The 50,738-nt window shown below is 69.8% G+C and carries 40 protein-coding genes and 1 tRNA gene; 19 read left to right on the forward strand and 22 right to left on the reverse strand.

The annotated features are described in order from the left end of the window. Positions 1-3: 3 nt before the first annotated feature. From KDL01_RS09120 to KDL01_RS09150, 7 genes are all read left to right on the forward strand, one after another. Complete coding sequence (locus tag KDL01_RS09120; RefSeq protein ID WP_368861536.1) at positions 4-870, forward strand: PHP domain-containing protein; 867 nt, start codon at positions 4-6, stop codon at positions 868-870. Then, positions 867-1,070, forward strand: a complete 204-nt coding sequence (locus KDL01_RS09125; protein WP_212527946.1) for a molybdenum cofactor biosynthesis protein MoaE — start codon at positions 867-869, stop codon at positions 1,068-1,070. The genes KDL01_RS09120 and KDL01_RS09125 overlap by 4 nt, the downstream gene beginning before the upstream one ends. A gap of 64 nt (positions 1,071-1,134) precedes the next feature. Further along, entirely contained in the window at positions 1,135-2,202 is a 1,068-nt protein-coding gene (locus tag KDL01_RS09130) for a GGDEF domain-containing protein (protein WP_212527947.1), read from the forward strand. A 91-nt stretch (positions 2,203-2,293) separates the two neighbouring features. Beyond that, positions 2,294-2,884 carry a TetR/AcrR family transcriptional regulator gene (locus tag KDL01_RS09135; RefSeq protein WP_212527948.1) on the forward strand — a complete coding sequence of 197 codons (591 nt, stop codon included), beginning with the start codon at positions 2,294-2,296 and terminating at the stop codon, positions 2,882-2,884. Between the two features lie 284 nt (positions 2,885-3,168). Further along, the gene (locus KDL01_RS09140) at positions 3,169-4,086 is read left to right on the forward strand and encodes a TauD/TfdA dioxygenase family protein (protein ID WP_212527949.1); all 918 of its coding nucleotides are present in this window, start codon (positions 3,169-3,171) and stop codon (positions 4,084-4,086) included. Positions 4,087-4,133: 47 nt separating this feature from the next. Then, the gene (locus KDL01_RS09145) at positions 4,134-5,435 is read left to right on the forward strand and encodes an MFS transporter (protein WP_212527950.1); all 1,302 of its coding nucleotides are present in this window, start codon (positions 4,134-4,136) and stop codon (positions 5,433-5,435) included. Next, a complete protein-coding gene (locus tag KDL01_RS09150; protein ID WP_212527951.1) occupies positions 5,432-7,162 on the forward strand; it encodes an aldehyde dehydrogenase family protein in 1,731 nt (576 codons plus the stop codon). The genes KDL01_RS09145 and KDL01_RS09150 overlap by 4 nt, the downstream gene beginning before the upstream one ends. A 127-nt stretch (positions 7,163-7,289) precedes the next feature. Here the strand turns inward: KDL01_RS09150 and KDL01_RS09155 are convergent, their stop codons facing one another. From KDL01_RS09155 to KDL01_RS09195, 9 genes are all read right to left on the reverse strand, one after another. Next, positions 7,290-8,030 carry an MBL fold metallo-hydrolase gene (locus KDL01_RS09155; protein ID WP_212527984.1) on the reverse strand — a complete coding sequence of 247 codons (741 nt, stop codon included), beginning with the start codon at positions 8,028-8,030 and terminating at the stop codon, positions 7,290-7,292. A gap of 125 nt (positions 8,031-8,155) precedes the next feature. Then, the gene (locus tag KDL01_RS09160) at positions 8,156-11,431 is read right to left on the reverse strand and encodes an NB-ARC domain-containing protein (RefSeq protein WP_307846198.1); all 3,276 of its coding nucleotides are present in this window, start codon (positions 11,429-11,431) and stop codon (positions 8,156-8,158) included. Positions 11,432-11,669: 238 nt separating this feature from the next. Next, on the reverse strand, positions 11,670-12,428 hold the full coding sequence (locus KDL01_RS09165) for a hypothetical protein (protein WP_212527953.1): 759 nt from the start codon (positions 12,426-12,428) through the stop codon (positions 11,670-11,672). Between the two features lie 345 nt (positions 12,429-12,773). Beyond that, entirely contained in the window at positions 12,774-13,418 is a 645-nt protein-coding gene (locus KDL01_RS09170; RefSeq protein ID WP_212527954.1) for a hypothetical protein, read from the reverse strand. Positions 13,419-13,869: 451 nt separating this feature from the next. Continuing rightward, positions 13,870-14,316, reverse strand: coding sequence for a response regulator (locus KDL01_RS09175; protein WP_212527955.1), 447 nt, complete (start codon positions 14,314-14,316; stop codon positions 13,870-13,872). 5 nt (positions 14,317-14,321) lie between these two features. Then, positions 14,322-16,010 carry a sensor histidine kinase gene (locus KDL01_RS09180; protein ID WP_212527956.1) on the reverse strand — a complete coding sequence of 563 codons (1,689 nt, stop codon included), beginning with the start codon at positions 16,008-16,010 and terminating at the stop codon, positions 14,322-14,324. Further along, entirely contained in the window at positions 16,007-17,284 is a 1,278-nt protein-coding gene (locus tag KDL01_RS09185) for a PP2C family protein-serine/threonine phosphatase (protein WP_212527957.1), read from the reverse strand. The genes KDL01_RS09180 and KDL01_RS09185 overlap by 4 nt, the downstream gene beginning before the upstream one ends. A 244-nt stretch (positions 17,285-17,528) precedes the next feature. Beyond that, entirely contained in the window at positions 17,529-17,933 is a 405-nt protein-coding gene (locus KDL01_RS09190) for a hypothetical protein (protein ID WP_212527958.1), read from the reverse strand. Positions 17,934-18,025: 92 nt separating this feature from the next. Continuing rightward, positions 18,026-18,238 (reverse strand): hypothetical protein, encoded by a 213-nt coding sequence (locus KDL01_RS09195; RefSeq protein WP_212527959.1) that lies wholly within the window; start codon positions 18,236-18,238, stop codon positions 18,026-18,028. Positions 18,239-18,306: 68 nt separating this feature from the next. Here KDL01_RS09195 and KDL01_RS09200 point away from each other — a divergent pair, with 68 nt between their 5' ends. Then, on the forward strand, positions 18,307-19,128 hold the full coding sequence (locus KDL01_RS09200) for a hypothetical protein (protein WP_212527960.1): 822 nt from the start codon (positions 18,307-18,309) through the stop codon (positions 19,126-19,128). A gap of 100 nt (positions 19,129-19,228) precedes the next feature. Here KDL01_RS09200 and KDL01_RS09205 read toward each other — a convergent pair whose 3' ends face one another. Further along, positions 19,229-19,699: a hypothetical protein gene (locus KDL01_RS09205; RefSeq protein WP_212527961.1), complete on the reverse strand. Its 471-nt coding sequence runs from the start codon at positions 19,697-19,699 to the stop codon at positions 19,229-19,231. Positions 19,700-19,898: 199 nt separating this feature from the next. On the opposite strand from KDL01_RS09205, the gene KDL01_RS09210 reads away from it, so the two are divergent. From KDL01_RS09210 to KDL01_RS09220, 3 genes are all read left to right on the forward strand, one after another. Continuing rightward, positions 19,899-20,510 (forward strand): hypothetical protein, encoded by a 612-nt coding sequence (locus tag KDL01_RS09210; protein ID WP_212527962.1) that lies wholly within the window; start codon positions 19,899-19,901, stop codon positions 20,508-20,510. 70 nt (positions 20,511-20,580) lie between these two features. After that, complete coding sequence (locus KDL01_RS09215; protein ID WP_212527963.1) at positions 20,581-21,252, forward strand: response regulator transcription factor; 672 nt, start codon at positions 20,581-20,583, stop codon at positions 21,250-21,252. After that, positions 21,249-22,631, forward strand: a complete 1,383-nt coding sequence (locus KDL01_RS09220) for a HAMP domain-containing sensor histidine kinase (RefSeq protein WP_212527964.1) — start codon at positions 21,249-21,251, stop codon at positions 22,629-22,631. The genes KDL01_RS09215 and KDL01_RS09220 overlap by 4 nt, the downstream gene beginning before the upstream one ends. Positions 22,632-22,840: 209 nt before the next feature. Here the strand turns inward: KDL01_RS09220 and KDL01_RS09225 are convergent, their stop codons facing one another. Beyond that, positions 22,841-23,023: a hypothetical protein gene (locus tag KDL01_RS09225; RefSeq protein ID WP_212527965.1), complete on the reverse strand. Its 183-nt coding sequence runs from the start codon at positions 23,021-23,023 to the stop codon at positions 22,841-22,843. A gap of 116 nt (positions 23,024-23,139) precedes the next feature. Between KDL01_RS09225 and KDL01_RS09230 the strand changes: the two genes are divergently transcribed. Then, positions 23,140-23,811: a hypothetical protein gene (locus KDL01_RS09230; protein WP_212527966.1), complete on the forward strand. Its 672-nt coding sequence runs from the start codon at positions 23,140-23,142 to the stop codon at positions 23,809-23,811. Between the two features lie 471 nt (positions 23,812-24,282). Then, a complete protein-coding gene (locus tag KDL01_RS09235) occupies positions 24,283-24,849 on the forward strand; it encodes a hypothetical protein (protein WP_212527967.1) in 567 nt (188 codons plus the stop codon). A gap of 254 nt (positions 24,850-25,103) precedes the next feature. On the opposite strand, the gene KDL01_RS09240 is transcribed toward KDL01_RS09235, so the two are convergent. Next, entirely contained in the window at positions 25,104-26,393 is a 1,290-nt protein-coding gene (locus KDL01_RS09240; protein ID WP_212527968.1) for a lanthionine synthetase LanC family protein, read from the reverse strand. A 181-nt stretch (positions 26,394-26,574) separates the two neighbouring features. Here KDL01_RS09240 and KDL01_RS09245 point away from each other — a divergent pair, with 181 nt between their 5' ends. Together KDL01_RS09245 and KDL01_RS09250 are read left to right on the forward strand one after the other, a co-directional pair. Next, complete coding sequence (locus KDL01_RS09245) at positions 26,575-26,964, forward strand: hypothetical protein (protein WP_212527969.1); 390 nt, start codon at positions 26,575-26,577, stop codon at positions 26,962-26,964. A 645-nt stretch (positions 26,965-27,609) separates the two neighbouring features. Continuing rightward, positions 27,610-28,317, forward strand: a complete 708-nt coding sequence (locus KDL01_RS09250) for a hypothetical protein (RefSeq protein WP_212527970.1) — start codon at positions 27,610-27,612, stop codon at positions 28,315-28,317. A 102-nt stretch (positions 28,318-28,419) separates the two neighbouring features. Here the strand turns inward: KDL01_RS09250 and KDL01_RS09255 are convergent, their stop codons facing one another. From KDL01_RS09255 to KDL01_RS09270, 4 genes are all read right to left on the reverse strand, one after another. Continuing rightward, entirely contained in the window at positions 28,420-29,151 is a 732-nt protein-coding gene (locus KDL01_RS09255; RefSeq protein WP_212527971.1) for a hypothetical protein, read from the reverse strand. Then, a complete protein-coding gene (locus KDL01_RS09260) occupies positions 29,151-30,362 on the reverse strand; it encodes an ATP-grasp domain-containing protein (RefSeq protein WP_212527972.1) in 1,212 nt (403 codons plus the stop codon). The genes KDL01_RS09255 and KDL01_RS09260 overlap by 1 nt, the downstream gene beginning before the upstream one ends. Before the next feature lie 54 nt (positions 30,363-30,416). Next, positions 30,417-31,301, reverse strand: coding sequence for a metallophosphoesterase family protein (locus KDL01_RS09265; protein WP_212527973.1), 885 nt, complete (start codon positions 31,299-31,301; stop codon positions 30,417-30,419). A 67-nt stretch (positions 31,302-31,368) separates the two neighbouring features. Then, positions 31,369-31,455 (reverse strand) — tRNA-OTHER (locus KDL01_RS09270). 207 nt (positions 31,456-31,662) lie between these two features. Between KDL01_RS09270 and KDL01_RS09275 the strand changes: the two genes are divergently transcribed. Together KDL01_RS09275 and KDL01_RS09280 are read left to right on the forward strand one after the other, a co-directional pair. After that, on the forward strand, positions 31,663-31,878 hold the full coding sequence (locus KDL01_RS09275) for a hypothetical protein (protein WP_212527974.1): 216 nt from the start codon (positions 31,663-31,665) through the stop codon (positions 31,876-31,878). A 462-nt stretch (positions 31,879-32,340) separates the two neighbouring features. Beyond that, positions 32,341-36,933: a glycoside hydrolase family 3 N-terminal domain-containing protein gene (locus KDL01_RS09280; protein WP_212527975.1), complete on the forward strand. Its 4,593-nt coding sequence runs from the start codon at positions 32,341-32,343 to the stop codon at positions 36,931-36,933. Between the two features lie 73 nt (positions 36,934-37,006). Here the strand turns inward: KDL01_RS09280 and KDL01_RS09285 are convergent, their stop codons facing one another. The 4 genes from KDL01_RS09285 to KDL01_RS09300 are packed head-to-tail and all read right to left on the reverse strand — an operon-like array spanning position 37,007 to position 44,190. After that, complete coding sequence (locus KDL01_RS09285) at positions 37,007-37,732, reverse strand: ABC transporter ATP-binding protein (RefSeq protein ID WP_212527976.1); 726 nt, start codon at positions 37,730-37,732, stop codon at positions 37,007-37,009. Between the two features lie 2 nt (positions 37,733-37,734). Further along, positions 37,735-38,670 (reverse strand): ABC transporter ATP-binding protein, encoded by a 936-nt coding sequence (locus tag KDL01_RS09290; RefSeq protein WP_246576182.1) that lies wholly within the window; start codon positions 38,668-38,670, stop codon positions 37,735-37,737. A 27-nt stretch (positions 38,671-38,697) separates the two neighbouring features. After that, positions 38,698-40,968 carry an FtsX-like permease family protein gene (locus KDL01_RS09295; RefSeq protein ID WP_212527978.1) on the reverse strand — a complete coding sequence of 757 codons (2,271 nt, stop codon included), beginning with the start codon at positions 40,966-40,968 and terminating at the stop codon, positions 38,698-38,700. 3 nt (positions 40,969-40,971) lie between these two features. Next, positions 40,972-44,190: an FtsX-like permease family protein gene (locus KDL01_RS09300; RefSeq protein WP_212527979.1), complete on the reverse strand. Its 3,219-nt coding sequence runs from the start codon at positions 44,188-44,190 to the stop codon at positions 40,972-40,974. 362 nt (positions 44,191-44,552) lie between these two features. Here KDL01_RS09300 and KDL01_RS09305 point away from each other — a divergent pair, with 362 nt between their 5' ends. Continuing rightward, entirely contained in the window at positions 44,553-45,032 is a 480-nt protein-coding gene (locus KDL01_RS09305) for a hypothetical protein (protein WP_212527980.1), read from the forward strand. 58 nt (positions 45,033-45,090) lie between these two features. On the opposite strand, the gene KDL01_RS09310 is transcribed toward KDL01_RS09305, so the two are convergent. Next, a complete protein-coding gene (locus KDL01_RS09310) occupies positions 45,091-46,254 on the reverse strand; it encodes an ROK family protein (RefSeq protein ID WP_212527981.1) in 1,164 nt (387 codons plus the stop codon). Further along, positions 46,247-47,461: an ROK family transcriptional regulator gene (locus KDL01_RS09315; protein WP_212527982.1), complete on the reverse strand. Its 1,215-nt coding sequence runs from the start codon at positions 47,459-47,461 to the stop codon at positions 46,247-46,249. The genes KDL01_RS09310 and KDL01_RS09315 overlap by 8 nt, the downstream gene beginning before the upstream one ends. A gap of 289 nt (positions 47,462-47,750) precedes the next feature. Here KDL01_RS09315 and KDL01_RS09320 point away from each other — a divergent pair, with 289 nt between their 5' ends. Continuing rightward, a complete protein-coding gene (locus tag KDL01_RS09320; RefSeq protein WP_212527983.1) occupies positions 47,751-50,393 on the forward strand; it encodes a beta-glucosidase family protein in 2,643 nt (880 codons plus the stop codon). The last annotated feature ends 345 nt before the right edge of the window (positions 50,394-50,738 follow it).

The following is a 50,738-nucleotide window of genomic DNA, read 5'->3' on the forward strand; positions in this document are numbered from 1 at the left end:
GCGGTGTACGGTGGCGGGGCCGATGACAGGGGTCGCATGGTGCCGCCGGACAATCACGTGCACAGCCAGTGGTCGTGGGACGCGCTGGCGGGGTCGATGGAACGCACCTGCGCGCGGGCGGTCGAGCTCGGTCTGCCTGCCGTGGCGTTCACGGAGCACGCGGACTTCGCGCCGTGGACGCTGCCGCCGCAGTTCGTCCCGCCGGAGTGGCAGGGCTTCTTCTCCGACGGCGTGTTGACGCCGCCGCCGCTGGACGTCGCCGGTTATCTCGAATGCCTGGAACGGTGCCAGGTGCGGCATCCCGGGCTGCGGATCATCTCCGGGGTGGAGTTGAGCGAGCCGCACTGGTATCCGGCCGAGGCCACGCGGCTGCTGGAGAGCACAGGCCTCGAGCGGGTCCTGGCCTCGGTGCACTCCGCGCCCACCGCCGACGGCCGCGGCTTCACGGAGGTCTCTGACCGATACGAGGACCAAGCGCCCGGCGAGGTGGTACGGGCCTATCTGGCCGAGATCGGGCGGCTGATCGAGCGGTTCCCCCGGTTCGAGATCCTCGCGCACATCGACTACCCGGTCCGGTCCTGGCCCGCCGGCGCCAAGCCGTACGACCCGCACGACTTCGAGGACGAATACCGCCACGTCCTGCGCATGCTCGCCGGCGCCGGCAAGACCCTCGAGCTGAGCACGAAGGTGCCGCTGCACCCCGAGATCCTCACCTGGTGGCGCCAGGAGGGCGGTCGCACCATCACCTTCGCCAGCGACGCGCACCACCCCGACGCACTCGCGCACGGCTTCCGCGAAGCCGCTCGCGTCGCCTCTGCGGCCGGATTCCGCGCGGGCCGCGATCCGCTCGAGTTCTGGAGGTGCGCGTGACGTCGAGGGCCGGCAGCGTCCGCACCGGGCCCCTCGCCATCGGCGACGCCGCGATCATCACGAGTGTCGCCACCGCCCTCCGACAGGCCGCGTTCGAGACGTGCGCACGCGTGGTCGAGGTGATCGAAGCCCGGGAGCCGATCTGGAAGCACCGGCACTTCGCCGACGGCGCGAGCGAATCGGTCAACTGCGCACACTGACACGAGGGGGCGTGTGCCTGCGTGTCGCCGTGTCGCGCCGCGGCGATCTCGGTAGCTTCGCTTCATGCTCCCGGCACCACTCGCGCGATCGACCCAGGCGGCGAGCGCGGGGCCGGTCACACCTCGGTTCGCCGCGTTGATCGCCGGCGGCTTGCTGCTGGCCGGTGCGATGCTGAGCGCCGGGGTCACCGCTTCGCTGGCCGGGAGCGCGCCCGAGCTGGTCAGCGGATACCGCCCGGGGGTGTATCTGGTGTGCGCGGTGAGCGCGGTGTCGGGAGTGTGCTTGATCCTGGCCCGTGACCGGGTGTCGATGGCGATGCTCTACGGCTTTCCCTCAGCCGCGTACGTCCTGATCTGCGCGTCGGCGGTTCTCTCGCACACGAGCACTCTGTTCGGGCAGACACTGATGCTCTGGCCGGTGCTGTACGCCGGGTACTTGCTGCCGGAGCCGTTGGCGTGGATCACGCTGGGGGTGGGGTTGGCGGCGTTCGGCGTCGTCGCCGCCGTCGCCCATACCGCGCACGTGTTCGGAGTGTGGCTGGATGTCGCGGCGACGCTGCTGTTCTCGATGGTGGTCGTCATCTCGATGCGGCGGAGGATCGATGTCCTGCTGGCGCAGCTGCGTCGGGAGGCGCGCACCGACGCGCTGACCGGGCTGGCGAACCTGCGGGCCTTCGAGGAGTTCCTGGACAGGGAACTACTGGTGTACGAGCGCCACGGCGATCCGTTCTCGCTGCTCGCCATCGACGTCGATCATTTCAAGAAGATCAACGACACGGCCGGCCACCCGGCCGGAGACGCGGCGCTGCGCCGACTCGCGGACCTGTTGGCCGATGCGGTGCGGCGCACCGACATGGTCGCCCGTGTGGGCGGGGAGGAGTTCGGCGTACTGCTCACCGACTGTTCGTGCGCGGAGGCGATCGAGCGGGCCGAGGGACTGCGGCAGGCGGTCCAGGACGCCGCGGCGAGCTGGCCCCAGCCGCTGACCGTCAGCGTCGGGGTGGCCAGGGTGCCGGACCACGCCGACGACGGGGCCGGCTTGCGTGCCGCCGGCGACGCCGCGCTGTACCAAGCTAAGTCCGCAGGCCGCAACGCGGTGAGAGCAGCCGATCCGCTCCCGCCCCGCCTCTGAAGGGCCTGTCTCAGCGGTCTGTGTGACCGGTGGGGGCCTGGCGGTGCATGCCGCGCAGGCTCGGACTCGCTCCGCCGTTATCCTGGTGACGATGGACGACTCGCCGACGACGGAGAAGCGCGTTCGCGGGCGGCCCCGCGAGGCACGCGTCGAGGGCGACGTGTTCGATGCGGTGTTCGAGCTGGTGGCCGAGTCGGGCCTGGGCGCGGTGACCATGGACGCGGTCTCGGTGCGGGCGGGGGTGAGCAAGCCCGCGCTCTACCGGCGTTGGCCGGGCAAGCAGGAGCTGTTGCTCGCGGCGGCGGAGTCCCGGCTGGGGCCGCTGTCAGTGCCCGATCTCGGTGATTTCCGGGCCGAGTTGCGCATGGTGCTGAGGGCCAGGCTCGTGGCGTACGCGCTGCCGGGCTCGGCCCGACTGTTCGCCGGGCTGATCGCCGCGGCCGCCGAGGCGGATGAGGAGCGCCCGGCCTACAGCGCCTACTTGGCCCGGACCACCGCGCAGACCCGGGAGATCCTCGAGCGCGGCATCCGGCGCGGCGAGGTGAGGGCCGACTTGGACGTCGGCGCCGCGGTCACCGTGATCGCGTCGTCGCTGCTGATGCGTGTGGTCATCGAAGGCCTGCCGCCGGACGAGGGGTTCGCCGAGAGCGTGCTCGACCTCGTCGTACGCGCCGCGACCTGAGCTCGCCGGCGAAGCCGGGTCCGGCCGCAGGTTGCGGCGTCCTCCAGCGGCTACGGCCGCATCCGGAGTTCGTTCGCCCTCGCCCGAGTACCTCGACCGAGTCCGCAGACCGAATCCCTCGGCTGAGTCCCTCGACCGGACCGGATCACCCGCGCGTGTCCGCTGGCGCGGCGGCGTCCCCGGCACCCCCTCTTGTGCACAGGCCGACGAATAGCGATACTGCCGTTCACGGAATCTTATCGTTACTTCCGTTCACGTAAATCGGCTCTGTCACGGAGGCATCCATGCGCGCAACCGTCAGCACCGTCAACCCGGACCGGTCCGTGGCCTTCGTCGGGCCTCGTCGACTCGCGCGTACCGGCCCGGACGCCGCGGAGAACGTCTACACCCGACTGGTGCTGCACCCCTTGACCGGCCACATCGGCGCCGAGGTCGAGGGGGTGGACTTCGACGCCGCGCTCGACGCCGAGCTCGCGGCCGAGCTGCGCGCGGCGCTGGCTGAGTGGAAGGTGCTCTTCTTCCGCGATCAGCACGAGTTCGACCACGCCGCGCACCTCGCGCTGGCCGCGATCTGGGGCGAGCCCGAGCCGAACCCGTTCTTCGGCAAGACCGAGACGGCCGGCATCTCCCGGCTGGCCAAGGACGCGTCCACGATCGCCACCGAGAACATCTGGCACAGCGACCACTCGTTCATGGCGGCACCCGCTCGGGGCAGCATTCTGCGAGCGGTCGAGGTGCCTGCGGCCGGCGGCGACACGCTGTGGGCGGACATGGGGGCCGCTTACGACAACCTGACCCAGGAGCTCAAGGACCGCCTCGAGGGATTGCGCGCCGTTCACGACTGGGAGCCGAGTTGGGGCCAGGCGATGACGCCCGATCAGATCGCCGCGCTGCGTCCGCTCCAGCCCGGTGCCGAGCACCCCGTCGTGGTGCGCCACCCGGTCACCGGGCGCAAGACCCTCTACGTCAACCGGCCCTTCACCACGCACATCGTGGGCATGCCCGAGGCCGAGAGCGAGGAGTTGCTCCGCGAGCTGTTCCTGCAGGCGCGCGTGCCGGAGTACCAGGTGCGTTTCCGCTGGCAGCCCGGGTCCGTCGCGATCTGGGACAACATCGCCACCCAGCACTACGCGATCAACGACTACCACCCGCAGCGGCGCGTGATGGAGCGGATCGCGATCGCCGGCGTGCCGCTGTCCTGAACTGCCTGCACCGCCGTCCCATCCCTTCCTCGCACCGCGGAGCTCTCGTGTCCGACACCGACGTCGCACCCTCGCTCGCACTCCCCGTGTCGCCCGCCGCCGATCGAGGGCGCGCGTGGGTCGTCACGGCCCTGCTCGTGGTCTTCATGATGATCAACTTCGCCGACAAGGCGGTGCTGGGGCTTGCGGCCGATCCCATCCGGGCCGACCTGCACCTGTCGGCCACCTCTTACGGTCTGGCCAACAGCGCGTTCTTCCTGTTCTTCTCGCTGTCCGGCGCCGCCGTGGGAATTCTGGCGGACCGGGTACCGTCGCGGGGGCTGTTGCTGGGCATGGCGCTGCTGTGGTCCCTGGCGCAAGGCCCGCTCGCGCTCGGCGGCGGGATCGCGGTCCTGGTCGGTTCGCGGGTGCTGCTCGGCGCGGCGGAGGGGCCCGCGTACCCGATCGCTCAGCACACGGCGCTGTCCTGGTTCGCGGACCGCCGCCGCAGCCTCGCCGCGTCACTCGTGCTCGCGGGCACCTCCCTCGGCGTGGTCGTGGCGAGCCCGGTGGTCACCTCGATCATGAACAGGCACGGCTGGCGTGCGGCATTCGGCACGGTCGCCGTCGCCGGAGCGCTGTGGGCGGTGCTCTGGCTCCTGCTGGGCCGGGAGAACCCGGCGGCGGACCGGCCCGTGACACCTGACACCGCGTCCGACACGCGGCCGCCGCGCTATCGGGATATCATCAGAACACGTACATGGGTCGGCGTGACGCTCGCGTATTTCGCCACGTACTGGGTGGTGGCGTTCGCTCTGGTCTGGATGCCCTCCTATCTCGAGAACGCCCTGGGCTACTCGAGCACGAGCGCGTCGAAGCTGGTGGGGCTCGCCTGGGCGTTGTCGATCGTGGTGATCTTCGGGCAGGCGGGAATGACCGGATGGCTGCTGCGCCGCGGCGTCGCGAGTCGAGTGGCACGTGGCCGAGTGGGCGGGGTGCTCCTGCTGGTCGCGGCGGCGGCGATGCTGGCGGTCCCCGCGGCATCGCACGGCGCAGCGGTCGCCCTGCTGATCGCGGGGACGGTCTTCGCCGGACCGATGAGCAGCATCGCCGCCGCCACGGCGGTCGAACTCGTTCCGGCGGTGCGGCGGGGCGGTGCCCTCGGGACGATGAACGCCGCCGCCACCCTCGCCGGACTGATCGGCCCCGCGGTGATCGGCAAGTTGATCGACGCGCACGCCATGGCCGGATACCGCGACGCCGCGGTACTCTCCGGCGCACTGTTGCTCATCGGCGCCATCGCAGCCCTCTGGCTCATCGACGCGGAGCGGGACGCCGCGAACCTGGCTCCGGCCAAGGAAGGATCATGATGCCCGTAGAACAGGCCTTCGACTCCGCGCTCTGCGATCGTGCGCTCTCCGAGCTCGCATCGGCGGCGCGGTCCTGGACGGAGACGGAGCTGACCGAGCGTGCCGCGTTGCTCGAGCGGATGCTCCCGCGCGTTCTCGAACGCGCCGAAGCGATGGTCGCGGACGCGGCGGCGGCCAAGGGCTACCGTGCGGATTCGCCGTGGGCGGGGGAGGACTGGGCCGGCGGCCCGTGGGCCCTGGTCCAGAACATCAGGGCGATGTTGCGGGTGGTGCGGCGACTGGCCGAGGGCAGGCCGGTGTTGCCGCCCGGGACGGTGGCCGAACGGGACGGGCGGACCTGGGTCGAGGTGTTCCCGGCGAGCGGGTGGGACAGACTGCTGCTGAACGGGTTCAGCGCAAGCGTCAGAATGCTGCCGTCCTGCAGCGTGACACAGGCGCGGGTCTCGGCCGGCCGGGCGTACGCGGGCCGGGACTGGCGCCCGGGCGTCGCCCTGGTGCTGGGCGCGGGCAACGTCGCGGCGATCACCGCGCTCGACATCCTGCACAAGCTCTACGCCGAGGGCCAGGTCGTCGTCGCGAAGATGAACCCCGTCAACGCCTACCTGAGGCCGCATTTCGAGCACGTCTTCGGTGAGTTCGTGGAACGCGGCTGGCTGCGCTTCGTGGACGGCGGTGCGGCCGTGGGAGCCTACCTCGTCACCCATTCGGACGTCGCCTCGATCCACGTGACCGGCAGCGAGCGCACCCACGACGCGCTCGTCTACGGCACCGATGCCGACGCCGGGGGCCGGCGGCGCGAAGACCGCCCGATCCTCGAGAAGCCCTTGACCAGCGAACTCGGCGGCATCAGCCCGTGCATCGTGGCCCCGGGCCCGTGGAGCGCGGCCGACTTCCGGTTCCAGGCCGAGCACATCGTCACCAGCAAGATGAACAACTCCGGGCACAACTGCATCGCCAGCCAGATCCTGGTGCTGCCCGCCGAGTGGGAGGGTTCGGACAGGCTGCTCGCCGAGATCCGGGCCGTGCTGCGCTCTCTGCCGGAGCGCCCCGACTACTATCCGGGTGCGCGCGAGCGGATCGACGCGGTCTGCGCGGCCCACCCCGACGCCGAGCGACTTGCCGGCGCGGGCGCCACCACCCCGCAGCGACTGCTGGTCGACGCCATCCAGCCGGACAGTGCCGACCGGCTACTGACGGACGAGGTCTTCGCCAGCGTGCTCGGCGTCGTACGGCTGCCCGGCACCGGCGCCCCCGAGTTCCTCGCGAACGCGGTGGACTTCGCCAACCACGTCCTGCCCGGCACGCTGGGGGCGACGCTCCTGCTCCACCCGCGCACCGAGCGCGCACACGGCCCGGCCGTGCGCGCCACCATCGACGAACTGCGCTACGGCACGGTCGGGGTCAACTGCTGGTCGGGAGTCGGCTTCCTGCTCGGATACACCCCATGGGGCGCGCATCCGGGCCACACGCGGCAGAACATCGGCAGCGGAATCGGATTCGTGCACAACGCCTTCGCGCTCGAGGGGATCGAGAAGACGATTCTGCGCGCACCCTTCGCCCCGGCGCCGCGCGGGCTGTTCACCGGCTCTGCGTCGCTCTCACCACGACCCCCGTACTTCGTCACCGACCGGACAGCCGTCACAACAATGCGAAAGCTGGTGCCCTTCACCGCGCGCCCGAATCTGCTCGCACTGGCCGCGATCTTCGCCTCCGCCCTGCGCGGGTGAAACGCCGACCTGAAGGGGGACCCGACCCATCCCCGAGCAGGCCTAGGGCGATGGCCAGCGGCACTCCCAGGCAACGATCAGATGATCGGAAAGCGCGGCGTGTCCGGATCGGGCACGAGCGGCCGCGTTAGAGCGTGACGCGCAGCCCGCTGCGCGCGACGTCGATGCGGCCGGGGAAGGCTCTGCCCGCGACGGCTGCGGCCTGGTCGGCGTCGGTGCCGGGGGAGAGGTGCGTCAGCAGGAGCCTGCCGGAGTCGGCTTGCGCTGCTTGTACGGCTGCCTGCGCCGCGCTGGTCAGGTAGGTGGCGCTGTCGTTCGGGACCTGCTCGATATAGGTCGCTTCCGCAATCAGGAGATCGGCGCCGCGGGCCAGTTCGACGACGGCCGGGTGCGGCCCGCTGTCGCCGGTGTAGGCGAGGACGGTCCCGCCGGCTTCGAGGCGGACTCCGGCGTTGGGCAACCAGTGCGGCAGCAGGCGGGTCCGGACCTCGAACGGGCCGATCGACAGCGTCTGGCCCGGCTCGAACTCCTGCAGCGCGATCGCCGGGTCGAGCATGCCGGGCCGGTCCAGCGCCAGAACCGCGTCGAGCGCGGCGGGCGGCGCGAACACCGGCAACGCCGGCGGCGGGCTGTCGGCGAGGGCGCGTGCTCGCAGCAGGGGGTTGAGGTCGGCGCAGTGGTCGGGATGGCCGTGGCTGATCAGCACCGCGTCGAGAGCCGCGGCCGGGATCAGTTCGAGCAGCCGGGGGAATGTGGCGTAGCCCGCGTCAAGGAGCAGCCGGAACCCTTCGTGCTCGACCAGGAAACCGCTGCACGCCGATCCGGCCTCGGGCCAGGCCCCGCAGCCTCCCAGCACGTCGATCCGCATGCGTTCGAGCATCGCACACGCCTGCCGCGGACGCGTGGCGATGGTCGCGCAAGCGCACCAGGCAGCCTGCTCACCCACACCAACGACAGGGTGAGCGTAGACCGCGGCCGCCGTCGCCTCAGGGATTACCTCGGCAAGTCGCTTCGGCCGGGAACGAACCGGTAGCAGTAGACTCCATGCGCTCCGCCGACGAAGAGGTCTTTCCCCCAGGCCACGGAGGTCAGCTCGCCATCAGTCCTGACAGCGGCTACGCAATGGCCTGACATATTCCAGATGCGAATCATGCGATCTGTTCTGCCGACTGTCGCGATCCACGTACTGTCGGGGCTCACAGCCACCGCGGCCGTGGCTTGCCCGCGGTTCTCGAGGGTCGCAGAGACCTTCCCGGCAGCCAGGTCCCAGATCCATGTCGTTTCGCCGTAGGCTGCGACGACCAGCCGACCGCCGTCGGGGCTGACGGCCACCGCGGCCACCGAAGAGTCGTGGACATTCAGGATAGCGATGCCTGCTCCCGTCGAGCGGTTCCAGACCTGCGCCGGACCCTCGTTGTCGGCGGCGGCGATCCAGATGCCGTCCGGGCCGAAAGCCACCGCGCGTGCGCGTTCGTCAAGGGCAGTGGCCCGACCGGTGGTCGGATTCCAGACTCGCACCGTCCCAGCGCCGCCGAGTGTGGCGATCCAGGCGCCGTCGGGGCTGACGGCCAACGCAGTGAAGGCCCTGTGGAAGATGTCTCGGTCGTGTTGCCCGAGCGCAGTCCTGATTCGTCCGGTGGTCAGGTCCCGGATTCGCGCCGTCCCGTCCCCGTGGCCGGTCACGAGCCATGTGCCGTCAGGACTGACGGCCATGGCCGATATTCCCTCGCCGTGGCTCCCAGCTGTGGATGCGGTCTTCCCGGCGATCAGCGCGGTATCCCAGATCCGCACATTGAAGTCGGTCCATGACCGGCTGGCGGTGGCGATCCAGGCGCCGTCCGGGCTGATCGCGCATTGACTCACATCGCCGACGGAATCCTCCATGACGGTGGCGCTCGCCCCTGTCACATGATGGGAGACGCACGTGGTGTATGCGAAGGCGCTGCGCGTGGTTGTGGCACTCCACATACCGTCGGAGCTTGTTGACACCTCGTGCTCGGGACCGGCGTAGTCGAGCGTGACGGCCGATGCCGGGTTTGAGCGGTCCCAGATCCACAATCCCCCTCCGTCGCCCGTGCCCGCGAGCCACGCGCCATCCGTGCTGATCGCCAGACTCATGATCAGGATCTCGGGCTCCAGGACAGTGGTGGCAGCCCCGGTAGTGGTTTCCCAGAGTCGCACAGTCCCGTTCTCGTCTGCAGTCGCGATCCAGGTGCCGTCGGGGCTGAGCGCCACGGCCATGATCTTGCCGTCGCCCCTGAGGACGGCTGTGGCCTTTCCGGTCGCCGCGTCCCAGACCCGTACGGTGCGATCGTGGCCGCCGTTGGTGACCAGAATCCCGCCGTCGCGACCGATGATCACACCGAGGACATAGCTGGTGTGGCCGTGCAGGACGGCGGTGCTCTTCCCGGTCGCCGGATCCCAGATCCGTATGGTTTTGTCGGCTGCGCCGCTGGCGAGCCAGGTGCCGTCGGGGCTGATCGCCAAAGCGAGCACGCTTCGGGTGTGGCCGGTCAGGACACGAACCAACGCCGTACTCGCCAAGTCCGGCGGAGGCCAGGCGTTGATCAGGCGGGCGCGGTCACACTTTTGCTCGGCCAGCGCATCGGCTTGATCTCGCCAGGCCGGAAGGGGCTGCAGGTAGCTGTGCAGCGTGTCGGTGACGGCATCGGCCGGTTCGGCCGGCGCGAGCAGATGGGTGATGCGTTCCAGAGCCGCCGCGCGGTGCGCGGCCTCGAGGGTGCCGATACGAGTGAGGTCGCTCATCGGTGCAGCCGGTCCGCGCTGGCGCGCTCGTACGTCGATCCATCGCAGGTCTTTGGCCACGGCGAAGGCCTGCTCTGTGTCGCCGGCCTGCTGCAGGTGCTCGACGATGTGATCGAGGAGGTACCCGTCGCCGGCCTGGTCAAGTCGCCACCACGCTACCCGCGGCTGCGGTTCCGAGAGCCTCAACGGTTCTATCGCGGGCAGGCCGGCCTCGATGGCCAGGACAAGACGCCGGCTGACAGCGCGCCGTCCGGCGTCGCCGAGAGCGGCGCGGGCATAGCCGTGCAAGACGTCATGCAGAAGCACCGCGCCGCCGTGGGACGAGTCGAGCGTGAGTAGTGCGAGGCGTTCGAGGTCCTCGCAGACTTGGCGGGTGGCGACCTCGTCGAGTCCCGCCGCCTGCCAGAGCCGGGCCAGCAGGGGGATGGGGATCGGATCGTCGGGTGCGAAAGCCCCGAGCTCCATGAACCGATCGGCCGTGCCGTGCGGCAGCAGGTCGAGGGAAGCCTGCACACTGGCCTGCACCATTGCGTTGCGCCTGGCGGGATCGGCGATCTCGGCCGTTTCGCCGACCCGGTTCACGGCGGTCGGTCCCGCTTCGAGCAGGCTGAGCAACATGCGGGAGTGCTTGGCGGTGTCCACGCCGGTCCGGTCCATTCCGACGATCCACCGGTTGGCAAGGCGTAGCATCAGCGCCCAGCTCCCGCACGCCGCAACCAGCCGCACGATCAGGTCGTCCGGCAACCCCGGGAGGTCGGTGGAAAGAACTGCTTTGGCCTGAGGCCCGGTCAGGCGGTCCACCAGAACCGAGGCGGTGCCCGACGGCAACAGGTTTCTGACCCGCGTGGTGACCAGCCGTACGCAGTTCGGCGCGCCGAGCAGGAACGGGTCGAGCTGGCTCTGCTCCCACACGTCGTCGAGTACCAGCAGCACCGGCCGGCGGGCCCGGCCGAGCAGTGAGCCGAGGTGGGCGCCGGCCCGCATCGGGTCGTCGAACCTGGTCGCATCCCCAGCGACCAGACGGGCCACTTCGACGATCACTTCGGCGATTTCGGTTCGCGAACGCGTGCCCCAGCCGACGGTCACCCAGTAAACCTGGTCCCCGAACCGCCGCCGCACCTTCCTGTCAGTACACACCAGACGGGCGAGGGTGGTCTTGCCGAACCCACCCGCGCCGTGTACTGCGGTGGTGATACCGACTGCACCGCCCTGCTTCGAAGCCCTCATGACCTCGCGAACGACGGCCGCGGTTTCTGCGCGCTCCACCGTCCACGCCGGCGCCGCGGGAACGATCCCGGGCAACAACTCGTAGACCTGGCCGTTGCGGTTGCGCCACAGTTGCACGGCCCTGTACCCGACTGAGAGCGCGACCAAGATCCCCGCAGCCTGCCATGGGTGCTGCCGAATCCACTCCAGCGGCCCCGGCCAATGCGAAGTCCCGGTCGCGGCGTTGACCGCCAGACCCATCCCCAGACCCACCGCGCCGACGAACAGCGGCTGCACCGCCAAGCGCGCAAAAGACACCCAGCCGCGAGCACGGCGGACCACGCTCCCACCCCCAGACCGCCAGGTCATCAGTACGCTCATTAAACCGCGTGCAAGGTCGCCGCGCAGAGGAATCGCGCAGGCTATGCCCACATCGATACCGCCCACCGGACGGTCGCGTGCCATGAGAGCGGCGGCGAAGCCCAGCGGGCTTCGCCGGACACACTCCACGCCGGGGCACGGGCACTGGAGCCGGTCAGACCGGCCAGGTTCCCAATGCCCTGGCAAGCCGGTCGCATTGCTCTCGGGTGATGCCCTGAGCCAGCTGCACGCCGCGGCGCGGGCTCAGTTGGCCGTCGCACTCGAGGATTCCAGCGAAGACCGGCTCGCCATCCGCCGCTGGTCGGTCAGGGCGGGTCCAGCGCGCTGGTTTCCACATCGGGCTGTCGAGCAGCCGGAGGGCGATCCGGGAAGCCGACTCCGCTGGGCAGCCGACGGAGACGAGCGCTCGGCCGACCACCGCTGCGGCCTCATCGGGAAGTTCGACGTCGCCGAGCGCCGGGATCAGCATCAGGAGGCGCTGCTGCGGGTCCTGGATGCCTGCGGCGGCGGCATCGGGATTCTCGGCGATGTACACGAGTTCACGCCAAGACAGACCTGGCCCGGCCTGATGCCCATCGATGGTGGCGAGAAAGCCTGGCCGCCCCCATTCAGGGTGGACGATGGCATACTCGGTACCGCCGTCCTCGGGGAAGTTACGTTCCAACACCACGGCTGTGTGGCCTCCGTGGAACGGAATCCGGAAGACGGGCCATCGAGACTCGTCACTCAACGCCTCGTAGGCGGCGTCAGCCTCCTCGTCGGTGGCGCCGAACCATTCTGGGCTGGGGTGGTCATCATCCTCATCGCCGTCCGAGTCGCACAGCCAGATCAGGTATGACGCCCAAAACCCCGGGGTGTCCAGTAGTGCCTCGCCGGCCACCAACTGATCTTCTTCGTATCCCACTATGAGCACGGGCCAAGGATGGCAGACGTGCCCGACCCGGGAGCTCGCCGGACCTGTTCAGCACCCGTGCTGGTCCGAGTGGCGCCGACGCCACCAAGCACGTGCGCGTCGGCACCACTATCGGCATTCGCAACTATCAGCATTCGCATCCGGCAACGCGCCGAACAATCCGGACTCTTGGACGGTTCTAGTCTGAAGTGTCCGGGGAGGCCACCGCGGTCGGAAGCGGGTAATCCTTCACCGTCGCGTTCCCCTTCGCGTCTGGTATCCCATCCGCCTGGATCGTCGCACGGTAAGTCCCATCGGGCTCCTTGTGCCGCGAAATCTCGACCGTGCCGTTCCGCGTCACGTAGGTCATCCAGTCGACCAGCCCCTCCGGACTCGACCGGTCTTCGGGGACTTTCCGCACGGGATGAGGCTGATCAGGCACAGGGCCTGGAATCCGGTGAGGTCCGCGCCCGTCTTGCCCGAGGTCAGGTCATTGATCAACATCGACAGCGCCTGCCATGCCCACGCCTCGAAAAGGACCGAATCCTGGCCTGAATTCACGCAGGCGAGCATCTTGTCCGTCAACGGGTTGGAAACTTTCTGGGTGATGCCCACGAGGACCACCGGCGGGACCCGGTGGGCCCAATAGTCGCCGTAGACGTAGGTGAACGGTGCGGTCGACGCCGAGTTCGAGACCGTGTTCTCAACTTTCGTGTTCCAGGCGGAGAACGCGAAATTCTCGACGTCCTTGAGCCCTTTGGTCAGAGCATCTTCGATGACGCTCGCGCCCACGGCGCTCGCGATCTGGCCGAGCCAGCTGCCGCCCGCCGGATTGAAGGCGGCGGCCTCCTCGGCCGCCGGAGCCGCCGCTGCCGTGCACGAGGTCATCGCGGCGCTGCCCGCGACCACCAGCGTAGACGCACTCGTCGCCGTCACGAACCTGCGACGGCTCCACCCTGCGCGTTGGCTACTCTTCCCCTCAAAGCCAATCGCATCATTATCGATCTTCACGTTCGCCCTCCCCTGGCTCCGTAGTGAGCCAAGTAAAACACGACGCTCACCAGTTCGACGCTCCGGCAGGGGAGAGTAACCATCATGTTGAACACGATGAATGCCCCCACAGCTGCGCCCAGCTGCCGACGTGCTAAAGATCTCTACAGTACTGGGGCGAATCTTTGAGATCATCCGATCGGCGCCTGGGTGTGCCGTTGACGATGCCCAGTGGGCGTTGATCGAGCCTTTGCCGCCCGACCAATCGCGAGGGCGTCGAGGGCGGGCGATTCCGCTGTTGGCGGGCAGTGGAATCGCCACCGCGATCAGCCGATCAGCCGATTCCAGGTACTGGCTGCCGCGGCCGCATAGGCAAGGACCAAGGGCGTCCCCGTGAGGAGTTCACAAGTGGCCCTGATACGAGGACGCGACGACGACACCGGCAAACGTAGAAGCCAGCCGGCCCGCCCTGTCAGACCTTGCGCGCCTTGGGGAGCTTGACGACGGTGAGGAAGAAGTCGTCGATCTGCCGGATCGCGGAGACGAACTGGTCGAGGTCGACCGGCTTGGTCACGTAGGCGTTGGCGTGCAGGCGGTAGCTGCGCAGGACGTCCTCCTCGGCCGAGGAGGTGGTCAGGACGACGACCGGGATGCTGGAGAGGTCCACGTCGGTTTTGATCTGCTGGAGCACCTCGCGCCCGTCGTATTTGGGCAGGTTCAGGTCCAGCAGGATGAGGTCAGGCCGTACCGCTGCGGTGTGGGCGCCGCGGCGGAAGAGGAAGTCGAGCGCCTCCTGTCCATCGCGGACCACGTGCAGGGTGTTGCCGATCTTGTTGTCCGCGAAGGCTTCGCGGGTGATCAGCTCGTCGGCCGGGTCGTCCTCCACGAGCAGCACGTCGATCGGTGCGGTTACGGACATGGGGTTCACGGCGCGGCTGCCTCTGTTTCGGGGGCGGCCTGGACGGCCGCCGGATACGGGTGATCGGATTCTGTCACGAGCTCCGAGCCGCGCGCGGCCGGGAGGGGCGCGGCGGCTTGGACGGGCTGTTCTGCGGGGTTCTCGGCGCTCGGCAGGGTGAAGACGAACCGGGTTCCGAGCGCCCGTCCCGGCTCGATCCAGATCTGCCCGCCATGGTGCTCGACGATCTTCTTGCACAGCGCGAGGCCGATCCCGGTGCCCGGGTAAGCCTCCCGGGAGTGCAGGCGTTGGAAGATGATGAACACCTTCTCTGCGAACTCCGGCGCGATGCCGATCCCGTTGTCCGTCACGGTCACCCGGACCATGCCGGTGTGGTCCGGGTCGGGTTCGGCCGCCACGTCGATCTCGGGGGCACGGTCCGGGGAGCGGAACTTGATCGCGTTGCCGATCAGGTTGTGCCAGAGCATGCCGATGAGGGTGGCGTCTCCGGAGACGGCCGGCAGTGGCCCGTCCGTCCGGATCGCCGCGTCGGTCTCGGCCACGGCGAGTTGGAGGCCCGCGATCGCGTCGGTGAGACAGCCCTCGAGCTCGAAGCGTTCGCGCCGGTCGTTCAGTCGCCCGACGCGGGAGAACGCGAGCAGATCGTTGATCAGGATCTGCATACGCTTCGCGCCGTCGACCGCGTAGTCGATGTACTGCTTGCCGCGTGCGTCGAGGACGGCGCCGTAACGCTTCTCGATCAGCTGGCAGAACGAGGCGACCTTGCGCAGCGGCTCCTGGAGGTCGTGCGAGGCGACGTAGGCGAACTGCTCGAGCTCCTCGTTCGAGCGGCGCAGTTCGGTCGTCTGGGCGTCCAGGACCTCCTTCTGCCGGTGCACGGCCGCCCGCTGGCGTTCGGCCGACACGAGCGCGTTGGTCAGTCGCGCACGCATGGCCTCGAGTGCGCTGCCGAGCACTTGGATCTCGTGCGGGCCGGCGGCGGTGAACGGCGCGTCGAAGTCACCCCGCTCGACCGTCTCGGCCTCGGCGCGTAGGCGCTGCAGCGGTCGGAGCACGGCGATCTGGACCAGTCCGGCGATCAGGCAGACGGTGATCAGAAAGACGGCGAGCATGGCGATGAAGGCGCCGTCGCGGACCCGGTCGAGGTGGTCGAGGTGCGTCTGATCGGCGGCTGCTTCCGCCGTGAGTTCGTCGCGCGCCGTGCCGAACACGGCGCGCAGGTGGTCGAACGCCGTCTTGCTCGCGGCGATCTCGGTGTCGGGGACCGACTTCTTGGCCCGGGCCGCGGCGATGAACGGCACCGCGTAGTCGCTCCGCCAGGCGGCGACGGCCCGCTGGACCGAGGCCAGCTGCGCGAGGGCTGCGGGGCTGTCCGCGAGCAGGGACTTGATCTGCGCCGTGTCCTGGACCTCTTGGGTCTGGCCTTCGGTGTAGGGCTGGAGGAAGTCCGACTCTCCGCTGAGCAGATAGCCGCGCACGCCCGTCTCCTCGTCGGTGAGCGCGCCCTCCATGTCGACCAGTGCCGTGCGCGCCGGGCCGACCCGGTTGACCAGCGTGTCCGAAGCCTGCGACGCGCGGTCGAGGAGCACCGCACCGATGACGCTGAAGAGCACGACGAGCACGGTCATCGTCGCGATCACGGCGTAGAACCAGCCCCGGACGCCCAGCCGACCGGTGGATCTGAACACGCTCATCGACCGTTGTCCTCTTCCGTTTCCACGCCATCCTCGTTCGCCCCGGTTCCGCTCGCGGTACGGCGCAGGTGCAGCACCGCCACGTCGTCGCTGTCGCCGCGGCCGGTGCGGTCGCGGGTCGCCGCGATCAGCCCGTCCACGAACTCGCCGTCGGCCAGTGCGGCCAGACCTTCGGCGAAAAGCAGCATCCTCTCCTGGCCCCACAGCAGCCCGTGTTCGTCCCGGTTCTCGTACAGGCCGTCGGTGTACAGGACGAGTTCCTCGCCCGGAGGGAGTGGAATGGAAGCAGCCGGCCACGTGGAGAGGCCCGGCACGAGACCGAGCGCGGGGCCGTGAGCGCCGTCGTGCAGCGTGATCGCGCCCGCGCGCCGGGTGAAGACCTGCGGATGCCCGGCCCGGATGAGGTGCGCGGCGGCGTCGCCCGGCCGCCAGCTGACCATGGCGAGGGTCGTGTACGTCTCGGTGTCGCCGCGCTCGGCCAGCAGCAGCCGTTCCAGGCTCTCGAGCAGCACCGCGCCTTCCTGGCCGGTCAGGACGAGCGTGCGCCAGGCCACGCGGAGCGCGACCCCGATCGCGGCCTCGTCCGGCCCGTGCCCGGAGACGTCGCCGATCACGGCGTGCACCGTCCCGTCGGCGGTCTCGACCGCGTCGAAGAAATCCCCGCCGAGCAGCGCTCCCTCGCGGTGCGGCAGATAGCGGGTGGTGACCGCGATCGGCGCGTCGCGCACCAGCGGTGTCGGCAGCAGGCCCCGCTCCAGCCGCACGTTCTCGGCCGCGCGCCAGCGCGCCGCGCGCAGGTCCGCCGTGGCGCGTTCGGTGCGCTTGCGCTGGACCGCGTAGCGGATCGTGCGGCCGAACCACTCGGGTTCCACCTGACCCTTGACCAGGTAGTCCTGCGCGCCGGCCCGGACCGCGGCGAGCCCGGCCGCCCGGTCGTCGAGCCCTGTCATCACGACCACGCTGGTGGTGGCGAGCTCCGGCAGCCAGGAGCCTATCTCGCCGATACCGTGCAGGTCCGGCAGGTGCAGGTCGAGGATGAGGCAGTCGATGCCGCCCGCGCGCACGGCGGCCACGGCCTCGCGCGCCGTGGGCACGCAGCTGACCCTCGCTGCCAGGGCGGAGTCCTCGAGCAGTTCCACCGCCAAGAGGGCGTCGGCCGGGTCATCCTCGGCCACCAGGATCGTGAGCTGTTCCTCCGCGAGCGTCGCGCGGCGGGGTTCGGGCGTCACCGCGTCGGAGAGGCCGGGCGACGCGGTATTCCATACGGTCCGCATCGTCCCCCCGCGCCGTGCATCCCTGGTGTCCGCTGAGTTCCCATCGTAGGAGACCGCGCGGCTCACGGACATCCCCGTGCCCGCGAGTGTCTGCGGACATCGATCGAGCTGGGCACGGATCCTCCTCGGCGGCAATGAGCGATACCGCTGGCTACCCGCTCGGCGCCGAACCATGCGCCCTGGCCGGAAGAGATCGGCGCGACCGGACCCGGAGGCCTCGAGCGCATTCAGAGCAGTCGTGCAACTATCCGACATTCGGGATGTTGCGGGTGGCCCGCCACGGCCGTCGATGTGCGGGAGGACCGGGTTGCGGTCCGGCCGGAGCTACGTGGGCGGCACCGGCTGCTCGAAGAGCCTCGGGGGAGGCGGGATCGAGCAGAACGTGGGCTTCGGCGCTGAAGTAGGCGTGGCGGCAGTAGGGGAAGGCGAAAACGCCGCAGAGTTCGTCCAGGTCCGCGGCCTGGTAACGGTCGGCCGCGTCCTGGGCAGCGCGCAGTGCCGTTGTGGTGGCGTCCCGGTCGCCGAGGGCGGCGTGGGCGCGTGCTTCGACGGCTGGAAGAAAGCTGCTGATGTAACCTCCGGCGCCCAGGGCGATGCGCTGCTGTGCGTAGTCGCCCGCCTGCCGCGGCCAGCCGGCCCAGTAGGCCATCAGCGCCTGCCACGAGATGACTTTGGCGGCAAGGGCGGCAAGGCCGCTGTGCCCGGCGCGTTCGGTACAGAGCAGGGCCGCTGTGGCCTGCGTCAGCGCGGGTTGGGAAACTTCAGCGCACGTTGCGCGGCCATGTGGATCTGCCTTTCGGCACAGGGCTCAATCGCCAGCCGCACGGTCAGCAGCGGCCCGAGCGCGTCGACCGCGACGTGCCGGTTGGTGCCGTGCACGCGCTTGCCACCTCCGTACCCGCGATCAGCGGCGGCGACGATCTTTGCGGCGCGCAACGACCGTGAGCCGATCACCGCTGGTGGTGTGCGCCGCGAGCGTGCGGTAGGTTCACTTCTCCGCAGATCAATGCTTGGGGGACCGGATGTTCGGGCATCACGTTCAATGCCCTGTCGAGGCGGCCGATCGTGAGCGGGTCGAGGAATCGTACGTTCGGCTTGTCGAGCGGTTCGGGGTCTCCCTGCTCTCGGGCACTGTTGTCCTGCCGACCTCAGAGTACTTCCCTGGCCCGTTTGTCGGCGCCTCGGATCAGATGCAAGCCCTGGTCGACGGTGTTGCCGCGGCGATGGGCATGACGGAGGGCGATCATGTGGCCGCGGTGCCGCTCGTGCGCAGCGGTGCCACCGCCCAGCGGGGGCTTACCGGGTGCGCCGGCTATCCCGGAGGAGCATTTCGCAGCGGTGAAGGCGAAAGCGTGCTCGCGATCGACCAGGCCCTGGCGGGTCGGCCGATCGCGCTGGTGGCAACCATCGCGCACATGCTCGGACATCTTCGCTTCGTAGGGCAGGTCGGCATCCCGGCACAACGCACGGCACGCGAGCACTTCATCGAACTCCATGCGGTGTGCACGGGATTCGGGATCTTCAGTGCCAACGCGGCCGTAGAGGTCCAGGTGGATCCGCGCGCCAATCGCGTGGCGGCAGCCACCTACGGGCTGAGTCAGCGGCGGCCGACGTTCCACCACAGTGGCTACCTCACTCAAGAACTCCATGGCTACGCCCTGGCGTGCTTGGCGTTCATTCGCGGCGAACCACACCCGAGATGGATGAAGCATCTGGATACCAACCTGCGCGCCTACATGAGGCAGAGCCTGAGATATCTCACGCAATACCCGCCAGAGCAACTCGTCACGATTCAAGCGGGCATCGTCGCCTCGACCGCTCCACAGACTCCCGAAGTTTCGTGACGAGTGGAGGCGCCCGACTGGGTGCGACTCAAACCGTTCTGATGGGTCTCGTTCAAACCGCTGAAGCCACCACGCCGGGTTCCCTTCGACGCGACCGGATTCAATCTGCTGTGAGCCCCCAATAGACGACCTGGCTCGGCTTCTCGTCTCGGTACAACACGGCGCACCGTGCGCTGCCGCGCGAGTCGGGGTTCGGCAGCTTGTCCATCGCGTATCCCTCGACGAAGTCGGCGTAGGTGGGACGTCGCCAGATGCCCAGCAGCTCGCGGAACGTGCCGGCTCCCATTGGCCGAAGCGTCGCGGAGGCATCGGGCTGGTCCTCGCCGATCAGTCGGCAGATGTCGAGCACGGTGCCGGTGCCGCCAGTGCCGACGAACTCGAGCCAGTCCTCGTCCTGCCACAGCTCGTCAATGGACTCGACGTTGACACCGTGGACACCACTGTTCAACGCGATCTCCTGCGCGGCACGCAGCGCGGCTCCGAGATCAGCATCGTACGGGCCCGTCTCATACCACGCGCTTGCTCCCACCTGAACACCCTCCTGAACGCCGCCAATGCGGCTCGCATTCAAGCACGGGCTACTGACACGGGCTACAGACACGGGCTACTGACACGGACTATTGGCAGCGTGCCGTCTTCGAGCATGGCGTCTCCGGTGCTGACGGAGTGTCTGAGGCTTTCCTAAGGTCGGCTGACGGTGGACCGAAGGCCGCGGTGGTGCCCTGGTACAGGGCCGGCGAGAGACGCCGGCCGGACAGGGAGAGGGATCCGTGATGCACAGCAGAGCGAAGATGGGCGCGGCGGCGGCCGCGTTGGCACTGCTCGCGGGGACGGCCGGGTCGGCTGCGGCAGCCTCGGGCGGGACGTCGGCGGTGGAGGGCAAGACCGCGGCGGCGGTGGCCGCGACGTCGCAGACGAAGACGGGCGCCCCGTCGAAGGAGGAGGGTGGCTGGATCGGCCAGCTCGCGGCCCGGTACCACGTGAGCCCGGCGGCGCTCGATGCCGCGCTGGTGGAAGTGAAGGGGCTGCTCGGCACCGGCGTACCGCCGCAGGGCTCGAAGGCCGTGGGCGTGATCGTCAACGAGCTCGGCCTGAGTGAGACCTCGGCTCGCAGCCTGCTGGCGGAAGTCTTCGGCAGCGGGGCGGCGGGTAGGGACGCGACCCAGGCGTCCGACACGCGGTCAGCGCACGTGCTCGCGCAGCTGCTTGGCGTCGACGACGCGCAGGGTATGCAGGTACTGCGCGAACTGCAGTCCCTGGGCGGCTCGCCGAAGCAGGACCCGGACAGCGCGGGCTTCGCCGCGATCGCCGCGAGCCTGCACCTGACCACGGTGCAGCTCAACCAGGTGCTCGTCGAGCTCAAGCAGCAGCTGTCGCAGTAGACCGACCGGTGATCGAGGGCCGGGCGGCACGACGTCGCCCGGCCCGGTGAGGAGCGCGACAATGCCTGGTATGCAGGTATTGATCGTTGATGATGACGAGGCCGTGCGGGCCTCACTCGCTCACGCGCTGCGCCGTGACGGCTACCAGGTCTCACAGGCCGACAGCGGCGAGGCCGCGCTGCGGCAGGCGACCGCGGAGCGTTTCGGTGCGATCGTGCTGGACGTGCTCATGCCGGAGCCGAACGGGATCGAGGTGTGCCGGATTCTGCGTCAGCGCCGCGACGAGACCCCGATTCTGATGCTGACCGCGCGAGATCTGATCACCGACCGGGTCGCGGGGCTCGATGCCGGTGCGGACGACTATCTGATCAAGCCGTTCGCGTTGGACGAGTTGCGCGCGCGCCTGCGGGCGCTGTTGCGCCGCAGCGGGCAGACGCGCGAGGTGCTCGCCTATGCCGATCTGGAACTGGACCTCGCGCAGTGCCTGGTGCGCCGCGGCGAGCGCCCGATCTCGTTGACCCGCACCGAGTACGCGATGCTCGAGCTGTTCCTGCGCAACCCGAAGCGGGTGCTCAGCCGCGCCGCGATCTTCGATGCGGTCTGGGGTTACGACTTCGGTCCCGGCTCGAACTCACTGTGGGTCTATATCAGCTATCTGCGGACGAAGCTGGAGGCCGGCGGTGAGCCGCGGCTGATCCAGACTGTGCGCGGGCTCGGCTACGTCCTGCGCGAGGAGCCGTGAGGTGGCTGGGGGCGCGCCTGCCGAGCCTGCGCGCCCGGGTCGCACTCGTCGGGGGCCTCGCGGTCCTGGTGTCCCTCCTGGCCGCGACCCTGGTGCTCTACCCGGTCGCCGACCGTGATCTCCATGACCAGCTCGACGGCTCACTGGTGCAGGCGTCCACCAGTGCGCCGGGCTTGATGTCGCAGCTCTACGGCAAGGCGGCGAAAACCGGCGCGATCCTTACCGCGCCGCCGCCGGTGGTCACGGTCGGCGACGAGGTGATCCAGTTCCTGGACGGCTCGGACCGCATGGGCCAGGCGACACCCTTGGGCCCTGTGACACTGGCCGAGGAGCAAGTCCTCGTCGGCAAGAAAGGCTCGGTGTTCGAGACGACCCAATTCAAGGGTCGGACCTACCGCATGTACACCACCACCGTCGGCGGCCCTGGCGAGATCGTCGAGGTGGCCAGGCCGGCGACGGCCGCGACGGCGCCGCTGGACCGGCTGCGGCTGCTGCTCGTGGCTCTGATCCTCGGAGCGGCGCTGGTCGCCATGCTCACCGCCAGGTTGGTGGCCGGCAGGGTGCTGCGTCCGGTGCGTGAGCTCACGGACAAGATCGAACGGGTGACGGCGACCGGTGATCTGACCATCCGGATGGATACCCGCGGCCGCGACGAGATCGACCGGCTGGCGCGTTCGTTCTCCGCGATGATGACGGCGTTGGACCGCTCCGTGCAGGCGCAGCGCCGCCTGGTGGCCGACGCCTCACACGAACTGCGCACGCCGCTCACCAGCCTCACTACGAACCTCGAGCTACTGGCCGAACACGGCGGCCTGGCCGACCCGCAGGCGCCGCGGCTGCTGGCCGCCGCGCTCGAACAGGGCGGGGAGCTCAGAATGCTGATCAACGACCTGGTGGAACTGGCCCGGTACGGCGAGGTCGAGCCGCACCTCGAGGATGTGCGGCTCGACCTGTTGGCCGGCCACGTCGTGGCCCGTGCGGCGAAGCGGGCCCCGCACCTGGACTTCGAGGCGGACTTGGACGACTGCCTGGTGTATGCGGACCCTGACGCAATCGAGCGCGCGCTCGGCAACCTGGTGGACAACGCGGTGAAGTGGAGTCCGGACGGCGGCGTGGTGCGCGTGACAGTGACCGCGCACAGGGACGTGGCGACGGTCGAGGTCACGGATCAAGGCCCTGGCATACCGGAGAAAGACCTGCCGTACGTGTTCGACCGCTTCTACCGCTCCGCCGCCGCACGTGCGCAACCCGGCTGGGGCCTGGGCTTGTCGATCGTGCGGCAGATCGCCGACACCCACAGCGGGCAGGTCAGCGCCCACCAGCGGATTCCCGGACCGGGCACCGTGATGCGGCTGGCCTTGCCGAAAGCGAGCGCGTGACGGGGTCTGGCCCGTGCCCGGTCTGTTCTCCGCGCGCGTCGAGCTCCGTGTGTTTTGGCGTGGTGGAGGCCATGCCACGGGTGTGCAGCGCGGTCATGGCGTTGCGGGTGGCAGAGGTGATCGCACCGTGCTGCCACGCGTTCATGTAGGAAGACAGACGAACGTGGTGAGCGGAAGAAAAGCCCGCATTCCGTGACCACGTCGGCAGATCAGACCGGCGGCTGGTCGCCGAGCAGGGTGCGGCCGGACTGCAATATGGCGTCGTCCGCCGGTGCGTCGCGCAACGCCGTCGCCGTCGCCGTCGCCGTCGCCGTCGCCCTCGCCGGATCCGGATCGAGGCCGGGCGCGGGGCCGAGAAGTCGCTCGTGCCGCACAGCAACCGGCGCGAACACCGCGAAGAGTGAACCGGCGCCAACCAGCCCCTGGTGCCCGTGGCAGCGTACGCTCGCCCACCCATCCTCGCCGACTTCCGCAACACTGTTGCCGCCTGCGGGCTTAGGCTGCCGCTATGGCGATCCACCCGGCCGACGCGCCGTTCGAGCTGTTGGAGCCCTACCGGTACCACGCCGTCTATGACGGGCGGGAGTTCCGCGTGACCAGCGGCGAACTGGCCGCCGTCGTGCAGATCCTGCCGTGCGGCGACGAGCGCGATCCCGTCCCGCTGACGGTCCAACCGGAACAACTCGAGTCCTGGACCCGCGATTGGATCACCTTCAGCTGGCGCGGCGAACCCTTCGTCTACCGCGGCCACAAGGACGGGCTGACCGTCGGCGACTACCTCGGCAACGACCCGGAGTTCGCGAGACGCCACTGCCGATTCCCCGATGTCGCGAACTCACCGGCATACCTGCCCAGCGCCGAACTCACCGCCCTCGAGCAGCACAGCACCGACGTCTTCGAGACCCGAGCCGCCGAGGCCCGCGCGATCGAGGAACTCGGCCCACTCGGGCGGCGCACGGTGGACGGGCACACCGTCACCCGCATCTACCTCTACAAAGGCGAGGAATTCGAGCCCTTCGAGCGCGACGGCCTCCTGCTCAAGTGCCGCTACCTCGGCAGAAACTACTTCGTCTGGATGCACTGGATCCTCGAGGTGGAAGACGGCCCGAGCGGCCGCATCGGCTACATCCGACGACGCCCCTCCACGCTCGAACCCCTGATCGACAAGACCCTCGACTGAGGCGGGGCCACAAACTGAACAGTGCCGAGTTCTGAGAGCCGGTCTTTGAACCTCAACCATCGTGAGTGCATAGCTTGCGAACTTGCGATCCGGTGGTCGGATGTGCGCACTCGTCTCATTCGCCCTCTGACGGCGGCGGCGTCAACACCCGGGTTCCGCCGCCACGTTGAGCCGTTCGGGTCTGCTCCAACTCGCGCTGTCGTGCCGGTTGTCGACCGTCGCCGCTTCCCTCGCCATCATCACGAGCGGCTGCGAAACAGCGTGGCGCACCGACCCAAGGCAGCACGCTGAACCGCGCGGTGTGGTATCTAGACGTTCGTGTGGGCATTTATTCAGGTCGGCTCGCTGGTCGTTGGCTTGGCCGTCCTCATAGCCGGGGCCGGGATTCTCAAAGCCCGCCTTGACCTGGCGCGCCGGAAGCGTATCAGCAGGCTGGCCGCCCGGCATGGCTGGCACCAGCCGCAGTCCAGCGTGCTGGTCGCCCGCGACGCCGTCGCCGACGGACGGGCCGGTGCCCGGCAGGAGTTAGCCGGGCTGCCGATTCGTCCGGGCCGCGACCTCTTTCTCAAGCCCGACGAATCGGTGGGCGGCCGGCACCGGGACATGTCCATCGAGATCGGCGGCTTGCTGTCGTACTCGTCCGCGGACGTCGAGGACTGTCGACATTTCTGGATAGCCTGCGTCGACGCACTGCCTGCGGGAACGCCCATCCTGGAGGTCGTGCGTCGTCGCCATACCGTCGACGTAAGCCGGGTGGCCGGTAGGGAGTTCCGGCTCGGGGTCCCCGACTTCGACGGTCGGCACCGGGTGACGACCACGAGCCCCGAATTCGCCCGGCTCGTCCTGAGTCCCGAGGTCGTCAGCCTAGTGACGTCCTGGCCGGCCGGCTTCCGCTGGCGGATCGAGGGCGGACGGATCCTGGCTTGGGGACCCGGCCGCCTGCACGCGAAGCGGGTCGAGCCGACGCTTGACCGTTTGACCGCACTGACCGCGGCGATCCCGGGCACGGCCGGAACCGAGCGCTTCGACGCAGCGTAACGGGCTTATCGGGCTGGTCGCAGGGGGCTGCGCGTCGCCACAGCCGGCGCTGCAAAACCGGGAAGTCATCCCCGGTCGGCGCATAGAGGGTCTGCGGCCTGCTGCGCGGTCGTCCCCGGCCCGGCCGCGACCGCGTATCTGGGGTATCACGGCGAGCGGCGGGAACGGTTGGGTGCTGTCGTGTCGGGTGCCGCCGGTCTCAGCAGATCTACGCTTCGCCGCACATACTCACGGCGCTGCAATACGCAATGCTGTCAGTGTTGATCACCGTTCTTCCCAGCCGTACTTGAACACACCGGCGCGTGGTCCGGCATCGAGGTTGCGTACGTCGGGTCGCCCCCGGCCGCGATGCGCGCGTAGCGGAGCAGTTCCGGGACGATGCCTGCGGTTCCGTGGGCCCAGCCGGTGTGTGGTTCCAGCTCGCCGGGTGTGTTGCGGTGTTCGAAGTTCGCCCAGCTCGCGCCGTTTTCGTCCAGGGAGGCCCGGTCGATCAGGTCGGCTGCCAGCAGGTCGGCGAAGTCGTCCGTGCCGGCGGCGTCGACGCGATCGCATTGGAGGTCGCAGGCGAGCGCCAGAACGCCGGCTGTGCCACAGCAGCGGCCGTTGTTGTCCCAGAAGCCCGGGCGCAGTCGCTGCGGCAGGCCGGACGTCTGCACGGAGTGCCGGCAGCGATCGATCAGGGCGGTCCATTGTTCGTCACCGGTGATCTGCTCGAGCAGTCGGAACAACTGCGCGTCGCCTGCCGGGCCGTTGCACCAGCCGTAGCTGTAGGTCTCGATGATGTCCGGGCGGTGCGGCGGATTCGAATGAGGTACGAGGAATCCCGTTGGCCCTGCCGTGTTGCGCGAGACCACGTCGGCGGCGCCGCGCTGGGCCAGTTCGATCAGATCGCCGCGGCCGGCGGCTCGGCCGACCGCGGCCAGGGCGTAGGCGATACCGAGGGTCCCGTGCGCCATGTGATGGGAATGCGGCGGTGTCGGCCTGACCTGCCAGTTGACTCCGCCGGCCGTTTCGTCCGCGTGCAGCGCGTACGGTTGCACGGCAAGCAGCGCGAGCTCCGGATCGCCGGCGGCCAGCGCGCCCAGGCCGATCCCGGCGTTGCCCGCCATCAGCTCGAACATCTCGTTCCAGCGCTCGCCGTCGAAGTGCGCCCGAACGAGCGCCAGTGCGCGATCCGCGGCCGCGCCACAAGGCCCGTCGCCCAGGGCCCGGTCGGCCGCACGCAATCCGAAGGCCATGCCCGTCAGCCCGAGGTACAGGGAGTCGTGCGTCGTCTCCGCGATGGCCTCGGCAACGTAGCGGGCCCCGCGCAGCGCCGCATCGGCATACCGGTCCTCGTGAAAGTGCCGCCAGCCCTCCAGAAGCGCGAGGATGACGCCCGAGGTTCCGTAGTAGAGGCCGGGCATGGGTTGTCCGCCACTCGGTGCCCACGACCAGGCCAGCCCGGATCCGGTCGGCCGCGCCTGTGCCAGCAACCAGTCCAGCCCCTGCCGGCCGAGATCCTCCGCTCTCTGTATCTGCGCCGAGTTCTGCACGATCTTCACCAGAAGAGCATTCCACAGCGCCGATGCCTGCGCCGCGGCGCTCGGAGCCCGCCGCTCGGAGCCCGCGACATCGGGCCTGAACTCACGACACCCCGATACGCGATGCCATTGGTGTCCTCGCTGGCGGTCCCAGCGCGGAAAGCCAGTTGCGGGGAGTAGGCAGGGCTGGGAGGGTCGGCGTGTGACACTGACGGCTAAAGGCTTGCGTTCCGTCACGGTGGACGGCGTCCGCTACCGGTGGCGGATGGGGCGCGGATGGCCGTCGGCATTCGCGGTGGACCTTCCCGGTCGGGCGGGCTCGGTGCTGCTGGCAACAATTCCTGGCGGTCCCCAAACCGACTGGTGCCGTGACGGCGTCGGACTCGTTGTGACGCGCGCTGTGGTACCCGTTGTGATTCGGATTGCCCTGGATGGTGGCTGGAAGCCCGCCGCTCGCGGGCCGGCATTTCACGTCGAGGTGCCGTTCAGCGAGCTGCCCGGCTCCGTCACCACTGTCTCCAGCCACCTCGACTGGTGCTGCGAATACCGCTTCATCGCCCGCCTGCAGGTCAACGAAAGCGCCTCTGACTAGCGGTGGGACTACAGCGATCTGGCGAGTGATCAACCATTCCGCCTGCTGCACCCTCTTCGAGGGGACGAGCGAGATCCAGCGTTTGGTCATCGCCTGGGCCATCCCGGGGCGGTACATCCGCTCATCAGATAACGGAGAGGTCCTCACGCTTTGCCAAGGCTCTGCGAGTACGGGCTCGGGAGCGATAGACCCTGGACCGCACACGCGCGGCACAGCACACCGGTGCCCAGTAGCGTGCAGCCATGCCGCGAACGAGCGTCACGAACGACACCGAGGACATGCTCTGCCTCTGGCTGGAGCCTTGGGGCCAGCGACCACTGGATGCGCCGGGGAGAGCGCTTCACCGTTGTCGTCGACAGCTCAGCCGAGCCCGTTGACGAGGCGTTCGAAGCGGTCATCCATGATGAGGCCATATGAGGCCATATGAGGCCATATGAGGCCATCAGCGTCTGGGTCACTGCGGCCAATTCAGCCGAGGTCGTCGATGCTGAGCCGACACCGGCAGCGTCACCAGTATGCTCATCGGCGCGGAACGCGATGAGGCACATGACCCTGACCAGCCCGTTCATTGAAGATCCAGCGCCATATCCTGTCGCGCGACAGAGGTATCTCGAGGAGAAGGCGAATCTGGGGAAGGGTGAGTAGATGTCGGCTTCCCGTGATGGACGGTCCGTCGCCCCGTTCGGCAAGGTGGACACGTCGCACTACCCGGACCTTGTTGAGGGCGGAGGCCTGGTTGAGGTGTTGCGCAGTGTGGCGGCGGCGTCGGGCTTTGCGGTCGGCGAGATCGGGGTTCAGTACCCGGCAGAATTCGCCGGCTATACGTCGGCGGCCATCAGATCCGACCGGGGCCAGATCGACGTCGGGATCTCAGCCGCGAGCAGGCTTTTCGATGTCACAGCCATGCGAGGCCATGACATCCTCGCCCTGGGTGAAACCTCGGAGCTGCCGGAGGTCCTGGCCGTGGCGGCGGCGTGGAAAGCCGGTGCCCCGTATGAGGAGTTCGCGGACCGTTTCCCGTTCATGGAGATCACTGAGCAGGCCCGGATCCAGGCGAGCCCGGACCCCGTCGCCGCGCAGTGGGACTATCTGCTCGCGGATGACCAGGTGCCGGAGGAACTCGACCTTCTCAAGGCCCTGCACGAGAACGCGGCAGTCCGAATCCGCTATCCCGAGCTGAGCCACCGGACCGTGTGGCTCTCCCGCGAGCGGCTCAAGCGCGCGGGCCGGGTCCACGTGTGGGTGGCTGGGCCCGGTCGATACTGCGTCCAAGTAGCCGAGCAGGCCGAGACGAGGGTGACACTTGAATCCCTGCCGGCGACGATCGCGGCGGTGGTGAACCTGCTCGGCTGAGTTGGTGAGAGGGGGCGGGGGCGATGAGTCGGGTTCGCTTGGTCCGTGCGAATGTCAGACGAGATAGTGCGCCGGTGTTCGTCCGCGGCCGACTCCCGGGGTTCAGTCGTCGGAGCGTAGCTGGCGCAGGATGAGGAAACGGTCGTTGAGGATCTCGACGGCTTCCGAGATGGAGCAGGCGAGCTGCTCGCGGATCGTTTTGACCGCGTAGATGTTCTGCCCGGCTCGGATGTGTTCGTCGATGCTGGCGCGCAGATCCGTGTTGGTGGGATCGGTGGCGGTGAGGATCTCCAGGCGCGTTCGCATCCGCGCGACGGTGTCGAGGATGCGGGTGCGGGTCGGCTTGATTGCCGAGCCGGCCTTATCGTCGTGGTCGGTGATGCCCAGAATTGCACAGAGCGCTGCCTGCAGTTCGACGGCCGGGTCGGTGGCAGGTATGGCGGGCAGGTCGGGTACTTCCGGCTCATCGGCAGCTGCGATGGGTCGCTCGGCTGCGGCCAGGACTGTCCACTCAGGGGTCTGCGGGTAGTGGGAGCCGGGCGGGGCCTGGAAGACGGCGCTGATCACACCCTCCTCGATGACGAGCGCGAACCCGGGCCGGTCGTCGTCATCGCCGCAGCCGGGGCATGGAGTTTCGGCGTAGCAGGGGCACCAGACGCGTGGCGCGTCTGGATCACCTTCGTGAGGGCCGCTGGTGGCACCCCACTGCAGTCGGTCTCCGACCTGGTAGTGGTGCATGCCCTTCGCGCCGTAGTGCAGCTGAAGGTCGCGTGCGGACACGAGGCCGCAGACGCGGCAGGCGACCGGGGCCGTGACGATGTTGTAGAGGCCCATCAGCTCGGCACCGGTCCCATTCTCGTCGCCTCGATGGGGCGCAGGTACGCGAAGTCGTTCACGGCGACCCGGTGGAGCGGTCCCGCGCTGCGCAGTACGACGTCGAGGACGCGGTCGGGATCGGCTGCGTAGCAGTGGGCGAACCAGGCCATGTTCGCCTCGACGACGGCCCACTGCTGCGCGCCGGTGTCGGGGGACTCGATCAGGCCGACGTCCAGGACGAACGCGCTCGGGATCATGCCGGTGCCCATTCGGTCGGTGCCCATCCGTTCGGCGGTCAACGCGGTCAACGAGGTCAACGAGGTCAACGAGGTCAACACGGTCGAGTCGGTCCTCGGCGGGGGCAGGAGCGCGGCGAAGAACTCTCGTACGGCCTGCTCGTTCGGGTCGCCTGTCAGTGGTGCCGGGTCGAGGCGGCCGTAGACCGCGTAGCGGCTGCCGGTGACGATCTCGCCGTCGAGCACGAACAGCCGGTACTCGACCGCGAACGTGACGACCTCACTGATCAGCACCGCGGTTTCCGGGGTCAGCTCGTTGCCGGTCCGCGGCAGCCGGGTGCCGTCCGCGTAGACGGCGGCGGGAAGCGACTTCTCGCGCGGCGGCTTGACGAAGGCGGGACGGGTCAGCCGCCAGGCGTCCGCGAGCGTGGACAGCGCGATCTCGCGGCCGAGGAAACGGTGTGGCAGGAGCGTGAGCCATTCGTCCAGTGGCTCGAGCAGGCCGATCTTCAGTTCCCGCACGGCCCGCAGCGCTGCCCGTGGGCCGCCGTACCAGTACACGTCGCGGCCGGCGAGGGTCTGGAGTTCGGCCGGGTCGGTCAGTTCGTGTACGGCCAGCCCACGGCGCGCCGCGGCTTCGGCCAGTAGCGTGGTCGTGCTCGTGGGCTGGGCGGAGACCAGTAGTGCAGAACCCTGTGACAGCGCCGCGGGGTTCGGCGACAGAGCTTCCGATCGGCCGGTGGGCGGGCAGGTGTCATCGCCGCACCCGTGAACGTGGCGGTGGTAGAGATGCCCGGCCCAATACGACGGAAGCTCGTGGGTGTGAAGCTCGCTGTAGGGGCTGTGGAGATCCTCGTCGGTCACGAAGGACTCGACGATCGATCTGGCATGCTCGGGTTCGAGATGCCACCTCGCCCACAAGTCGAACGCGACCTCGTGGAGGTGCTCGTCGAGCTCGGCGGGGGCGTCGAGGTCCAGCCGCAGCGGAAACATGCACGCATCTTGGCAGGCCGGTTGGGGATGGGACTATCGATTTAGCTTTGCGGATCAGCCGGCGTCGACGAGGGCGGCCAGGTCGAGCTCGTCGCCGCTGACCTCGGCGAGCCAGGCGTCGTGGACGTACTCGAAGTCGTACGTTTCGGTGTCGAGCACGCCGATGCTGCCGGCCTTGATCTGTTGCCGCGGATTGACCGGCTCGGAGGTTCTGTGGTTGGTCTTGGCACCCACCAGGTCGGCGAGCGTGTAGGAGAGTGTCGATCCGTAGCGGCGAGGGCCGTTTTCATGGTGGTAGTGGCCGCCGACGTGCAGGCGCGGTTGCAGGTGTTCGATGAGCCGGGAGAGTTTGGGCGAGCCGCGCAGGATGCCGCGGTATTCGGAAAGGCCGTGCGGGCCGTCGTGCGTGACCAGGATGTCGACGCTGCCCGGTTCCGCGGCGAGGAACGTTTCGTACGCCGCCCGGTCGTAGTCCATCGCGTCCGACTCGATGCGTCCGAGGAAGGCCGTGCGTTGGCCGGCCACCTCGATGACGTTCCCGCACGCGACGTGGCGGTAAGCGCCGAGCGGATCCACCGGTGTCACGGCGGCGGCAGCAGCCTGATGTAGCGCGGCCAGCCAGTCGTGGTCCTCGTGGTTGCCGCTGACGTACAGGAACGCCGGCACCTGTTCGAGGGCCGATCGCACGCCCTCGGCCAGTTGTGGTGAGGGATCGAGCAGCCGGAAGAAGTCGCCCTCCGCCGGGTTGCCCACGATGAATCTCCGCGTGGCGTCGTCCAGCCGCTCCGGCGACGGGAACGACCCCAGATCACCGACCTGGATCAGCGCGTCGAGCCGGATTCCCCGGCGCTTGCGCAGCATGACGGCCGCACCGAGCGCGTGCACCACCCGTCCGTGCACATCGCCGAAGAACGCGACCTTCATCGCCGTAGCCCCCATCGCGGTGAAACCGTCCGGACCCCACCGGTGCCCGGACGTGGCCGCCGCGGCCCGCCCGGGTAGTTCGTGACCCTGACCGGACTCGAACCGGCGTCACCTCGCTGAACACGTCAGGATAGGTGGGGAGGCGCGCCAACCACTGCGCTACAGGGCCCTGTTAAGGCACGGATCCTACCACCCGCAGACGTGTGCCGCGCCAGGGTGGCCGTCGCGGGTAGACACGGATGTATGTGGCTTGATTTGTGGTGACGGGGCGCGAGATGAACGGCGCCGTGGGGAGGACGGGGCATGGGGACCCTTCGCGGACTCGGCCGGCGTTTCGGGTCTCGCGTGGCTCGACGGCCAGTGCCGCGGGATTGCCGTGGGCCAGAGCATTCCGGTGAAGTACCTCGCCGCCGACCCGACGCGGATCGCGGCGGTAGGGACGCTGAGCCTGGTGAAGATCCTGGTTCCGGCGCTCGCGGAGACGCTCGGCGGGCTGGTCTTCTTGTCTTTGAGCGTGCTCGGGGTGCTCGACGGCCTGGGCAGGCTCGAGCCGTGGGCGGCCCGGCGGCGAGGTCGTAGCCGGGCGCGCTGAGCCGGAGTTGCCACGGTGCGCAGCGGGGGACAGGTCGGGACTGGTCGATTCTCGATTCTCGATTTTCGATTCTCAGTGCTCGGTTCCGGAACCGAGCCAGTCCCTTGACGTTCGTTGTTCGCGACCACATACTCCAGACCACTGCTCATGAAGCTCAGCTGAGAGGCTCGCAACCATCTGGTAACACCTCCCTCGTGGACGGCCTCAGGTTTCGATCCCCTGGCACACCCACTGCCATGGCGGGTCCCACGGTCAAGAGTCGGAGACGAGTAACGACCCGGGATCCGGCGGAACCGGTCAGCGGCAGGTAAGGCAGCCCCGAACTCAGGTAAGCAACTCAGGTAAGCAATTCAGCTAAGCAGCGAAGGTAAGTACCCTGACACCGGCTGCGGCGGCTCCGGGACCCGCGGGTCCGGCGTCCGCCGGCGCAGCCGGTTCCGACCACCACTGGAGCCTTCTGTCATGTTCTCGCCCGTCGCCCATCGCAGCCGGTCGCGCGCCCGGCGCCGCGCACCCGTCCTCACGGTGGTGCTCGCGCTGCTCGCGGGTCTGCTCGCAGTGGGATTCCAACGGACCGCCCTGGCCGATACGGCGCCCGACACGAACATAGCCCTGGGCGCCGAAGCCACCGCCTCGTCGGTGGAGTCGGCCGACACCCCGGCCTCCGCGGCCGTCGACGGCGATGCCACCACACGCTGGTCCTCCGCCTGGAGCGATCCGCAGTGGCTGCAGGTCGACCTGGGCGCCGACGCGGCGATCAGCGGGTTCTCCATCCAGTGGGAGGCCGCGTTCGCGACCGCCTACAACATCGAGGTCTCCGACGACGCGACGACGTGGACGCAGGTCTACGCGACCACCTCGGGCGCGGGCGGTACGGAGTCCATCACGGTGCCGTCCGGTACGGCCGGGCGCTACGTGCGGCTGACCGGTACCGCGCGCACCACCATCAGCGGCGCGCAGTACGGATATTCGATCTATGAGTTCCAGGTGCTCGGGCACTTCACGCAGGAGGCCGTGAGCACCGGTACCGACGCCGTCAGCCTGCAACAGGGCTCGTCCATCGACCTGCCGGTGCAGCTGAACATGGCCTCCACCACGCCGGTCACCGTGGACTATGCGACCTCGGACGGCAGCGCGATCGCAGGCACCGACTACACCACCGCGGCCGGCACGCTGACGTTCGCCCCCGGTCAGACCTCGCAGACGATCCACCTCACGGCGCTGGCCGACCCGCTGAACGGGCCGACCAAGACCTTCAGCGTGACGCTGGCGAACGCGGGTCCGTCCGGGACCTCGGTCGGCCCGCGCGCGACCACGACCATCAGCATCCTGAACGACAACCCGGTGCCGACCGACGGCGCGGTGCAGACGATCGAGGGCTTCGACGGCACCATCCCGTTCAGCACCGGCAACCCGGGCCTGTTCACCTTCGGCTCGGACGCCGCCTCCAATCCCACGCTGACCCAGGTGCCGGCGCCCGACGTGCCGGGCGCGGCGAGCGGCAACCAGGCGTTGCAGGTCGCGTACCAGGTCGCCGGCTACGGCGGCTTCTCGGACGACTTCGCCACCGCGCAGGACTGGAGCGCCTACGACGGCTTCAGCTTCTGGGTCAAGGGCACCGGCTCGGGCCAGAACATCGAGTTCGAAGTGAAGATGGGCGGCACCGACGGCGAGCACGCCGAGCTGTGGCAGTCCTTCTTCACCGACGACGTCAACGGCTGGAAGAAGGTGCAGGTCGGCTTCGCGAACCTGAAGAAGCGGGCGGACTACCAGCCCTCCGGCGCGCCGGACGACGCCCAGATCTCGCTGACCAGCATGTGGGGCTTCGCGGTCAACCTGCCGGCAAACTCGAGCAACACGCTGGAGTTCGACGACGTGCAGGTTTATCAGTCACTGCAGACCCTGCAGGACTTCGAGGGCGCGAGCCCGATCACCGACACCAACGGCGCGCTGGCGAACACCGGGGTGTTCTCCTGGGGCGGCGACACGAGCAGCACTCCGACGCTGAGCATCGCCCAGCTCGACCGGCCCGGCGTGACGGACAACCACGTGCTGCGCGGCACCTGGACCGATGACAGCAGCTACGGCGGCATCAGCTACGACCTGGCCACGACCGCGCCCGAGGACTGGAGTTCGTACGCCGGCATCGAGTTCTGGTTCTACGGCCACAACCCGAGCAACGACGCGGTACCCGGCTCCGGGCCCCAGTACGAGTTCGAAGTGAAGATGGGCGGCGCCGACGGCGAGCACGCCGAGCTGTGGCAGACCTTCTTCACCGACGACTGGCAGGGCTGGCACCTGATCCAGATCCCGTTCGCCTCGCTCAAGCACCGCTCCGACTACCAGCCCTCCGGTGCGCCCACGAACACCTCCCTCGATCTGACCGAGATGCGCGGCTTCGCGCTCACCGAGCCCGCGGGTACGACCAACGGTGAGTTCGACGTCGACCAGTTCGCGATCTACGGAATCAACACCGGAACCCTGGGCGCGCATGTGAGCACCGCGCAGGCGGTCTACGCGGTCGACCCCGGTGGCACCGCCACGGTCGGGGTCACGCTGACCACCGACGGCGGCAAGGCGCTCGACCACGACGTGACCGTCGGCTACGCACTCGGCGGCGACAGCGCCACCGCGTCGGCGGGCACCGACTACACCGACACCAGCGGCACCCTCACCTTCCCCTCCGGGTCGGCCTCGGGCAGCACGCAGTCGTTCACCGTGCAGACGCTGCCGAACACACCCGCGTCCACGGCCAAGACGATCCCGATCCAGCTGACGCCGACCGGCGCCGACGTGACCGCGGACGACCCGGTCGTGGTGATCAACGCGCACGGCCTGCCGTATCTGGACTCCTCCCTGCCGATCGCCACGCGGGTGGCGGACCTGCTCTCGCGGATGACGCTGGCGGACAAGATCGGCCAGATGACGCAGGCGGAGCGCGGGGACCTGGTGCACCAGTCGGACATCACCACCGCCGCGCTCGGCTCGGTGCTCAGCGGCGGCGGTTCGACACCGACCCCGAACACGCCGGCCGCGTGGGCCGACATGATCGACGCCTTCCAGGCGCGGGCGCAGGCCACCCCGTTGCAGATCCCGTTGATCTACGGCGAGGATTCCGTGCACGGAGACAACAATCTGGTGGGTGCGACGGTCTTCCCGCAGAACATCGGGCTGGGCGCGACCCGTGACCCGGCACTGGTGGAGCAGGACGGCGAGATCACCGCGACCGAGACCCGGGCCACCGGCGTCACGTGGACGTTCGCGCCGTGTGTGTGCGTGGCGCGGGACGAGCGCTGGGGCCGGACCTACGAGTCCTTCGGCGAGGATCCGGCGCTGGTCGACCAGATGGAGACCATCATCGACGGGCTCCAGGGCGACGGCGCGCTGAGCAAGGACACCAGCGTGCTGGCCACCGCCAAGCACTTCGCCGGCGACGGCGGCACGACGTACGGCTCCTCCACCACGGGCACGTACGAGCTCGACCAGGGCGTCACGACGGTGACCCAGAACCAGTTGCAGGCGCTGTACCTCGAGCCGTTCCAGACGGCGGTGCAGCAGCACGGGGTCGGCGCGGTCATGCCGTCGTACTCGAGCCTGCAGATCGTCGGCCAGGACACGGCCCCGATCAAGATGAGCGCCCGCGCCGACATGATCACCGGGGTGCTCAAGCAGCAGTACGGCTTCACCGGCTTCGTGATCAGCGACTGGCAGGCCATCAACCAGCTCGGCCCTGACTACGAGACCGACATCGAGACCGCGATCAACGCGGGCCTCGACATGATCATGGTCCCGGATCAGTACACCACCTTCGAGAGCGATCTGACCGACCTGGTGAACAAGGGCCTGGTCGCCGAGTCGCGGATCGACGACGCGGTCAGCCGGATCCTGACGCAGAAGTTCCGGCTCGGCCTGTTCGAGCAGCCGTACGCGGACCGGACCAACGCCTCGACGATCGGCGACGCGGCGCACCGGGCCGTGGCGCGGCAGGCGGCGGCCGAGTCGCAGGTGCTGCTGAAGAACGCGGTCTCGACCACCGGCGGCACCGCGGCGCTCCCGCTGTCCCCGACCGCGAACATCTATGTGGCCGGCAGCAACGCCGACAACCTGGGCAACCAGCTCGGCGGCTGGACCGTGACGTGGCAGGGCGGCTCCGGGAACACCGACGTCGGCACCACGATCCTGCAGGGTATGCAGCAGGACGCGCCGAACGCGCAGATCACCTACTCCGCGGACGCGTCGGCACCGATGACGGGTTCTGATGTCGGGGTGGTGGTCGTCGGCGAGACCCCGTACGCGGAAGGCGTGGGCGACGTCGGCAACGGCGGCCGCACGGTCGACCTGTCGGCGGCGGACAAGGCGGCGGTGGACAAGGTCTGCGCGGCGATGAAGTGCGTCGTGCTGATCGTGTCCGGGCGGCCGATGAACATCGGGCCGATCCAGTCCGAGGCGAATGCGATCGTGGAGTCCTGGCTGCCGGGCAGCGAGGGCGAGGGCGTGGCGGACACGCTGTTCGGCATCACGCCGTTCACCGGCCGCCTGCCCGACACGTGGGCCAAGCAGGTCGACACCACGACCACCCCGGTCGACGTCGGCATCCCGACCACGACCGGCACGTACGACCCGCTGTATCCGTACGGCTGGGGACTGCGCACCGACTCGGAGCGGACCCGGATCACCACGGTCCGCGACGCGCTGGCCAAGCAGTCCGGCCCGATCGCGAAGCTCGACGCGACCTTCCTGACAGCGCTGCTGAACGGCAACGGCAACTGGAACGCCGACGGTTCGCTGGCCCACACCGGCGCCGCGCTGGCCCTGATCGCGGTGGCCAGTCCGGCCGTCGACGGGACCTCTCAGGCTACTGAGGCGAACGCGAACCTGCTGGTGTCGGTCGTGCGCGACATCGCGCAGAACGCGATCGTCGCGGGCGGCTCGACGGCGATGACCCGTACCGCAGCGCTGACGGCCGATGCCGAGCACGCCTTGATGAGCGGCGACGCGACCACCGCGATCCTGAAGCTCACCGCGGCGTACCTGAAGGTCACGGCGCTGAAGTAGGCCGCTGAAGTAGGTCGTTGAAGTAGCAAGGGCCAGGGGCGGCGTCCTGCGGGGCGCCGCCCTTCGGCATTCCTCATTGCCCGCCGATGCGGCCGTCTTCGATGAGCAGCACCTCGTCGGCGAAGTCGGCCACGCGGCGGTCGTGGGAGCTGACGATCATGGCCGTGTTCTCGCTGTCCGCGATCTCGCGCAGCAGCGCCAGGATCTGCAGGCCCTGGGCGGTGTCCAGGTGGCCGGTCGGCTCGTCCGCGATGAGCAGTTGCGGTCCTTGGGCCAGGGCTCGGGCGATGCCGACGCGCTGCTGCTGGCCGCCGGAGAGCTCGGCCGGGCGGTGTTCGGCGTGCCCGGTGAGGCCGACCTGGTCCAGGACGCGGGCGACGCGCTCGCGGACCTCGGCCGCGTCGGTGCGGGCGATACGCAGCGGGATGCTCGCGTTCTCCGCCGCGGTCAGGTAGGGGATGAGGCCGAAGGACTGGAACACGAAGCCGACCGTGCCGCGCCGCAGCATGATGCGGTGGCGGTCGGAGAGCGCGCCGAGGTCGTGGCCGTTGATCCGGACCGTGCCCGAGGTCGGCAGGTCGAGGCCGCCGAGGATGTTGAGCAGGGTGGTCTTCCCCGAGCCCGATCGCCCCCGCACCGCGACCAGGCGCCCGGGCGCGACGTCGAGGCTGACCCCGCGCAGAGCGTGCACGGCGGTGCGGCCGTGCCCGAACTGACGGGTCAACGCGCGGGCCTCCAACAGGGCGGGTCGCGCGTCGCCGGCCAGCGCGGTGGGGGAGTCCGGGGAGGAGACGGTCACGGTCAGACCTCGGATTCGTGGGCGGGGGCGGCCTGCGCGGGGTCCTCGGACGGCCAGACACCGACGTGCCCGGGCTCGTGGGTGAGTTTGACCAGGTCTCGCAGGCCCAGCGGCTGGACGAACTCGGGCGGGAGCTGGACCCGGCCGGCCCGGTCGATCACCGCGTATTCGAAGGACTCGTGCTCGGCGGCCTCGGCGTCCGGGTCCGCGGCGGCGGCCCGCCCGGCGCCCGGCCGCAGCGTCTCGGTGGCGATGCGCCCGTCCCGGATCGCCACGGTCCGCCGGACCTGGCCGGACACGCCTTCGTCGTGCGTCACGATCAGGGTCGTGACGTTGTGCTCGGTGCTGGCCGTGCGCAGAGCGCCGAGTACCGTGCGGGCCGAGTCCGAGTCCAGTTCCCCGGTCGGCTCGTCGGCCAGCAGCACGGCCGGGGAGTTCGCCAGCGCCACCGCGATGGCCACGCGCTGCTGTTCACCGCCGGAGAGCTTGCTCGGCACACGGTCGCGGCAGTACTGCACCCCCATCGTCTCGAGCAGATCCAGCGCGCGGGTCCGACGGGCGCGGCGGCCGGTGCCGAGGTACGTCTGGGGCAGTGCCACGTTCTCCAGCGCCGTCAGGTGCGGCAGCAGATTGCGCGGCGGGCTCTGCCATACGAAGCCGATCGTCTCGCGGCGGTAGGCCAGCAGCTCCCGCTTGGTGAGCCCGGCCAGTTCCCGCCCCGCCACCTTGACCGATCCGGCGGAGGGCGCGTCGAGGCCGGAGAGGATCCCGAGCAGGGTGGACTTCCCGCTCCCGGAGGCACCGACCAGCGCGATGAACTCGCCCTGCTCGACCCGCAGATCAAGGCCCTGTAGGGCCTGCACCTCGAGCTTCCCGCTCCGGTAGATGCGCACGAGCGACGAGCACTCGATCACGCTCCGGCCGTCCTGCTCGGACATGACAGGCTCCTTCACCATCGTCGGTCCTCACGCCCCCTCGGCCTGGTCGCCGAGGCGCAGCGTGCCCGTGACACCCCGGCGAGCCGCGGCCGCGGCAGCCATTCCGGCCCCCAGCGCGAGCGCGATCACCGCGATCAGCGGCAGCGCCAGCACCGCCGTGCCCACTTGCGCATCCGCGCCTCCGAGTGCCTGGGACAGCGCCGGTCGGACGCTCCACAGCAGCGGTGCCGCCGAGACCGTCCCGCCCACCGCGGCGAAGACGATCGGGCCGAGCAGTTCGACCACGGCCACCGCGCGCGCCTGACCTGCCGTCAGGCCCATCGTGGTGAGCCGGGCCACCACGGTCCGGCGTTCCTTCGCCTCGAGCGCGGTGGCCAGGGCGACCACCAGGCAGCCGGTCGCCACGGCCATCACGGCGAGCAGGGACAGATAGCCGGCAGTCGCGTTGACCAGCGCGTCCGGGCCGGATTGGGCCGGGAGTGAGAACGTGCTGGTCCCGCTGTAGGCGGAGACCCGGTAGATCTGCTGCGCGGCGGCCGCGGCGGCTCCCTCGGCGCCACCGGCCCGCCGAAGCGCCAGAGTCAGGTCGGCGGTGGCCAGAGCCAGCGTGAGGATGAGCACGGTCACCGCGGCCGGCGCCGGGGTGCGGGCGGTGCGAGCCAGGCCGAGCAGGCCGATGGCACCGGTGCGGCGGTCGGCCGCGCGGAGCAGGGCGCGCAGCAGGAGCGGCCCGAGGTTCAGGATCACCAGGGCGACCAGGACCGCGGAGAGCACGGGTGCTGCCGCGGTGAACAGGTCGATGCCACCGCCCGCCGAGAAGCCGGTGGAGCGGGCTTCGGCCAGGCCCAGAAAGCACAGCAGGATGAGCGCCCCCTGGACTACGATCCGCCGCGCTGCCACGTTCCTGCCCGCGCTCGCGGCTCCACGCCGCGCGGCCGCGGATGGACGATGCCGCAGTCGCAGCGCGGTCAACGCGGCGGGGCCGGCCACCGCGATGACCGGGAGCAGCAGTTCGTACTTCCACAGCGCCGACGGCGAGCGGCCAGGGATCAGTGCGGCGATGAAGGCGGCCGCGGCGCACAGCGGTACCACTGTGAACGCCGAGTCCCGAGCGGCGCCTCCGGCCAGCTTCCACAGCGGCGCGCCCCGGGCCCGCAGCACCGCGTTCTGCGCGGCCTCGCGGTCCACGGTGCCGCGGGCGGCCATCAGCAACGCGATCAGCCCGATCAGCGCGAGGCCGACCCCGGGCATGGCCGTCTCCAGCTGTCCGGCCTGCTGCTCCGCGTCGAACTGGGCCAGGGTCGCCACGAGCGGGGTCGTGAACGTCATGTCCGAGCCGATGAAGCTGTTCGAGTCGAGATCGGAGGTGGCCTCGGTCAGCGCCGAGTCGATCGCGGTGATCAGCCCGTCCACCTGTCCGGCCTTGACCGAAGCGGTCTGCAGGGGGACATGTGTCACCATGTTAAGGCCCTGAGAGGCGAACGGCTGGAGCGCTGCCAGATAAGCCAGTTCGTCCTGCCCGAGGAGTCCGCCGCCGAGCACGTAGGGGGTCGAGCCCTTCACCCGCACCGGCTGCTGGGAGACGTCAGTAGGCTGATCCTGCCAGTACGCGCTGTCCGGGTCGATGGGCTGGTAGGCGCCGGTCACCACCATCACGATCGGCGGCGGAGGCACACTGCCGCCACTGCGCGCCATGAACGGCGAGCCGACGTGCAGACCGAGCGCGGTGAGCTCGGACTCGGGCAGCGCCACCTCCACGCTGAACAGTCCCGAACGCAGCAGTTTGACGGCCTTGGGCCACCGGCCGGCGGTCAGCCGGGCGTGTTGGGCGTAGTCGCCCAGGTAGCCGATCTGGATCTCGGGCTCGCCGGAGTAGACCGCCACGAACTGGGTCGTGTACTTGCCCACGTAGTACGTCGGGGAGCCCAGACTGGTCCACGCGGCCGAGGCAGGCGCGAGCGGGACGCCGGCGGAAGCCCGAGCCACCGCCGTGTACGCGTCCTGGGCGTTGCCGTCGAGCGCCACGGCGATCTCGTCGCCCTGGATCGCGTCCGGCGTACTGATGCCGGAGCTCTGCGCGACGTACTGGTCGAAGTCGGTGCTCGCGGTGATCTCGCGCGCGGAGGCGGGCAGGCTGCTCAGCATCGTCTGCAACGCGCGGTCGCGGGCGGCCAGATCCGTGCGCACGCCGGTCGCGGAGGCCAGCAGGAAGCAGGCGGTGAGCACCGCGAGCACGAGGCCGGCCGGGCGCCGCCACGCGTGCGCGACCGGGCGTATCAGGCTTCGGAGGCTGTCCATGGCCTAAGCTCCCGATCGTGAGACGGCTGCGGGATCTCGCCGGCGGGCGGAGGCGGCCAGCGCCGCGGCGGCCGTGCACAGCGTGATCACGGCCAAGGCTGCGGCGCTCCAGCTCAAGGCGTAGAGCGTGATGGGCGAGGGCACCGGAGTCGTCGCGGCTGGAGAGAGGATGAACTCGGGTACCAGCAGCCGCGCCAGCAGGATGCCGAGCGCGACGCCGAGCAGCGCCGCCGGTCCGGCGACGGCGGTGTGCAGGGCGCAACCGAGGGCCGCGCGCTGCCTACGGGTCAGGCCGAGCGCGCACAAGACCGTGTCGCGGGCCGTGGACTCCCGCGCCGAGGAGGAGAGCGAGACGAGCAGGCCGAGCAGCGCGAGCAGGGTCAGACCGACCGCGCCGACGGCCGAGACCCGCTGCGGGATCGCGGCCATGGGGTCGTTGATCAACGAGGTCTGAGTCTGGGCGGTACTCACCGCCACGGCGCCGGTCGGCAGATTCGGCGGAATCGCCCCGTCCGCGGTGTGGAGCCACCAGGTGGAGGCGGCCGGGAGGGGATCGTTGAGCAGGAGGGCCTGGTCAGACAGTTCGCCGAGATCGACGACGAGCGCCGGTGTGGCGGATCCGCCCTGGCCGAGGCCCGGGAAGTCCTCGACCACCGCGGCGATCCGTACCTGCACCGCGACCTGGTCGATCTGCACCTCCACCACGGAACCGACGGCCTGCTGACTCGCCTTCAGGTAAGCGGCGGTCGCGATGCCCGGCACGGCCGTGTCGGTGCTGCCCGCGTCGAGTGTGACCGTGCAGGGCGACGGGGAACCGAACCCCCTGCCGGACGCGAACGACGTGTGGATGCCGGCCGCACCGCCCGTTCGGCCGATGATCGAGGCCGGTGTGGCCGGACCGCCGAACGGCGGGCCACAGCCGATCAAGAGGTCCTGCGGGTTCCAGTTCGTGCCCGACGTCCACGTCTCCATCGCTGCGGCCGCACCCTGGACCGGGATGAACTGCGCGGCTGCCGACTGCCGAACGGCTACGGCGTTGACCGCCAGAGACCCGTCGATCGCGTCGACGCCCGGAAGCTGATAGTCGAGGGAGATGCCGATCAGTCGGACCGGATACGCGATTCCGGAAGCGTCCGGCGCCAGCGTCGCTTGGAGGGTGTGGTCCCGGCCGTCCGTCGGCAGTGTTCCTGCGCTGAGCGTGTAGGCGGTGCCTGTGGCGTCCTCGATAGTCAAGGCCACGGAGGTGCCGGTGAGCTTCGACGCACTCAGCCGGGCCGTGATGCCGATTCCGGTCGGGTGACCGGGCAACGGCAGACCCGGTTCAGTGGACGGCATGATCGCGGCCCACAACTTCGCGAGGCCGCGGTCGGCCTGGTCCGGCCGCAGGGTGACCGTCTGGGCCGCCGCCGCGGCGTCGAGGCCCACGACCGTCGGCCCCTGAGCCGAGGTGGACGTGTACACGGGAGTGGCCGAGCGTACTCCGGGCGCACGGGCGAGTATTCCGGCCTGGCCCAGAGTCTGGGGCTGAGCGAGGTTCACCGCGACGTCCGCGCCGACCTGGAATCCGGCCTGGTCGTGGGCCGAGCGCTGCCAGGTGGAGTGCTGGGCGGCGGCGAATCCGCAGCCTGCGACAGCGGCGACGCACAGCAGCGCCGGCACGAGATGCCGGCGCGGTGTACGGGCCAGTTCCCATGCGGCCAGCCGCAGCGGCAGTATCCCGGCCCGACCGGCGGCGCGCTCGCTCATGAGGGCGGCCACGGTGATCAACCGTCCGCAGGCCGCTGCCCCGGCCGCGGCGGTCAGCGCCGGGGCGCACGCGACGATCAGCACGACGCCAGAGCCCTGTCCCGCGGTCAGCCCGGTGTTCGTGGCCTGCCACAGCGCGACGGCGGCCAGAGCGACCAGGGCCACGTCGACGCCGGCCAGGGCCAGGCCGGAGACGGCATCCTGGCGCCCGGACGCGGCGGCGACCCGCGATGGCAGGGCCGCGCGGGCGGCACGCGTGAGGAGGATCACCGCGGCCAGAGCCGCCGTGCACAGGCCGGCCACCCAGTCGACGCCGGGCAGCCCGAAGCCGAGCGCGCCGCCGGAAGGCGTGATCGGCGGCACGCGCAGCAGCAGCCTGCCGACGAGTGGCCCCTGCGCGAACACGCCGACCGCCGCGGCCGGCACCAGCAACACCGCGTCGGGCAGATAGCCGAGGGCCGGCTTCCAGGCCGGCGCGCCGCGCGAACGCATCAGTGCCGTGTGGGCCGCACCGCGGGCGACGAGACCCTCCGCCGCCGCGGCCATGGCCAGACCGGCCAGCAGACCGAGCAGGCACGTCGCGGCCAGCAGCTCGCCCCGGCCGACCGTCACCCGCGAGGCCACCTGGCCGAGCTCCTGGTTCAGCGCCAGATCGGTGATGGCGAAGCCCTGGCTCGGGGAGATGCGCTGGTCGTCCGAGATGGACTGCACGGCCGCCTGTATCGCACCGACATCGGGTGAGCCGTTCGGCACCAGCGTCCACGCCGAGGCCGTGACCGGCACCGCGCCGGAGGTGAACGACGAGCCGTCCGCCACCAGCGGCCCGTAGAGTCCGGCGGACGCGGCGGCGAAGGACACGCCGCTCAGCCCGGCCGCGTCCCAGGCCAGGCCGGCCTGGTCCCGGGCAGAGTTCAGGTAGCGGAATTCGCCGACGATCTGAAAGGTCGTCGGCGGCAGATTCACGCTGTAGGCCAGGGTGAGGCTCTGGCCCAGGTGAAGCCCCATCAGCTCGGCCGCGGCGCTCGGCACCGCGACCGGCACCGCGGATCCGTGTGCGCCGGCGACGACGGCCGGGCCCGGCCATGCACCCTGGGTGAGCTGGGCGTGGATCCGGACAGCCGGTTCCGACACCACGTAGGTCTGCCGCGAGGAGCCGTCCGCGGTGGTGCGCCCGGGCAGCGTGTAGAGCTCTGAGGAGAGGGTCTGCTCGACGGAGAAGACGCCCGGGGCGTCCCGGGCCACCGCCGCGCGCACGACCGCGTCGGTCTGCGCGGCGGACTGCGGCTTCGCCGCGCCGCTCCCGATCACCAGGGAGTCGGCGGGTGAGCCGGCCAGATCCGCCCGCGCGCCGAGCGGAAGCGCCACCGTCCACGCGGTGGCGGCGAGCGCGGCGAAGCCGGCGGTGAGCGCGACGGTGGCCGACACGGCCGCCAGCGCCGCCGCGCGCGAGCGCAGAGCACGTATCAGTGATGCCATATCAAGCCTGCTCGACGTCCCTCATCGCGCGGTCTGCCAGGGAGATCCATGATGTACCGAGAGTAGGGCCGACGACTTCACAACGCAAGACCATGATTCAGTCGCTGCATGATTTTTCTGTAGCGCGGAAATCTCGAGACGAGTCGCCGCAAGTTCCTGGGCTCCGTCCAGGGCCGAGGAACCGCGAGGTGCTCGTCATCGGATGTTCCGGAGGACGTCATGAGCGCGACGAGGTCTACGATGGCGGCACCCCGCCGTGGGCCTCGAACACTGGCGCCCACTGTCGACATACGCACCCGCAGCCGGGCGTGGAGCTGCTACCTCTTCGGGGCCGGAACCTCGACACGTGAGGGAGATCCGTGATGGCCACAGGAATCATCTTCTACGGGTACTGCTGGGAGCAGAGCAATGACCCGCCCCCCTTCGACCTCGACGCCGTGCTCGAGTGGGAGAGCGAGCACGTGCGAATAGAGCTCGCCGCACTGGGGTTCACGTTCGAGAACTACATGGCGTACTCCGCGCGGATTGCCGAACCCGGAGGCACGGAGGCGTACGGCGTGTACGCAAACGGTCGGCGAGTGGCTCAGGAGGCCATTGAGCGGGAGTTGGGCGCCAGTATGAGTTTCCACGGTTCCTCGGACTACCCCACTCCCTATCTACGCGCGTTCGGCGCCAAGCTCTGGTACACCAGCGGGGCCGCCCCCATCGATCTGGCGATCCTGAACTCCGTGGACCCGGCGTGGAAAACAGCCCTCGACCGATACCTGGCGATTCACGGCATCGAACCGCCTGAGAGCACCAACCAGCCAGGATGGTGGGTCACCGTCAATGACGAAATCTAGGGCCGTATCGGTCATCCGGCGCGATCGGACTCAAGGGAGGCACCGGGACCGTCGACCGTCACTGACCGAGCTGGTGGTCTCCGGCCAGCAGTTGCGCGGCGCCGAGTAGTTCCGCGTCCTTGCCCAGTTCGCTGGGGACGATGCGGACGTGTTCGGCGACGGTGGGGTGGGTGTGGCTGCGCAGGGCCTGTTCGAGTCCCTCGAGCAGGTGCGGGCCCGCTTCCACCAGGCCGCCTCCGACGATGACGGCGGCCGGGTCGATCACGCTGCACAGGTTGCCGAGGGTGCGCCCGATCAGGCGGCCGGTCTCGATCAGTGCTTTGCGGGTCGCGGTGTCGTTGCCCAGGCCGAGGCGGATGACGTCTTGGAGTGTGAGCGGGCCGTGGATCGGGCGCAGCATGGCGGCTACCGCGCGGGAGGTGACGAGGGGGGAGAGGCAGCCTTGGCCGCCGCAGTAGCACAGCGGGCCGAAGTCGCGTACGCGGACGTGTCCGATCTCGCCGACGTGTCCGCTCGCGCCGCGGTACAGCTCGCCGTCCAGGACCAGCGCCGCGCCCAGTCCGTGGTGGATGCGGAGGTAGATGAAGTCGTCGATGCCGCGGCCGGCTCCGTGGCGCAGTTCCCCGAGGGCGGCCAGGTTCGCGTCGTTCTCCGCCGTGGCCGGGCGCCCGAGTGCCCGGCCGAATTCCGCGCCCGGGTTGAATCCGGCCCAGCCGCGGTGCACCGCCTCAGAGCCCAGATCCCCGGTCCCGGGGGTCAGCGGCGCGGGGATGGCGACGGCCGCGCCCGCGGTCTGGGACGGTTCGAGCCCTGCGTCGTCCAGGAGCTTGCGGGCCACGGCGGCCGCGGCGCGCAGCGACTCCTGGGGTGAGGGCCAGCCGGTGAAGGCCTCGCTCCTGATCTCGCTCAGCGTGCCGCCTGCGTCGGTGAGGGCGACGTTCGCGCCGAATGCCGAGCAGGAGGCGACGAGATAGAGCGCGCGCGGCTGGAGCAGGTGGTAGCGCTGGGCCGGGCGCCCCGCCCCCAGGCGCGGGGTGTCAGTCTCCTGGTTCAGGGCGACTTCGCCGTGCGCGAGCAGTTCGGCGAGCAGGTGGGCGAGCGTGGCGCGCGGCAGCGCGGTGTGCCGCTGCAGATCGGCTCGGGTGCACGCTCCGTGCGTTCGCAGTGTGTCCAGGATCGAGTTTCGGCGCAGCGCTTGCAGGCCGGTGCGGTCCTCAGGCATCGACGCTCTCCTCCCGTGCGGCCAGCAGGTCGCCGAGTGGGCTCGCGTCCAGGGCGGCGCCTATCGCTCCGAGGACGGCGGCGCGGGAACCGAGTGCGCTGACCATGACGGTGACCGCTTCCGCGACGGCCAGGTGTGTGTAGCGGTCGATCGATTCCCGCACGCCCTGGGCGATCAGCCCGGCGCCGTGGTCCATGTCGCCGCCGATCACGACGGCGGTCGGGTTGAGCGACTGGGCCAGTTCGGCCACGACCCGGCCGATGGTGCGTCCGGCGTCGGTCAGCACGCGCCGCACCACCTGGTCGGTCTCGGCGAGCTCGTCGATGCGGGCCACGGTCAGGGTCTCGCTGGAGCGGGTCTGGAGCATGCCGCGCAGTGCGCTCATGGACACCAGCGTCTCGAGGCAGCCGCGGTTGCCGCAGCGGCACAGCGCGCCGTCGACGTCCACCGGGATGTGGCCGATCTCGCCGGCGATGCCGAGTGCGCCGCGGTGAATCCGCCCGTTGAGTACCAGGCCGGCGCCGATTCCGCTGGAGACCTTGAGGAACAGCACGTCGCGCAGCCCGCGCGCCCCGCCGTAGCGCTGCTCGCCCAGTGCGCTGAGATTGGCGTCGTTGTCCACCCGGACCGGGATGCCCAGGCGTTCCTGGAGCTCCGCGGCCGGGGTGCGGTCGATCCAGCCGGGCAGGATGTTGCCGACCATCACCCGGCCGGTGGCGCGGTGGATCGGGGCCGGGAGTCCGAGCACGGCCGCGCGCGCGAGCCCGCGCTCCAGGCGCGCCTCGGTGAGCAGGGCGGAGACCAGGTCCGCGGCGGCGTCCAACGCGCGCTCCGCACTGGCGCCGACGTCCAACGCCAGGTGCTGCTCGGCCAGCACCTCGCCCGAGAGCGAGGCGAGTGCCGCGCGCACGTGGCTGTGCCCGAAGTCGATGCCGACCACGATTCCCGCGGTCTGCGCGAACGCCAGCAGCCGGCCCGGCCTGCCGGAGCCGCGTTGCGTGTGCGGGCTCGCCGGCAGTTCCTTGAGGATGCCGGCCGTCTGCAGTTCGGCGACGATGGCGGAGACCGTGGCCCGGGACAGTCCGGTGCTGCGCGCGAGCTCCACCCGGCTGACGGCCTGGGCGGCTCGGACCGCGGCGAGCACGCTCTCGCGGTGGTAGCGCGTGGCCCGGTTCGTCGGTGGCGGCTCGGCCGGGGCGGCAGTCATTGCCGCAGCATAAGGCACCGGCCGGGTTCTGCCCACTATTGAACTAATCCCGAGCCGATCGCCCCGGTAACCGCTTTCCGCGGGGTGGATCCCTGCCGCGCGGTCGTCCGGCTCTGTGAGCGTGGATGGGGGAGGCCGGGTGGGGGCGTCGAGGGAACTTCAGGAGCGCTAAATAAGCCAGGACTAGGCATTATTTGGCCCGACTGAGCCCTGTCGTGACCTATTGACGAGCATATTTGGCGGGCTCTATGTTCCACGAGTCAGTTGCCGGACTCAAAGATGAGGGCACATGGAACAGACCTCCGAAGGCGCGCAGGAGCGTGCCTCCGCCTCCTTCTCCCGCCGCAAATTCGTCACCGTCGCCGCAGCCGGCGTCGCGGTGGCACCGATTCTCGGTGCCGGCCCGGCCAACGCGGCCGCCGGTTCCTCGGCCCCCGCGGGCTCCGAGGCCACCTTCTCCAGCACCGCGGCGAGCCCCGCGGTCGACGCGGCACACGCCCGGGCAGTCGACCTGGTCGGGCAGATGAGCCTGGACGACAAGATCGCCCTGGTCCACGGCATCGGCTTCGGCGGCGGCGGGGACTACGCCGGAGCGACGGTCGCGAACACCGCCCTCGGCATACCGGCCCTGATCCTGGGCGACGGCGCGGACGGCGTCGGCAACGGCGCCACCGGTGTGACTCAGTGGCCTGTCGACGCCAACCAGGCCTCCACCTGGGATCCCGAGCTGGTCCAGACCTACGCCCGTGCGATGGGCGCCGAGCACCGGGCCAAGGGCCGCAGCGTCGCGCTCGGCCCGACCGTCAACATCCTGCGCCGCCCGACCTGGGGCCGGGCGTTTGAGACCTTCACCGAGGACCCGTACCTCAACGGGCAGCTGGCCGTCGCCGCGATCCGCGGCATCCAGCAGGAGAAGGTGATCGCCACGGTCAAGCACTTCGCCTGCAACAACCAGGAAGTGCTGCGCAACAGCATCAACGTCGTCGTCTCCCGCCGGGCGCTCGAGGAGATCTACTACCCGGCGTTCAAAGCCGCCGTCCAGCAGGGCGGGGTCGGCGCCGTCATGGCCGCGTACAACCAGGTCAACGGCTACTACAACTGCGAGAACGAGGCCGGTCTCACCGGCGCGTTGCGCGACGAGTGGGGCTACGCCGGGTTCGTGATGAGCGACTGGTTCGCCCAGCACAGCACGGTCGCCTCGGCCCAGGCCGGCCTCGACATGGAACAGCCCGACGACTCCTACTACGGCGCCGCCCTCAAGAGCGCGGTCCAGGTCGGAACCGTCAGCACCGCGACCCTCGACGCCATGGTCACCAGGATCCTGACCTCGATGATCCAGGTCGGCGTGTTCGACGACCCGCCGGTCGACCCGAGCACGGTCGACTCCCTCGACGTGGCCTCCGCCGAGCACCTCGCCCTGGCCACCAAGCTCAGCGAGCAGGGCACCGTACTGCTCAAGAACGACGGCGTGCTCCCGCTCGACGCCCGGCGGCTGCGCTCGATCGCCGTGATCGGCGACGCGGCGAGTACGAACCCGAAGACGGGCGGCCTCGGGTCCCCCGCGGTCAACCCCTCCACGGCCGTGGTCACCCCGCTCCAGGGCATCACCGCGCGCGCCGGTGCGCAGGTGGACGTCACCTTCACCCAGGGCACTCTCGGCCTGGCCGCGCTGACCACCGTCCCCGGCAGCGCCCTGACCCCCGCGTCGGGCAGCGGCAACGGCCTGACCGGCACGTACTACGCGACCGACGACTTCAGCGGCACCCCGCTGGGCACCGAGGTCGACCCCGGCCTCGACTTCACCGCCACCCCGGCCCTCGTCGGCTCGGCCACCACCTGGTCGGCGCAATGGACCGGCACGCTCGCCGCCCCGGCGGCCGGGGACTACCGGTTCAGCGTGACCAGTAGCGGCAACGTGGTCCTGAAGATCGACGGGCACACCGTCGTGACCTACACCTCCGGCTACGAGTCGGTCTTCAACGGCCTGATCCACCTGGCCAAGGGCCCGCACGCGATCGAGGTTTCCTACGTCAACACCGGCACCTCGTTCTTCGGCTTCGTCCCACCGATGAGCCTGCAGGTCGGCTGGCAGCCGCAGGAGGACCTGCTGATCGCCGCGGCGGCCGCCGCGGCCCGCGCGGCGGACGTGGCCGTGGTCTACGCCTACGACTACGCCTCCGAGGGCATGGACCGCAGCACCCTGGCCCTGCCCGCCGACCAGGACCGGCTGATCGAGGCGGTCGCGGCCGCCAACCCGCGCACCATCGTCGTGCTCAACACCTCCGGCGCGGTGCTCATGCCCTGGCTCGACCGGGTCGCGGCCGTCTTCGAAGCCTGGTACGGCGGGCAGACCGCGGGCACCGCCATCGCCTCGCTGCTGTTCGGCGACGCCAACCCGTCCGCCAAGATCGCCCACACCTTCCCCGCCTCCGACGCCCAGGGGCCCGCCCGCACCACCGACGAATACCCGGGCAACGGCACCGACGTGTACTACAACGAGGGCATCCTCGTCGGGTACCGCTGGTACGACGCGAACAACCTCACCCCGCTCTTCCCGTTCGGACACGGCCTGTCCTACACCCAGTTCCGCTACGGCGACCTGCGGGTGGACGACTCCCGCGCACGCGGCAAGGGCCCGGTCTCGGTCAGCGTCTCGGTCACCAACACCGGCCGCGTCGCCGGAGCCGAGGTCGCCCAGGTCTACCTCGGCAACCCGCGTGCCGCCGGCGAGCCCCCCAAGCAGCTCAAGGCCTTCCAGAAGGCCTACCTGCAGCCCGGCGAGCGCAGGACGCTGAGCTTCCAACTCGACCAGGACGACCTGTCCGTCTTCAACGAGGCATCGAGCTCCTGGACGGTCGTACCCGGCACCTACACCGTCGCCGTCGGCGGATCGAGCGCCGACCTGCCGGTGCGGGCCTCGTTCCGGATCTAGGGGCAGGGGCGCAACACTAGGGCACAGCAGTACACGCGGTGCGGGTCCGCCGAACGATCAGGCGAACCCGCACCGCGCGTCACCGTTCCACTCACTCGCCCGGCCCAGCATCTGGGCGTTATCCGCGTCGGCGACATCCAGGCCACGGTTGCGGCCCTGCCCGGTCTGTGCGGCCCGGTCTGTGCGCGCCCGGTGCGCTGGTGCCCGGCCGGGTGGTCCACTACGGGTGGCGCGGCATGTCTCACTGAATGACCTTATATACGCCATTAGTCTGGACTCATGATGGTGGTTCCGTGGTGGGCGCTGGTATCGGCGGGCTGCGCTCCCGTGGTGTTGGTGGGCGGG

This window comes from Actinospica durhamensis (assembly GCF_018139695.1).
In the GTDB taxonomy this organism is placed as follows: Bacteria; Actinomycetota; Actinomycetes; order Streptomycetales; family Catenulisporaceae; genus Actinospica; species Actinospica durhamensis.

Coding starts and splice junctions, on each gene's coding strand:
- KDL01_RS09290 (WP_246576182.1), bottom strand. CDS start 38,670: ATGTCCGAGCAGGACGGCCGGAGCGTGATCGAGTGCTCGTCGCTCGTG.
- KDL01_RS09175 (WP_212527955.1), bottom strand. CDS start 14,316: ATGTCCGTAACCGCACCGATCGACGTGCTGCTCGTGGAGGACGACCCG.
- KDL01_RS09180 (WP_212527956.1), bottom strand. CDS start 16,010: ATGAGCGTGTTCAGATCCACCGGTCGGCTGGGCGTCCGGGGCTGGTTC.
- KDL01_RS09310 (WP_212527981.1), bottom strand. CDS start 46,254: ATGCCTGAGGACCGCACCGGCCTGCAAGCGCTGCGCCGAAACTCGATC.
- KDL01_RS09215 (WP_212527963.1), top strand. CDS start 20,581: ATGCAGGTATTGATCGTTGATGATGACGAGGCCGTGCGGGCCTCACTC.
- KDL01_RS09140 (WP_212527949.1), top strand. CDS start 3,169: ATGCGCGCAACCGTCAGCACCGTCAACCCGGACCGGTCCGTGGCCTTC.
- KDL01_RS09305 (WP_212527980.1), top strand. CDS start 44,553: ATGGCCACAGGAATCATCTTCTACGGGTACTGCTGGGAGCAGAGCAAT.
- KDL01_RS09315 (WP_212527982.1), bottom strand. CDS start 47,461: ATGACTGCCGCCCCGGCCGAGCCGCCACCGACGAACCGGGCCACGCGC.
- KDL01_RS09230 (WP_212527966.1), top strand. CDS start 23,140: ATGGCGATCCACCCGGCCGACGCGCCGTTCGAGCTGTTGGAGCCCTAC.
- KDL01_RS09190 (WP_212527958.1), bottom strand. CDS start 17,933: ATGGCCTACTGGGCCGGCTGGCCGCGGCAGGCGGGCGACTACGCACAG.
- KDL01_RS09155 (WP_212527984.1), bottom strand. CDS start 8,030: ATGCGGATCGACGTGCTGGGAGGCTGCGGGGCCTGGCCCGAGGCCGGA.
- KDL01_RS09260 (WP_212527972.1), bottom strand. CDS start 30,362: ATGTTTCCGCTGCGGCTGGACCTCGACGCCCCCGCCGAGCTCGACGAG.
- KDL01_RS09255 (WP_212527971.1), bottom strand. CDS start 29,151: ATGGGCCTCTACAACATCGTCACGGCCCCGGTCGCCTGCCGCGTCTGC.
- KDL01_RS09150 (WP_212527951.1), top strand. CDS start 5,432: ATGATGCCCGTAGAACAGGCCTTCGACTCCGCGCTCTGCGATCGTGCG.
- KDL01_RS09185 (WP_212527957.1), bottom strand. CDS start 17,284: ATGCGGACCGTATGGAATACCGCGTCGCCCGGCCTCTCCGACGCGGTG.
- KDL01_RS09130 (WP_212527947.1), top strand. CDS start 1,135: ATGCTCCCGGCACCACTCGCGCGATCGACCCAGGCGGCGAGCGCGGGG.
- KDL01_RS09250 (WP_212527970.1), top strand. CDS start 27,610: ATGTCGGCTTCCCGTGATGGACGGTCCGTCGCCCCGTTCGGCAAGGTG.
- KDL01_RS09295 (WP_212527978.1), bottom strand. CDS start 40,968: ATGGACAGCCTCCGAAGCCTGATACGCCCGGTCGCGCACGCGTGGCGG.
- KDL01_RS09320 (WP_212527983.1), top strand. CDS start 47,751: ATGGAACAGACCTCCGAAGGCGCGCAGGAGCGTGCCTCCGCCTCCTTC.
- KDL01_RS09300 (WP_212527979.1), bottom strand. CDS start 44,190: ATGGCATCACTGATACGTGCTCTGCGCTCGCGCGCGGCGGCGCTGGCG.
- KDL01_RS09200 (WP_212527960.1), top strand. CDS start 18,307: ATGTTCGGGCATCACGTTCAATGCCCTGTCGAGGCGGCCGATCGTGAG.
- KDL01_RS09265 (WP_212527973.1), bottom strand. CDS start 31,301: ATGGGGGCTACGGCGATGAAGGTCGCGTTCTTCGGCGATGTGCACGGA.
- KDL01_RS09280 (WP_212527975.1), top strand. CDS start 32,341: ATGTTCTCGCCCGTCGCCCATCGCAGCCGGTCGCGCGCCCGGCGCCGC.
- KDL01_RS09135 (WP_212527948.1), top strand. CDS start 2,294: ATGGACGACTCGCCGACGACGGAGAAGCGCGTTCGCGGGCGGCCCCGC.